This window comes from Nocardia sp. JW2, assembly GCF_051843015.1.
Classification (GTDB): domain Bacteria; phylum Actinomycetota; class Actinomycetes; order Mycobacteriales; family Mycobacteriaceae; genus Nocardia; species Nocardia coubleae.
Window position 1 is genome coordinate 168,567 of record NZ_JBPXLK010000010.1, and the last position, 57,002, is coordinate 225,568.

Below are 57,002 nucleotides of genomic sequence, written 5' to 3' on the forward strand. Positions count from 1 at the left end.
CTCAACGCGGATCGACTGCGCGGCAAGACGATCTACCTGTCCAGCGCCTCCGGGCTCCCCGGGCCCGCCGAAACCCTTCCGCCTGGAGCGACTCCCGGCAAAGCCCTCGGCATGGCCAACCAGATCATGCTCGGCGGCACCATCGAAGCGGCGGCCAACTTCTGCACTCAGCGGCTGGCTGCACGCCTGAACGAGTTGAACATCCCCGCGCACACCGTCTTCCGGCCCGCGGGCGCGCACACCTGGCACTACTGGGAGCAGGACTTGCACGCCTCCTGGCCGGTGCTGGCCGCCGCGATCGGCACGGAATAGCCAGTTACACAATCAGTTTCGGCGAGTCAAGCCCCCACAAGTTTCGGAAACGCTCTCGTTGAAACCCCCGATGTGACAGTTAGCTCTGCTCAGTTACCCGAGAGGTTCCCCCATGCACCGTCGAATGATCCGAGTCCTCGTCACCACCGCTGCTGTCGCGGGCATCGCCGCGGGCGCCACCTCCCCGGCCCTCGCCGCCCCCGCGCAGCCCGCGGTCATCGCCGAGTCCGGTTCCGCGGGCACCGGTTCCGCCCTCATCGACTTCCCCCTCGGCATCATGAAGCTTCTCATCTGCGGTCCCTGGGGCGCCGCCGAGCCGCACCCGAACCCGATGTGCCGCTGACAAAGGCCCGAAGACAACTGCGGCGGCCCCCGGATTCCGGGTGCCGCCGCGGTTGTTTCAGCGTGTGACTACCGCTCGATGATCGCGACGACGCCCTGGCCGCCCGCAGCGCAGATGGAGACCAGCGCGCGGCCGGAACCCTTCTCCGCCAGCATCTTCGCGGTCGAGGCGACGATGCGCCCGCCGGTCGCCGCGAACGGGTGGCCCGCGGCGAGCGAGGAACCGTTCACGTTGAGCTTGCTGCGGTCGATCGAGCCGAGCGCACCGTCGAGGCCGAGTCGCTCCTTGCAGTAGGCGTCGGACTCCCACGCGGCGAGCGTGCACAGCACCACGGAGGCGAAGGCCTCGTGGATCTCGTAGTAGTCGAAGTCCTGCAGCGTCAGGCCGTTGCGGGCAAGCAGACGCGGCACCGCGTAGGTGGGCGCCATCAGCAGGCCGTCGGGGCCGTGGATGTAGTCCACCGAGGCCACCTCGGAGTCCACCAGGTGCGCGAGCACCGGCAGCTTGCGCTCGGCGGCCCACTCGTCGGTCGACAGCAGCACCGCCGACGCGCCGTCGGTGAGCGGGGTGGAGTTGCCCGCGGTCATGGTGGCGTCGCCCAGCTTGGTGCCGAACACCGGCTTCAGCGTGGCCAGCTTCTCCACGGTCGAACCGGGACGCAGGTTGTCGTCGCGGGTCAGGCCGAGGAACGGGGTGATGAGGTCGTCGAAGAAGCCACGGTCGTAGGCGGCGGCCATGTTCTTGTGCGAGAGGTAGGCCAGCTCGTCCTGGGCCTCGCGGGAGACGCCGAATTCCTTGGCGGTGATGGCGGCGTGCTCACCCATCGACAGCCCGGTGCGCGGCTCGGCGTTGCGCGGGATCTCGATGCCGAGCATCGAGGGCCGCAGCTGCCCGACCAGCTTGAGCCGGTCCTTGTTGGTCTTGGCGCGGTTGGCGTTGAGCATCCACTCGCGCATGTCCTCGCTCACGCCGATCGGCGCGTCGGAGGTGGTGTCGGTACCGCCGCCGATGCCCGCCTCGATGCGGCCCATCGCGATCGCGTCGCCGACGGTCGCCACGGCCTGCAGGCCGGTGCCACAGGCGAGCTGCAGATCGTGTGCGGGGGTGTAGGGCGAGAGCTTGGAGCCGAGCACGCTCTCCCGGATCAGGCTGTGCTCGCCGACGCGCTTGAGCACGGCGCCGCCGACGACCATGCCGAGGCGTTCGCCCTGCAGGCCGAAGCGGCTGACCAGCCCGTCGAGGGTGGCGGTGAACATGTCCTGGTTGGACGCGTGCGCGTAGGCCTTGTCGGAGCGCGCGAACGGGATTCGGTTACCGCCAACGATCGCGACCGGGCGCTGCGTCTTCGCGGTTTTGGCGGTACTTGCCTTGGCCGCCGTCGAGCGGGCTTTGCTTGTCACTCGAGTTCTCCATGGTCTCGTCGGGTGATCGGTTGTCATCCAACTTACTCTGGAGTAAGTTCGTTGTCGACACCGTACCCGCGAATGTGAAGGTAGGAACAGTGGCAGCCAAGAGCAAGGGCGCACCCAACCTCTACGGATCCTTCATCCACTCCGCCCCCGGCGCGTTCCTCGCGAGCAAGCTGGGCCTGCCCCAGCCCGCGGAGCTGCGCCGCTACAAGGCAGGGGAGCCCGCGCTTCCGGGCCCGGTGCTGCTCGGCGGCAAGGGTCGCCTCGCCGAGCCGATCCGTGCCCTGCTCACCGATTACACCATCGCCGACTCGCTCGAGTCCGGAACCAAGTACGGCGCGCTGGTCTTCGATGCCACCGGCATCGACTCCATCGAGAAGCTCGAGCAGCTGTTCGAGTTCTTCCAGCCCGCCATGCGCAACATCGCGCCGTCGGGCCGCGTCGTGGTGCTCGGCAGCACGCCGGAGTTGGTCGGCTCGGTCGACGAGCAGATCGCCCAGCGCGCGCTCGAGGGCTTCACCCGGTCCGTGGCCAAGGAACTGTTGCGCGGCGCCACCGCCCAGCTCGTCTACGTGCACCCCGAGGCCGGCTCCTCGGCCACGGGTGTCGAGTCGACCCTGCGCTTCCTGCTCTCGGCCAAGTCGGCGTTCGTCGACGGCCAGGTCATCCGCGTCGGCAAGGCCGAGTCGGTCGCACCCGCCAGCTGGGACAAGCCCCTCGCGGGCAAGGTCGCCGTGGTCACCGGTGCCGCGCGCGGTATCGGCGCCACCATCGCCGAGGTGTTCGCGCGTGACGGCGCCACCGTGATCGTCGCCGACATCCCCGCCGCCGGTGAGGCCCTGTCCGAGACCGCCAACAAGGTCGGTGCCACCGCCCTGGCGCTCGACGTCACCGCGCCCGACGCCGCCGAGCGCCTCGCCGAGTTCGCCACCGAGCGCTTCGGCGGCATCGACATCGTCGTCCACAACGCGGGCATCACCCGCGACAAGCTGCTCGCCAACATGGACGAGGGCCGCTGGAACTCGGTCATCAACGTCAACCTCGCCGCGCCGCACCGCATCACCTCCGGCCTCGTCGCCAAGGGTGTGCTCAAGGAGGGTGGCCGCGTGATCGACGTTTCCTCCATCGCGGGCATCGCGGGCAACCGCGGCCAGACCAACTACGGCGCGTCCAAGGCGGGCGTCATCGGCATGGTCGACGCCGAGGCGCCGCTGCTGTCGGAGAAGGGCATCACCATCAACGCGGTGGCCCCCGGCTTCATCGAAACCGCCATGACCGCAGCCATCCCCGTCGGCACCCGCGAGGCGGGCCGCCTGATGAGCTCGCTGCTGCAGGGCGGCCAGACCGTCGACGTCGCCGAGACCATCGCCTACTTCGCCAGCCCGGCGTCGAACGCGGTGAGCGGCAACGTTGTTCGCGTCTGCGGGCAGAGCCTGATCGGCGCCTGATGACCCAGACCATCACGCTCACCGAGATCCCGGGCAACGGCGCGCTGTACGCGAAGGCGGCCATCGGCGCCGTCCCGCTGCCCGCGCCGCTCTCGGGCCGCAAGCCCGTCCTGCCCGACCGCCGGGTCGCCATCGAGGGTGTGCGGGTCGACCCCGACCACCTCGCCGCCTACTGCCACGCCACCGGCCTGCGCTTCGGCGACACCCTGCCGCTCACCTACCCGTTCGTCCTGGCGTTCCCGCTGATGATGGAACTGCTCGTGGCGCGGGACTTCCCGTTCACCGCGGTGGGTTCGGTGCACTTCTCGAACGTCATCGAACGCACCCGTGAGATCTCGGCGGCCGAGCCGTTGGACTTCACCGTGCACACCGAGAACCTGCGCGAGCACCCGAAAGGCCTGCTGGTAGACGCGGTTACGGAGATCCGTGTCGGCCGGGAACTGGTGTGGCGTCAGGTGGCGACCATGCTGCACCAGCAGCGCACCTCGCTGTCCGGCGGTCCGAAGTCCGCACCCCCGCCGGAGGAGGTCCCCCCGCCGCCGCTGCGCGTGCAGCGTGTCGATCAGAAGATCATCAACCGCTACGCCGCCGCCTCGGGCGACCGGAACCCGATCCACGTCTCCGGAATCGGCGCCAAGGCAATGGGTTTCCCCACCACCATCGCCCACGGCATGTGGTCGGCGGCCACGATCCTCGGCACCATCGAGGGCCGTGTCCCCGAAAAGGCCACCTACACGGTCAAATTCGGCAAGCCGATCCTCCTGCCTGCCTCGGTGAACATCTACGCCGAGAAGTCCGACACCGGCTGGGATCTGTCGATGCTGCACCCCAAGAAGGGTTTCCCCCACCTCACCGCCACGGTGCGCTGAGTTCTTCGTTGCCGGAAGGCCGTGTATCCCATTCGGGATATGCGGCCTTTTCCGTTGTACACGTGGTTATATGACGGGCAACCAGTAGCTATACAGTGTCAATCAAACCGGTTGCGCGACAATCGTTCTGGTTGATCGTTCTGTTACCGGTCCTGCGTGTGACATCAATCATGGTGTACGCCAGGTATTAGCTGGGTAACAAGATGAGTTTGGCACCGTGCCGAAAGATCGCGAGTACCTCGGGCTTCGGGCCGAATCCGCCTCGGAGCCGCAACCGACCGCTTGTACTGCAGTCTTCAACTTTTCCAGCTGGCATCGAGTTCTGGATTCCGAACGATCGTTCTGAAACCCTCGCACCGCTCTCGGATTATCTCCACCTTGACGGCAAATGTTCAGCATTGCCCTGGCAAGTGCCCCGAAAACAAGTGTCTGCGGAACTGTCCGCCCCCCGTGTTAGAAACTTTCCAGTCGGCAACGCAGTCGGCAATCATGCTTAATACCAAGGGGTTTCACTTCATGAAGAAGATCCGCACGCTCGGTTTCGGCATCGCCCTCGCGGCCGGTATCGCCATGTTCGGCACCGGCGTGGCCTCCGCCGCCGAAGAGCCCGCAACCGGCTCCTCCGAAAGCCTGGCCGCCATCGTCGAGGCGCTGTCGTCCGGTTCGGCTGCTGCGGAGGACCCGACCGATCCGGGTACCGGTGGTGGCACCACCCCTGACGCTGCGCAGATCGCTGAGGAGCCGGAGACCGGTTCGTCCGACAGCCTGGCCGCGATCCTCGAGGCCCTGTCGTCCGGTTCGGCCGCTGCCGAAGACCCGACCGACCCGGGCACCGGCACCACCCCGACCCCGTAATTGCTCCGCAGCTGCCGGACTCTCACAATCTGCTACGGCTGTCGTTGAACAACGAATGCCCCGCCGATCTCGGCGGGGCATTCGTCGTATACGCGGCACGAGGTCGCGACGCTCACAAATTGCGAGCGGCCCGAAAACCGTTGACGTACACGGCGATCTGACGGAGGTCCTGCTCGGACAGGCCGGCGAGATTGACGATCGCTTCGGCATCGCCGACGCTGGTGGCCGGTTCGGTCGGCTCGAGGCCGGCTTGCTCGAGGAGCGGTGCCGGGTCGAGGCCGACTGCTTCGGCCATGGCTTGCAGGGTCTCCGCTGTGGTGCTGGCTGGGACCTTCGCACCACGTTTGTACTGCACGCCGCTTTCCACCTGCGTCCACAGGCTCGCGCTGATACGCGCTGCTTTTGCCGCGCGGTCCATCGTCATGTCACGTGCTTTGCGAGCTTGCCGCAGTGTTGCACTGACCTCTGAGGGGACCACCGCACTCCGATGCCTCACCATGCATCCAATGTAGCAGGCGGAAAGCATCACTGCGTACAACGACGTCTGTGATTGTTGGTGGTTACGGCTGAGTTTGCCGAGAAATCACCACACCGTTGTAAATCTGCCTGACCCGTCCTGGTCGCTTCTGTGCTGAGGTCCAGGTGCGATGCTTCGACTTGCTTTGCAATCTTTGTTGTAGTTGCATGCGACAAGTGCAGAGTTGCAGTTGTGCGCCCTTCAAGGTTCACGCGACTCGGCCGCGACCAGCCGGGGCAGTATCGGAGCCTGAAGGAGTAAGTGATGGGTGCAGAGAATGGGGCGACCGTTTCGTCGCGCGTGCGGGAGGACACCTGCGGGGTGACGCAGCTCGATCTCGCGTTCGACGATGGCCACCTGTATCTGGACCGGGAGACCGCCAGGGCGCTGTTTCGCCTGTTGGGAGAGGTTCCCGAGCTGGCCGACGATCTCGCGGACAGCAGGACGAGACAAACCCGATTCGGGCAGCCCGACATCCGTGTCCACGGCGGATCGACCGTGCCGAAGCTGCCGTTCAACCCTGCGGCCGCGCGTGCCGATGATCATCTTCGCGCCGTTCTCGTCTCCTGGGTCCGGTTGGTCTGTGAGCAGCGCGCCGTGGATTACGACGGTGCGGCAAGTACAGCGGGTATGGCTCGGTGGTTGCAACGAAATATCGTTGCACTTGCAATGACTGAAGGTGTTGAAGAGGCGCTCCCGGAAATTTCCGCGGCTGTCGAAGCGGCCGTCGTCGTTGTGTGCCCGCCGGCGGAGGGCGGCGGCGTGGTGGACGCCGAACTGCTCGCCCGGGCACGTGCGGTTCGGCTCAACGCGGCGGGCATCCAGAAACTCGCCTCCCAACTCGGCGGCGTCTTCGCGAACTTGACCGCGCGTCGTCTCCGTACCTTGCGTGAGGCCGGGCTGGTCGAGCCGGTCCCCGGTCCATGGTCGGCCGACTGGCCCGAGCTCTTTCTCGTCGGCCCCGTCCTGGACGCACATCTGGCGCTCCCCGCACGGCAGCGCAAACGCAACAACTGAGTAGAGAGACTTCGCACGGGGCGCCGACTGATACCAGTCGGCGCCCCGACGTCGTTCGGGAGCACGGAACGGCTTACGCCACTGCTGATTTCACTCCCGCGGCGGCTATCGTCAAGCCGAAAGCGGCTGTCTGACCAGCGATTTCAGACGAAGTTGCCCCGAACTGTTGACACGATCCACGCGCTCGGTCATGATTACTGCAGCGGGCGGACGCATGCCCTAAAGGCGTTATCCCACAATCACTTTCCCGCCCTTCTCCTCGCCTCTCCTGTTGACAGTTGATCTTGGTCAACCGTTTCGGAGGTTTGACTCCCCGTTAGGATGGGTAAGCGAGCCCCAACCTTTGGGGGGGAACTGTCGTGATCATGGTTAGGGTGCAGGTGTCCGCTGAGTTCGATGCTTTTCCGTCTGACGACCCCGACGCCCGGACCGACAGTGAGCTGCCGGAAGCCTGGACGTCGGCTACCGCCAACTCGGGCTATGAACGGCCGCCCGCGTACCTGGACCCGGCAGACCTCTGTATGGAAGACCTCCAGACCGTCGCTCACGTCATCAGCCGATGGCGATCGTTACGAGATCCGGTCGGCTGAGGGAGTACGGGTGGGTTCGCAAGACATCCCCATGCAACGCAATGCCTACAACGCTCAGGAGGAAGCGTTCAACCTCGGCATCAGGATCGATCTGGTTCGAACGGTTGAAATGGCCTGGCAGTGGTCGCCACTCGATCGGGCGATGATGATCTCGGTCGACCTGCCGAGACATGTTGTCAACGAGGCCATCGCCCATTGCATCTGCCACGTCGAACTGGCATCGACAGCGAAGGGTACTGCCGCACTCAACGGTCAATGGTGGCGCGCACGGCTCGAAATGGACATCCACACGATCGTCGCGGAACGCCTGATCAGTGTGGAGGCCCTCGCCGACGCGATCTCCATCACCGACAACATCGCCGACGTAGCCGCCTGCCTGGGGACCACCGAGTTCATGCTGAGCTGGCGTCTGCAGAACCTGACCGACGCTCAGATCAACGAACTCCCCATTTTCGCGCTGAACCGCCTGCGCTGGGGACCCGGGCACGACCCGGACGCACCCGCGCGGTGCGGGTGGCCGGTCCCTGGCACCGGCGAGGTGTACAGAGAAACGAATATCGGAAGACATCGGCGATAAGCCAACGATCAGTCGAACCCTCGGTCCACACGGACCGGGGGTTCTTGCATTGGTGCGGCTTTCGCCATGACCCATGCGGGGGTGAGAACCCGCCGCATGCCCGCCCCTGACGCGCCCGTCTCCCGCGCCAACTCGCGGTCGCAGGCGCCGACGCAGCGCAGGGGCGAATTGGTCCCGCTCCGGACGTTTGCCGTCCGGAGCGGGACCCATCCACTTCAGGAAGGAAGACCAATGTCGTTGTGGTCGCCGAAAGGCCAGCCCCGCAGGATCGACGTACTCGTGGTCGGAGGCACTTGGAACCCCGGTGGCGACGGTGTGACCGGTGCGTTCATCGAGGCGCTCAACAAAGCGATGTTCACGGCACGCATGGTTCCCTATCCTGCGGACTACGGGTCGCGGCTGAGCTACACCGCCAGCGTGGCGGAGGGCAAACGTGCTCTGCTGGCCGCCATCGATCGATCGCCGAATCCTGTTGTCCTGGCGGGTTACTCACAAGGTGCGGCAGTAGCAGGTGATCTCGCGGCCGAAATCGGACGCGGCGAGCACCCGGGCCGCGAAGTGGTCGCCTGTGCGTTGATAGCCGATCCTCGCCGGCCGGCGGGCCGCTATCTCGGCGATGTCGACCCCGGCGGCCACGGTGTTGTCGGCGAACGTGAGATCGACGGGATCCCTACCTATTGGGCTGCCGCACCCGGCGATCCGATCACCGCGCTGCCCGCCGGGAACCCGCTGCGCACCATCGCCGACCTCAGCACCTTCTTCAGCTTCTCCGGTGCCGACGCCGCCCTCACTTGGGGGCAGCAGATGCTGCACACCGCGACGCGAAACCAATTGCAGCGCTGGTGGTCACCCGCGAACTGGCGGCAGTGGGGCGGCGCGATCGCCTATGCCCGCGGCTATCTCTTCGACGGTCGCCACACCGACGACTACGTCCGCTGCGGTCATGCTCGCGCCCTGGCGCAGGCACTGAATCTCGATGTCGCCGAAGGGCGCATCTGAACACCTGTGGAAAGGAACCCAACATGCGAATCAGCAAGGCCCCAGAGCCTGCGCTGGTCCGGTCCGTCCTCGTCGCCGGTACAGGTGTGATCGCGTATCTCATCGGTCGGGAGGTCGACGCCGCCTGGGTGGAAACCCTGCTCACCCTGTACGGCCTGACCACACCGGTGATCGCCGGGGCGGTGATCAGGCCCGCGGTGACCCCGGTGTCGGGATCGGCGGGTGATTCACATGGCGTCGTGGCTGAGTCCTGAATTCGTGCAGGCGACGGGTGTCGCCGTGGCGACCGTCATCGGTGCGGTCACCGCGTGGCAGGCCCGCGAGGTGGCAAAACTGCGCGAACGTGTTGTCGCACTGGAGGAACAGGCCGTCGACGACCAGCAGCGATTCCGCGATGCCATCCGCTTGATCCGCGCGCTGCAACGTCACATCGACGAACTCCTCGGCTTCCTGCGCCTGCACGTCCCCGGCCAGGAACCACCCGTGGCGCGATACACCATCCCGCCCACCCTTCAAGAAGAGATCTGACGGCAGTACTGCCGTTCCCGAACTGCATGCGGTCGGCCCCCGGAGAACACTCGATACGGTGCGGGTTTCGAGCCCGCCGCATGCCGCGCCCCTGATGCGCCCGTCTCCCGCAGGTGGAACGCGGTAGAGACGCCGTCGCTGCGTCAGGCGCGCAGGTCCCGCCCTCGACACTTCCCTCACCCCAGAGGGCGGGACCACCGAACTTCCACTCACGCAAGGAGATAGCCCATGAGCTGGACAGGAGATCCGGTATGGCTTGCCGATGTGCTGCGCGCCGCCGGGCTCACCGTGATCGAACACGAAGGCTGGCGCGACCGAGGCCACGGCGACTTCCGTGACCTGCGCGGCGTGCTGTGCCATCACACCGCCGGTGGCGGCAAGAACGACTGGCGCATCGTCCAGGACGGCCGCGCCGACCTCCCCGGCCCGCTCGCCCAGCTAGTCCTCGAACGCGACGGCACCTTCCGTGTGATCGCCGCGGGCGTCTGCTGGCACGCCGGCCGCGGCTCCTGGCCCGGCTGGCCCACGAACAACGCCAACTACCACGTGATCGGCATCGAAGCCGTCTCCCGCGGCGACGGAACCGACTGGACCCCAACACAACTCGACGCCTACAAGCGCGGCTGCGCGGCCATCCTGGCCCGCATCGGCCGCGACGCCGAGGACTGCGTGGCCCACCGCGAGTACTCGCACGAAGGAAAAATCGACCCCGCCGGTATCGACATGGGCGAATTCCGCCGTGACGTACAGGCTTTCATCGACGGAGAGGACGCTCCGATGAGCGCAGCCGAGGTCAACCGAATCCAGGATTTCATCACCGCCTTCTGCGGCCCGATCGGCTCGGACGTCAAAGACATCCGCGAACAGCTGTGCGGTAGCCAGCAGCGCGACGCGGGCATGTTCGGGGGTTGGGAACAGCTCGACGGCATGACCGTCGTCGACGCCCTGGCCGACGTTCTCGAGCGCCTGAAAGCCCTCGAGACACCCCCTGCCTGACGCACCAGACCATCACGTCGATGGGAGGAGGTGATTCCCATGCTTCCTGTCGTACTCGAACTGCTCGAGCTCGCACTACTCCTCGCGCCGGTAGTCCTGCCGCTGCTCGGCCTCTAACTAAAACCCCACCACCCAAGCCCGGCCCGTCGGCCCGGGCTTTTCTCATGCCCAAGCTCGGGAGGCACACCACATGTCCGGCAAGGAAATCATCGGCTCGGTCGACTTCAGCACCACCGAAACGTCGTCCCCCGAATACGTACAAACCGAGTCCGGTCAACTGGTCACTCCCGAGTTCTTGGCGCTGCTGCAGCAAACCCTGTCCGGCAAGCTCGCCGAACCGGACCACACCGACGAACTCGACCCGCAAGTCCGCCTGCTGGCAGAAGAACTCTCGGTCATCCACCTCCCCGAATGGAAGAGCGCGGTCGGCCGGAAACTCGCCGAACCCACCGTCACCTCGATCAAACAAGCCACCCGCGTCGCCGAGTACCTGGTCAAACGCGGCGTGCGCATGCACCCCGAACTCGAGGAGATCCGGTGGGTCCCCACCCCCGCCGGTGTCCCGGGCGCCTTCGACACCGGTACCCACATCACCCCCGACGCCGAAGGCACTTGGCCGACTCCTGATGTCGAGGAGTTCTACGACTTCGACCAGATCTCGGTGAAGCAGATCGAGGGGAGCGCCTGGCACGCAACGCATCCCCGTGGAATCGCGGTCGAGGGGAAAACGAAGTCGGAGGCGTACGCGGCCATGGTCGCCGAACTGCGCCGCCGCATCGATGATGCTTCAGCGGAGGAGCGGTGAGCGTCGCGTCCGATTGGGTTACTGCTGGTGCGTCCTGGCGCGCCTACCTGACACCGATCGGCGCCGAATCGACACCATCCCAGGCTAATCAACCCCGGATCTTCGACTTCGCGGGCATGACGCCAGCGTCCGCTGCGCGCGCATACAACCGAGTTCTCGCGCAGCGTCAGCTGGAAGCACAAGCACTCCACAGCGATACAACGGATCTACGGTTCGTCAACGACAACGTGCCCAGACAGCCCGGCGTGCACGCAGACCAGGCTCCTTCCACCGACAAGAAGGTGCCCGAGCAGCCGGGCGTGACAACGCCGCCGACTGATACGAAAGCGCCAGAGCCGCAGGGTGCAACGCCGTCCCGGGGCCAGCCGGGTGTGGTCCCGCCACACAACCCGGCGGCATCAACGCCAGCCACCACCCCTGCACCGAGCACGACTTCTCCCGCTCAGACCAGCCCGGCTCCTCAACCAGGCGAAATTCCGAAAACAGCTGCTCCGATTCCAGCGCCGCCGCCAGGTTCAGAACCCAGCCACCCACTCTTCGATAGGCCGGATACGTCGAAGAGGCAAGAAGGTGACACATGGAATGTAAAACGGGACGGCTACACGATCAAATACTCCATTCCGTCTGGCAATGGGAACAAGACCGTCGATCAGGAGGTCTACCTCGATGGCGTTCTCATTGGAAAGTCGCGAGTTGCTTACGGGGAGTATGGCGGCGCTCGGCAGTGGGTCGATATTGTCGGCAGTGCATCGCTCTACGCGGAGCAGGAGAGCGCCGGATCGAATCAGATCACACAAGTATTCAACGCCGGCACCGCGACAACAGGAACCCCCGATAGTGTCTTCGGCACACTGCCAGATCTGCAGACAACATTTCCACTGGTGGACCATGGTGTTCGCGTCGGATACCTAGAGACCATCTCTGCCGAACCCGGCCTCTATCGCACCGCCTATACCAACAATAATGGCGAAACTTCCACATGGCGGACGAATGATACCGGGCTGGGTGAACTGATTACCAACCCGATAAGATACATCAACCACGCAGGGCATGGGTGGCATGGTGGGAATTTCTCGGGTGGACCACTGTGGACGATTTCACCGAAGCTTGACGGATCCCCGTTCTATACCAATATCGAGATCACGAATAACGGTACACATATACGAACCTTTGATCCGGAGCGTGAAGTCCAGACCGACAAGTATCTCGGCAACTTCGGGGTAGGTGGTTATCTGTCCGTAATTGGTGCGGATGGTGCCACTATCAGTGGTGACGATGGGTCGCGCGCACAGTACGACCGATTCGGCAAGCTTATCGAATCGCGCGGCCCAACTGCAGTGGCCCCTAGGCCGGACCTACGTAGCAATTTTGAGAGGTTCACCTCATTCAGCAGAGATGTCGCAACCGGATTCGAGTACGCCTTCAAAGAAATGAGGACCGGTCTCGCGTCACTTGTAGGACAGCAGCACCGTGACGATGTTGATGGTTGGGCCAGTCGTCTTGTGGCGAGCGTTGTGGACGGCAGCCTCAAAGATGCGTGGCTCGGACTTGCGACGAGCGGGGTAGGTGTAGGTGCAGGTCTCGCGTTCACGGCAATAGATATCGCGGCCATATCTGTCGGTCAAGGAAGTTGGGAGCAACTAGGTCACGATCTGTTGTTAACTGGAAACGAAATGTCGATCTTTGCGATCGGCGCCGACTGGACACAGTTTGATGATGAACCAGGAGAAACCATCGGCCGCGGACTATTCGGCACGATGCTGCTATTCGGACCCAAGGCGGTAAATAACGCCACAGGTAAGTTGCCGCCCCCTGCCGCAGTAAGCACCGCGATCAACAACGCAACTACCGCGTTCGGAAGAAGCGGCCTGTCCCTTGGTGCACCAGCCCGCGCTGTAACGAACGGAATCAGCTTCCCTGGGGCAGCTCGTACCTCGGGTCCTACGAGCTTCGGTTCCCATACAGGGAGGGCATCGTCGGGTAGCGGCGTTCCTCGTTCACCGGGGACCGGACCCAACGCGACTACTCCAGCCGCACCTAAACGCCGCAACTCGAATGGCGCACCCCTTCTGCCGGCGGAGGCCGCAAATGCGGGAGCGCGTCATTCCGCTGAGCAGCTAAATGCTCAGCCGCTGGAACGTTCGGACCTTACTGATTCTCCGAACACTGCGAATTCGCGGGGTAGCCATTCTATGGATTCGTCACCGATAACCAGCGGTGGCTCTCCATGGGAGTTGCACTTAGGTGTATCACTCGAACAACTTCGGAGGATGGCGCCCGAACGGGTTAGTGATCATCAGGTACGCCGCGCAAACGTTGATCCAGAGTATCGTCAAACTTTCTACAACACGCTTGGCCATCGGAAGGATACTGAGGCTAGGGACGATACGGGACTGGTGCCTCCTCAAATCAAGGAAATTGCACCAGGAAAGTGGATCGCTGCGAGGGATGTACCTGGGCCGCAACCACCGGAATATAGGGGGGATGCGATTCTGGGATCGGCAGCCAATTTGCCCGCGTCAACACGGGCGACGCTGAACGGGTTGGCTCTCGATCGCGCACAATCTATCAGTTCGGTCCCGTCGTCAAAAACCATTCCAGGCTACGCAGCGGCTCAGACCAAGATGACAAGGGCAGCTGAACGTTATGGAGAGGGTGTACTGCGTCATCACGCAATCCCTGAGAACTTTCCCGGAGCTGTCGAGCTCGAGCTGCGTGGCCCCGGTAACGGGAATCATCAATTTGATGGCCTATGGGTCATCCCGGAGTCACGGCTCTATGTTGTTGGCGAGGGAAAGTCAAGTGAGCGCACAGGATTGAACAACAGGACACTGCCTTCCGGGTTGACGGTTGCGCAGGGTGATCTCAAATACTTCCTCGACATACTGAGGATGATGGAGGGGCGGGGCATGAAATGGCGTAGTGAAGCCATGCTGGCAGATGAACTTCGCCAAGCACTGAAAGATGGCAGACTTTGGTATGGTGTTGTCTACGGAAGGCCGGGCATCGGTGGCGTGCACATGGGATACAAGATGCGCCGGTTCGATATATGAGAGGTTGGGTCGTCTTGGTGTTCATCGAACGTCTATACATTGACCAAACTTATCTGAAGGATAGAATCGTAGCTATAGATGCGCAGATAAGTACATTTACGCAGGACGGCGCTGACGACGCGAGAACGGCTAGTCTCCTGCCTGACCTGTTGCTTAATCGTCTCCTTCACCTTCTTGCACTTGAGGAGCCTGATTGGTTTGCCGCCAAAAGTGCGGCAGCTGCCGTCCTCGATTCCTATGAAGCCTTGGTGGATCTGGTTGGCGCTACTCGGCGTGATGACTCGTTGGCAAGCAGCTCCCTCTTTCGCGTTTATGATGGTGAGTGGTCATCGGGCAGTTCAACTTTCCAGGCATCTCTCACACCCGTAGACTTCTTTAATGCATTCTGGATCGCTGTAATTCTTGGTGACGCGAGGCGGCTTGATCTGCTAGCCGCAGTGCCCATAGCTGATTTCACCTCGCCGGGTGTGCAAGCGGATAGATTCCAGTACTGCTGGATTGAAGCGCTCCAGTGCTTGCAACGACAAGACGAGAAGTGGGTGCGGAAATTTGGTGACGCGATATATTTTTCCGATCCGGCGCGTGTGGAAGTAGCATCAGCTGACTCTGTTCACTACTTGCTATATCCGCCAATAAAGTTGTTTCATGCGCTGATGACGGGCACTGAGACCACCTTCAACGCTGAGCTCGAAGACGCGCTTGTCCGGCACCAGTACTATTGGGTTCATGCAAGTGAACGCCCGTGGGCTTCGGAAGGGTGGGTCTCGCTACCTTTGACAGCTATCGCATGTATGGCGCTTAGTAAAGGATACAGAGTCGAGGCTAAATCCGCGTATCTTCCGTTGGCGCTGGGTCTGCGGATGGGATAGATGCAGGCTGGACCGTACTCGAAATCTGATGCGCTTAAGTGGCAGATGATTTGGAGGTGGTTGCCGTCTATGAATTGTTCCGTGCTGTGCCGTAGATTGAAGTTCCCGCCCGATCGCCGGGAGCTTCTGGTGATACAGGCTCGGAGTATGATTTACTAAGGATTCAACAATGAATGAAAGAATTCTGTTTCCTGACATCGAACAAACTTTGGTCGATTATCTTGCAGGGCAACTCGCCGCAGTCTCCGACACCGCAACGGTAGTCGTGAGGGTGCCCGACCCCCGCCCCGGTCGCATGGTCCGAGTGACCAGAAACGACCGAAAGGCCCGAGTCGACGTCGAAGATCGGGAGGGCCGCCGTAGCGCCCACCTGATCCTCGACCGTCCTCGCGTCGTTCTCGAATGCACCGACGACGCAGGCGGAGCGGCAACCCTTGCCGCCCTTGTGCGTTCGATCCTGAGTGCAGTTGCCCCCGGCTACCTGGGCACCGTGTGGTGCGACCAGGTAGAGGACGCCGGCATGGAGAACGACACCGATCCGGCGACCGCCGCTCCGCGGTACACATTGGTCGCCGACCTGATTGTGCGAGGCACCGTCCTCGCCTGACTCCGATCAGGAGTCGAACTGAAGTACCAATCCCGAGGGCCTGCGCAACAATCCCAAGGGAGTAAACACAATGGCTCTGCCTTCCAGCAACTACATCGGCGCCGGTACCCCGAACCTGGCCGTTTCCGGCGGTGTCCTGGTGGCGCCGCTCAACACCACCCTGCCGACCACCGCGGCCGGCACCATCGCTCCCGCCTTCAAGGCGCTGGGCTACGTTTCCGAGGACGGCATCGAGTCGCTCGGTGAGCGCAAGGTGGAGACGGTCAAGGACTGGAACGCCGACATCATTGCCCAGCTGCAGACCGAGCACTCGGTCCGCTTCGGCCTCACTCTGTACGCGGTGTGGGACCAGGACGTGCTCGGCGAGATCTTCGGTGAGAACAACGTGACCGCCACCGCGGCCACCACCACCTCCGGCAAGCTGATCAACGTCAAGGAAACCGGCATGGTGCTGCCGCGTCGCTCGTGGATCTTCGATATGAAGACCGAGGACAAGAAGCTGCGCATCGTGCTGCCGAACGCCAAGATCTCCTCGATCACCGAGAAGAAGTTCGTGTCCAACGAGCTGGCCGGTTTCACCATCAACGTCGAGGCCTTCAAGGACGACTCCGGCGTCAAGGCCTACCGCTACCTGGATGACGGCATCAAGACTGCCTGATCCCCTCTAGACCCCCAACGGCGGCGGGTCAATACACCTATGCGCAGGCCCGCCCGCCGCCGCTGGGCCCCTTCTTCAAACACCTGTCGAAACTCTGCAACAACGAAAGGGTCTGCTACCCATGACTTCTCCTGCTGCCCCCATCAAGATTGCTCAGCCGAGCACTGTGAAGGACGACTTCACCTACGTCGTCGACGGCGCCGAGATCGTGCTGCCGTCGCTTTCCTACCTGAAGCCGGGCCTCGTGCGCCGGATCCGCCGGCTCGGTGACGTCGACGCGATGTACACCCTGCTCGAGTTGAGCTTGACTCCGGAAGCGCTCGTGGTGCTCGATGAGATGGATCCCGATGCGTACCACCAGCTGCTCGAAGCCTGGCGCGCGCACTCGGGGCTGAGCCTGGGGGAATCCTAAGCCTCGATGCTCTTCTCGAAGAGCACAGCGAGGCAATCGAATACGACCTGATCGCGCTCGGCTTGCGGCTGCGGATGCTCGGTACGGACGTCCTCGGGTGGGCTGATCTGCGGGCCATCGTGAAGCACCTGCCGATCGAGTCCGCACTGCTGCGGACGATGTATCCGGAATCGAGCCGATGGCAAGTCGCCGAACACCTGCTGGCCGACGTGTCCGACAGCCTTCGGTGGCTGGTATGGGCGCGCACCGACGATGGCAGGCGCGGACGCAACCGCCCGGAGCCGATTCAGCGGCCCGGTGTGAAGTCGGATCGTGAACGTCTCGGCACGGCAACACAACTCGAGCAGATGAACGAGTTCCTCGGCTGGACCGAGTAGGTGGCCGCAGCGCCGGAGCGGTCGAACGCAGAAAGTGGATACCAATTGTGAAGAAGAAACGCCCAACGGCGATGACATTGCCGGACGTTCTTGCGATGACCACGAGCGGCCAACCGGCTCCGGGAAAGCGGATCACTCTGCCGAGCGGAGCCGTCTGGGAAGGCGGCTCCGGCTCGGGAACTGCGACGATCACCCTGGCCGACGAAGATCCGATCACCCTTGATTCGGATGGCCGAATCCCACCGAACGCCCTGATCAGTTCCGGTCTGTTCGGGGTTCTAGACAGCGTCCTCTCCGACGTTCTCGGCACTCAGCCGGGCGCTATCGCCGAACGGGTCGCGGGGCAGGCGATGGACCTGCTCCGCCCCGGCGGTGACGATGCCGAGACCAAGACGCGCCTGATCAAGTTCTCCTCCAAGACGACACTGCTGAATCCGGCGAAGGCCGAGTCGGGTGTCGACGATGTCGTAGAAGTGCCTGCCGGTTACGCCGGCGGTGGCACTGTGCGCGGAGCCGGCACCGGCACAAGCGACTCCATTCTCGCGCGGTTGTCGAACGGTGAATTCGTGGTCAATGCGGCCGCGACGTCCAATGCGCTGCCGCTGCTGGAAGCGATCAATGCCGGTTGGGTTCCGTCCGCCGGGTACCTGGCCGGGATGCTTCCGGGATTCGCCGACGGCGGTCTTGTCGGCAGCTCTCCTATGGGAGATCCGGAGCGGTGGCGTGAACTTCTCGGCACCGGTCTGATCGCCGATGTTCTCGGCGGTATCGGTGGTGCCGCACTGGATGCCGCGAGCACGGCCGGCGCCGCCTTCGGTGGCGTCCTCGCTCCGGTTTTCGGTTCGAGCGGCGCCTACAGCCGCAAAACTGTCGACCCATTGAAAACAGATGTGAGCCCGCAGACTTCGGTAGTTCCGAAGAGCGGGCCGCCGCTGTCTGCCCGGCTGCAGGTCGAACCCCAGGGCATGGTGAACGTCGCGCCGACTCTCGCCGAGTCGTCCACGAACACCGGCACCGGGTCTGTCTCTCCATTGGCCGCGTTGTCGGAGTCGCTGACCGCTGGGATCATGTCTTCGGCAACCGAGGCAGGTGGCCGCGTGGGCTTGGCTCTCGGCGAGGCCATCGCGCCTGCTCTCGGACCTGCGGGGCATCTTGCGCCGGTGATCGGCGAATCCCTCGGCCAGGCTATCGGGTCGCGATTCGGGGGCGGCTTCAGTGCCGCTATGTCACTGAAGACCGAAGTCGGTCCGACGGGAACGCCGACCTTCACCGACGGAGGGGCGGGAGGGGCGGTTGCTCCCGGGGGTGCTTCGCCCGCCGGAGCCACTACCTGGGACGGTGCGGGCGGCGGTATGACCACCGGTGGTGGCGGCGGGGACGTCGTCAGGACCGAGGTCGGAACCAGCGGCGGCGGAAGCAGCAGCGTGATGGTCGGCGGCGACGGGTCCAACGGCGGTGGCGCTTGGGTGTGGTATCCGGGCACCGCTGCAACCGAGCCAGGTCCGGCGACCACGCCGCGCACGCCGGCACTCAACGGTAAGACCCTGGCCGACGAGAAGTATTGGACCACCTATCGAGGTGCCGACGACATCGACCGAGGCGCCGTCGTCGGCAGCGCGATGGCGAACAAGTTGACCGAATCGTTGGGTCTCGGAAGCATCCCGGCCGCCAGCGATTTCGGCGCCGATCTGGGCGCCCTCGCGGGTGCGCTGAATATCCCTGAGATCACGTCCGCGTTCGGCGTCGACAGTTCGCTGTTGACCCAACTCGGGATCGATCCCGAAGGGTCGTACTTCGTTCCCGGTGAACAGCAGAAGCAGTTCGACATGAGTGAGGCAGACAACCTCACCGCTGGCATTCAGGGATTCCTCTCCGGCGCATCTTCAGGTGGCTTGGTCAAGGGAATCACGGGCGCGGCAAAGGGAGTCGCGGAGACGGCTGCCGGGCAGCTCGGCAGCTTCATCGGCGCGGGTATCGGCACCGCGATCGCTGGGCCCGCGGGCGCCGCGGTCGGCGGGGTGCTCGGCTCACTCGTCGGTTCGGTCGGGGCGGGTAAGGCGGTCGATCTGATCGCCAAGCCTGTCGAGTGGGTGGCCAGCACCGCCAAGGAACTCGTCGGCACCGGTTTCGGACTCACCGACCTGGCCGAAGGCGTCGGCGGCCACACCGCCCGCGGCGACATCTACAACTTCAACGGTATGGACCCCAAGAGCGTCGCGATCTCCATCGCCCGCGTCCAGCGCCGTCTTACGTTCGTGCAGCAGCGCGGAGGAGGGATCGGGCGATGACTCACCAATTGCTCAACAGCCAAGACACCAAGATCGTGGTGTGGGATGTCAACGGGCGGGTCTGGCACCTGGCCGGCCCGAACGCGGGGCGCGAAGGCGTAAGACTTTCCGCGCAAACCGGATTCATGTTCGCACCGGTCCAATTGCTCACGACTGAAGGCGCCCGTCAGGACGGTGCCACCTTCGCCCGCTCGGTGCGCTGGAAGAAGGAATGGGACTTTCTCGCGATCATCTCGACCGCAGTAGGCGCTCGCGAATCGAATCCCGTCCGCGAATTCCTCGCGGTCCACGATGCCTGGTTCCGCGGTTGGTCGACCGACAAGCCGGTCACCGTCGGCTACTTCACGAGGCACCAGGGCTGGCGCTTCCAGCAGTTCCAGCTCGATGGCGCCCCCGAACCTTCCGGCGACATCGATCCGGCACGCAATGGCTTTGCCATGTACAAGATTTCGGCGACGGCGATGGATCCGCTCGAGCGGCACTTCGACGAGACCGCGGTGTGGACCAACGCGTCCGGCCTGGGCGAGGGCATCCTGCGAATTCGCAACGCCGCTGATCAGCCGGCGTGGCCGCGGTACACGATGAACGGCCCAGGTCGTTGGTCGATTCTGGACCCAGTGGGTGGTGATCAGCCACGGCTGGTGCAGACCCCCCGATTGGCCGAAGGACAGACCTTGCGAATCGACACCCACCCCCGGCACCGCACCGCGCGGCTGTACGCAGCGGGCAACTCGGTTGGTGTGAATGTGTGGGGGCAGCTGGCGGGCCGTCGCTGGCTTGCCTCGCTGGACCCGTGGACCAGCACGGACATCGTGGTGAAGGTCGAGGACGGGAACACCGAGTCGAGCGTTATCGGTGCGGTGACGCCGAGGTCTTCGCGACCGTTTTGATCATCGCCGACAACTGAACATCTCGAACCAGAGAGCCCAACCCCGCACCGGGGTTGGGCTCTCTCATTTTCCAATGGAGGTTCGCCGTGGTGATGCAGGCGGCACGTGTGGCGTATGACCCGTCAGGGTTCCAGGAGTGGTTGGGGTCATTGACTCCGGCGGGTGCGCCTTCTTCGTCCGAGGTCGAGCGGCGACCGCGCGTGCACAACGTGTCCGCGTCGACTGCCGGTTCGGCGGCGCGGGCTTATGAGCGGGTGCTGAACGGGCAAGCGCTCGACTCGATCGCACGCGAGCAAGTCCTCTCGGCCACCCCGATCAACGGTCCGACGACGACACCGCAGGTGCCGACCACTCCTCAACGACCGCCCAAACAGGAAACACCCCCGCCGCCAACAGAGGCCGCATCGCCCGGCACTGTGCCGGCACCCCCGCCACCGCCTCCCGCAGTGGCTGACCCGGGCGATGGCGATATCAAACATTTGATCGACCCACCGCCTGAGCCAACCCCTGCAGCACCGCCCCAGCCCGCCAAAGCGGCCCCCAGCGTGCCGACCCAGCCTGGAATAACAGCCCCACCTCCGAAGAGTGACCCTCTCCTCGAGGCGCAAGGCCCGAACCAGGATGCGCTGCCCATGCCACCCACTGCCGGGCGCGAGGTAGGACAACCTTGGGATCAGGTTCTTCCGAATGGACAGACGGTTACGTTCACGATCCCCGAAGGGAACGGCAAGAACACCGTCGACGCAGTCGTCAGGGACAAGGACGGAAACGTCGTGTCGACCGCACGCATCGTTTCCATCGAAGGCACAGCGAAATACATTCGCTGGCAGAACGATGCGAATGGCGATGCGTCCTATTTCGAATCAGGTGGACCCAACCAACTCGGGTACGGCCAGCACTTTGCGGCCGGGACTTCTACCTCAGGGCTTCCGAGTCATGTGTTCGAGACCTCTCCGGACACCACCAGGACGCGAACCCTGTCGATCGGTCCGGATGGACGAGTGGTTGGCGTCGATATTGGTGCCCGGAACGAGCAAGGACTCTACGACAATGCTCACATCGACAACTTCGGCATTGCCACGCTGTCATCTACAAGATTCAGCCCCGACGGTCAACTCGATTCCAAATTTACGGGACTGATATTCCCGAACCAAACCGGATGGATGGAAGACGATCAAGGCAACCGGTGGGAGGGGCAACCCGACAAGGATGGGAATCAGACTTGGGTCAGGGTGAAGAACGGCCATACATATCGAATGAATCATCTCGGCGTGATCACCGATTTTTCGCTGGACAAAGATGGCCGACCGCGCCTGGACACGATCTTTCCTGATGGCACTCTGACTTCGCAGTCGGGTCGAACAACCGTTCATTTCGATGCACACGGTAAAGAGGTCTGGAGAAATGAAATTCCAGCGCCCGTGCAACCTTGGGACGTGCGTGCATGGAATGCAACGAAGCGCGGACTATCCGGCCTCGGATCTGTTATTTCCGATACCGCCGGCGCCCCATTTCATATGATGCAGGACGGCGTCAGAGGAATGTCGTCGGTCCGGGTCGACCAATACGGAACATTTCATGTGACCTACGACGCCCCGAACAGGTTCGCAAACGCGGGAACGGCAGTGTTCAGCCTGGCCAAGGGCGCCGCCATGTTCTACCTCGCCGTTCCGAAATACGCGGCATTGAAAGGCTACGATGCGCTACGCGGATCAGGCTTCGTTCGTGGATCCACCGCCTACCAGCCGCCCGACCGTGAAGACGAGTTGGTCAAAGACCTCACCGGAATTCCGCTCAAACAATGGAAAGACGACACGGTCGGTTCGACTTTTGAATTCGGTGCAACGACAGCTGCCGGCCTGATTCTCTTCAGAAGCGTTGGTATCCGACCGCGTACGAGGCTCGGAGCTACTGGGTTGCGGGAATTCTCCTCAGGGTTCCGAAAACACGCAACTGGATACGTCAGCGCCCACTCGAAGTCGGCAATTGCGATGGCGAGTGGGTTCGCACTCAGGGTAGCTAGATTCGGCCGTGAACAGGTCGAAGGCGTTCAACACTGGCGCCACCGGCCGGGCGAAACTCTAGAAATCTTCGGCGAGGCCCTTACAACGTTCATGCGAGGTCTCGTGCCTCAGGTTGTTCCTTCACATGGGACGCATTCGCATGGCGACATCAGAGTTGGAGGTGACCGATTTGCCCAGGCGCTCGCCTCGGCACGTAATCAGCGTCTTCTGCCGAAATCTCCCGGCAAACCAATCGTTCTCCCAAACTGGCCGCGCAGGAAAATGGCCACTGATGCTGAGGGAAACTCAATCGCCGTTCGCAGGCGAACGCTGGAGGACGGCACCGTTATCGAACTCCGGATCGATCGGCCGCGAACCGACCCCGTATACACAAGTGGGTATACGGATGGGCTACCGGTCCCTAAAAAGAACTCGGACGGCTCCTGGACAATCTCATTGCGCCTTGAGAGCGGTTGGAACAAGGCAGACTTCGATGCGAAGGCACAGTATCTCGGAACGCTCGGTGCGAGTGGGCAGCTTCAGAAGATGTCGGGGCAAGGCGACCCAAGGGGATCGGTAGTTCGAACATGGCGAAATATGAAGCTGAAAGAGATATTCTACAGTTCTCGAAGCCAATCGGAGCTGGATGCGCGAGTCGCTGAGTTGGACAATCAGCAGATAGACCATGCGCACGACTTGCAATTGGGTGGCAAGGATGCGCTGAATAATATGTGGGCGCTGGATTCGGTTACGAACCACGGCATGGGTGGGCAGATAAACTCCCAGCTTTTGCAGGTACCGGAACAGGGAGCTATCATCAGAGTTCAAGTGGTCGGCTGACCATGGATCGCGATACCGGGAGCGTGTAACCTTGTCACATCTTCGTGATTTGACGCGTAAGATCAACTTCTTGCGTAGCAACGACTCGGAAAACGAATTCGAAGAGCGATGCGAAGGGCAGTACTCGGAATTCGAAGACGGTGCCGAGCTTATTCTTTATCCCGGTAGAGACCGCGTTCCTGATGTTCCGGATGCGGTTGCCGGATTGTATGCGCTGTCTCATGCTCCGGTGATCGGTGACATCACCTTCTATCCACCGGCGTCGTTTGCGAGTATCGAACCTTCAGGCGATATCCGTGGGGTCGACGGTGAATCGATCGTAAAAATTGGACACGCGGGAGAATTTTCGCTTTTGCTCGGATGGCGATCGGGTGCAATTCATGTATTTGATCCGATCTACTTCAATCATGGTGCGCTAACTGCTGTGGCCCTTGTGTGTGGTTCGTTGTACGAATTCGTCAATGATGTGGCACTCGGTCCCCGCTATCGTGAATTGTTCGGCCACGTGGGCCCGCAATCAGATCCGTGGTGGGAGACGAGCTCGTGGTATTCTTATCTGCAAGAGTTGGGCTGGACTTAACTTAAAGGTGGTACGTTTCAATGCCTGAGAACGCGGACTACGCCAAAGCCTGGGGGGCCGGTAACTCTACTGTTTTCGACCGCGCAAGTTGGATGGCCGAGCTTCCAGCTCCCTCGACGGCGTATCCCTCTGCTGATACATTGCCCATGGAGATGTCGGTTGTATTCCAGTTCGGTGCCGGTAGCACCGGGCTCGAGCCATACGACCGGTTCAATATAGACCTCGGAGGTGGGGAGAAGATTGAGCTGATACTCCTTGGTTCTGTTCCGGGTTCAGATGGATCGATGATATTTGGTTTCGATATTTCAGTCGGCCGTGTGGTTCTACTTGGACTCAACCGGGGAACGTTGGAATTGGTGAATTCTAGTCTTGCCGCGTTTGTGGAGTTCCTGTATCAGTTCGCGCTGTTTATCGATGCTGACCGCGGTCTGCCCGGTCGCGAGGAACGTGCGCGGAGGCTGAGGGAAAAGCTGGCAGCCTATGATCCCGGTGCATTTGTCGATCCTGACAGCTGGTGGAATGTTGTGCTCAGCAGCTTGGCTGCATGAGTCCGACGTTGTAGCAACTCAAGCCGATTGGTAGGCGCGAGTAGGAAGATCAGCTGAGAAAGAGTGAACCTCAACTCGAACGAGTTGGGGTTTTTTTATGCCCAAAATCAAGGAAAGGTGGTGGAGGATGGGTGTTTGGGACCCGCACGCGGAATCGCGGCGGATGGATGAGATGTTTCGGGTCGAGCAGGAAGATGCTCGGGATCAAGAGGTTCTGGTCCGGTACTGGGACAAGGACATGCAGGAGGTGGGGGAGGAGCGGAGCTACCTGTCGTTGCAGGTGAGTTTTCCGCGGAACGCCGCCGGCGGGTTGAAGATGATCTGTCCGCGCGACATGGTGCACTTCGACCACCTGTTCGGCAATCATGCCGACACCACTTTGCCGATCACCGTGAACACCAGGGGTTTTCGGTGGGACGGGTACATCACCAAGGCCTCGGTGGTCCGAGATGAGAACGGTGTCGAGACGGTGGACATCGAGGCGATTCATGCCTGGAACCATGTCTCGACCATCTGCTGCTGGGCGAGTCCATTCGCGCCGGTGCTGGCCCAGTTCCCCCGCCACCACATCCTGTTCGGCCCGGTGCGAACCCTGGTCACGACGTACCTGATGATGAATCTGATGCGGCTGCAGGGAAATACGACTTTTCCTATCGCGGTCGTACCTGTCGATCCCCGCACCGACACCAGTCGGTGGAGCGCGGCCTCGGCGCGATTCGACATGGCCGACAAGCTGTTCCAGCCGATGCTCGAGGATTCGGGTGTCATGCTGACGGCCCGGTTCTTCCTGCCGGGCGAGGACGAACAGCCGGCACCAGAGTGGTTCTTCCTCGACAAACCGACTGTTGTCCTCGAGACCGTCGACAAGTCGGGCGTGACCGGCCCGACCGGCTCGTTGCTCGACGGCATCATCTCGTGGTTCGAGGAATTCGCCGACGACGGCACCACGCCGATGCGGTACCCGAAGTTCGACTCGACCACGGAGTACGAGGCGGTCTACGGGACGCCGGGCAAGTTCGGCACCATGCGGAATCTGCCGTGGGTGTGGTACTTCGAAGGTGAATACTCCGGAATCGGTGCGTCCGAAGTTGCGCTGCACAAGCCGACTGCCACCGACATCATCGTTGGTGGCCGTTCGCCCGGCTGGGTCAACGCCGGCATCGAGATGGCGATCAAGGCGCTGCTGTCGCTGATCGGCATGGACTGGCTGTATCGCGGCCAGCTCGATGATGTGTTTTTGGCGTGGATGGTCTACCGCGACATGGAGCGGGTGAGCAAGGCCGGTCCGTATGCCTTCCGCGAGGTGTACATCACCGGCAGCGACAAGGCGTTCACGCTCGACGGCTTCGTCGCCGCGCGACAGGGACTGCATCTGTCCAGGGGCTACACCAGCCACAAGGTGACGATTCAGGACAACGCGCCCTACTTGATCGGACGCGATTTCGGACTCGGTGACCAGATCGGTTTCGCCATGGGCCAGAAGATCTTCACCGACTTCGTCACCGAACTCACCTTCACCGACGACCGGGAAACAGCCGCTACGTGGCAGATCACCGTGGGTGACGGCTCCGACGAAGAGGACTCGGTCGTCAAGGCCTGGCAGCGCCTCGGTCGAGTCGCGTCCGCCATCAAGGATCTGTCCACCGACGTCGGTGCCGACCTGGACCTGCTCATCATCTGACATCCCTCACCCAGAGGAGGAAACAACTATGGCGGACATCAGTTTTCCCGCCCATATCACCGCCGAACGATCTCCTGATATCGACGGGCTCCCGATCCTCGAAGCTCATGTTCAGGTCCCCGACGATGTGTACGGCCTGCCGCTACCTGCGGGCCCGGCCGGTCCGGAGGGTCCGCGTGGTAAGCCACGCAGCACCTTTCGAAAGATGGGGACCATCGCAGATGCCGCCGCGCGTCCGACCGGACTGGGTCCGGAAGACCGCGGAAAGTGGTGGCATCGGCTGGACGACAACGGTATGGATGTGTGGACCGAAGCGGGCTGGCGGCATTCGGTGGACGCAGTCGGTCCAACCGGTATGCCCGCTCCGGCGAATACCATTACCGTGGTCGAAACACTCCACCGCGAGGAACTGGTTGTTCCCGCAGTCGAGTTCATCGGGAACGGTGCCGACCAGGAGTTGCGTGTTACCGCAGCCGCAGGATTTCCGGGTGAGGTAGGTCCGCCAGGGGAGTCCGGGCCGATTACCGGTTCTCCGGACTACGAGACGACCAGCGGTCCGAGCCACGGCGGTGTGTTCGCTTATGACCGGGCAACCCGCCGCTTCCGCTCCGCAGCCGCACCGTTGGGTACCGGTCCGTGGGGCTGGTATCAGGACGACTTTCTGGCCGAGACGATCGATGCGGTCAGCAGGATCGACGTAGGCACCTTTGTCATTCCGGCGCAGCCCTTCGCTTGGCGCCCGAGGGTCTACGGCCAGGCATACGTCTACTCGGTCTACAACGGCGCTCAATCGGCGGACTTCACTGTCCGGCTGAGCAACTCGCAGGGCGCGTTGGTCGCGAGCACAGCGGCGGGAAGCGGTGGCTGGATGTATCTGCCTGCTTCTCCGTGTTATCGCGACGGCACGACCACCCGTTCGTTGTCTCCGTCGTCGGACTACGCCACCGTGCCTGCTGGTCAGCCGGTCACCCTCGTTGCTGCGGTGGAACGTATGGGAACCGGCACCGGCAATATCGGATTCTCGCCGAATCGCTGTTCGCTAGTCGTCTACGCAGAACCCACAGAGTGAGTGGAAATGACAACTGTAGGAGAATATTTCGATTCCGCTGTGATCCGTGGAATCGACGAAGGTATCGGGCAGCCCGGTGTCGTCCAAGCGATGCAGGGTAGCCCCCGCGAAGGCGCGCTGGAGTTGATGACAGGCGTGCCAGGCCCGAGCGGGCCGGCTGGTGAAGCGGCTCGATCGTTCCGCTGGGAAGGCGATATCGCTGATCAGGCCGCGCTGACCGCCCTGGCCACCAAACTCGGGACTGCTCAGGCAGGCAAGGCTTGGCGGGTGTTGTCCACGGGTGCTCTCGCGTATTGGAACGGCACCGGTTTCGACAGCTTCGCCGATGCTTTCGGGGCGTCCGGACCTGATGGAGAACCTTGCTCGGTTTCCATCGGCTCTGTCACCACCGGTCCGGCGAACTCCGGCCTGGAGGTGACGGTCGCGGGTACGCCGCCGAATCTGATCCTTCACATTGTGGTGCCGAGAGGCATGCAAGGAAAGAAGGGGCCGCAGGGCGGTCCCGGCCCTGTTCGTCAAGCGCCGGACTACCTGGATGGCGAGCATCCTAACGGTGCGGTCCCAATGTGGGATGCGGTTCTCGGTAAGTGGAAACCTGCGTCCTACCCAGGATTGCGTGGCCCGTGGTCGATCGTCAACGACCGTGCCTGGGACGGCGGCGCCGGATTCGCCCCATCACAGAGCGGAATCTCGGCGGCTACGAAAACTGTTGCCCAGCTCAATATTCCAGCACAGGACACCGCTTGGCGTCCGATGATCAGCGGCGGCGTTCTGGTTCGATCGGTCGAGAACAGCGACCAGTTCACGACCAGGATCGACGCGGAGGTTCGGATCGGATCGGCCACGGGGCAGCGCGTGGCAGTCGGTTCAGGCCACGTGACAGGCGCCACGACCCGTGCACGGCTGCAGCCCTTCTTCGGGGTGCGAAGTATGACCCCCGACAACCCGATCGGCGTTGTGCCCGCCGGGCAGGGCGTCGCCCTGTACGTGGTGCTGAGCCGCAATGCCGGCACCGCCAATTACGACTACACCATGGCCGGCTCGCAGATCGTGTGCATGGCCCGACCCGTGGGGGCAGTGTGAGCAACGGCGACAATACCTACGTCTACGACGAAGACGTCATGATCACCATGCGTGGCGTCGCGGATTCGGTCGGACTGCCCTACACCGTCAACCCAGTCGAATTGGTTGACCGCGAGGTTCTGATCGAGCTGCGAGAAGGTCCTGTCGGTCCGGCCGGTCCCGAGGGTGCGGCTGCATGGCCGTGGCAATGGCAGGGCGATGTAGCCGACAGCGCAGTATTCGAGGCGATGGGTCTCGGCACCGAAGACGCTCGCAAGGCTTGGCGGGTGGTCGCGGAGAACGCGATCTACTACTGGACCGGAATGGAATTCATTGCGTTCGAAGATGCGTTCCGGGCCAGGGGCCGCCGCGGTCGCCCGAATGCCTTGTCCGGCAAAGCTGTTGCCGGAGCGGAAGGCTCGTCCGCCGCAGCGCAGATCATCGGCTCGGCTCCCGGTCAGCAGCTCGAGATCACCTTCCCGCGTGGTGCCAGGGGTGCACAAGGCGATCCGGGCGCGGCCGGCCGTATTCAGGACGCTGCCGACGTGCTGATCGACGATGACCGGCCGCTCAACCAGAATCACGTGCTCGCATGGGATGCGGGTGTACAGAAGTTTCGCCCGGCGCCTGCTCCGACACCCCAGGGCCCCTGGGTGATCGGGGAGAAGCAGTTCTTCAGCGGGAAGAATCTGAAGGAGCAGAAGAAGGTTCTTGCGACTATCACCATCCCGGCCCAGCCGATGGCGTGGCGGCCGGAAGTGGAAGGCGTGGTAGTTCTGCAATCCGCCTCGCCGACCCGCTGCGACGTCACCGTTCGTATCGGTTCGATGGATGGCGACGTCGTCGGCATGGGATGGGGACACTGGGTCACCCGTCTCGCCTATGTGCCGGTGTCACCGGGCTACGACTACCCGATCCACCCTGGCGCGACTTTCGGAGTCGTCCCCGCGAATCAGACGGTCACCCTCTACGTCGTCGTCGAACGTGTCGCCGGCGACGGCAGCTACACCGTCTACAGCAACTACTCCCACCTGCAGGTCCGCGCCGTGCCGATCACCGCGTGACCCATTTCTCTCGAAAGGCATTGATCCATGGCTGATCTGCCCCCGCTCGAATACGGAAAAGTTGTCGGGCGATTCCTCGCCAACGTCATCGACGGGCCCGACCTGGGCGACCTCCCCGAATTTCCGCCCCTGACCGGAACGATCATCTTCACCGCCGAAGCCCCCAAGGTGCTCGTCGCCGGTGCGCAGCCTGGTCCCGCGACCTATGTTCAGCTGCCCAAGCACTACGAATGCCAGCTCGACGAATTCGGCTACCTCACCTGGCGTGGCAAACGCGGGGTGCGCCTCGTCGCGCCCGGCCCGGCGACCAATCCTTCGGACTGGACGTGGCGCGTCTCGTTCGACCTCGCCTACGACGGTGAGCGAATTCCGCTGGAACCCTTCAGCTTCCACGTGCCGAAGTATGTTTCCGGGGCCGACCCGGAGAACCCGGACGTCGGCTCCACCGGTCTGGTGGACCTCACACTCGTCTCGCCGGTTCCTGCCTCGGCCGGCAACGCCGTGGTCATGGGTCCGCGCGGCGCGGGAATCCAGATCGACGGCCAGGTGAACACCTATGCTGAGCTGCCGACGACTCTCGCCGACGGCAGCCAGTTCGTTGTCAAAGCCGACGGTTTGCTCTACATCTACGACGAGGTGAGCGGTTGGACGCCGAACGGCCAGGGCGTCACCGTTCGCGGCCCGGCGGGCACCACGCAGTGGTCCGGGATCACGGGCAAGCCCGCCACGTTCCCGCCCACAATCGGTGATACCGCGACCACCGCAGTTGCCGGTGACGACCCGCGTCTGCACAACGCCCGCACGCCGACCGCGCACACCCACCACGTCGCAGACATCACCGGCCTCACCCCCATCTGCGACGCATTCCTCAGCGCCAACACCGAGGAAGAAGCGCGTGCCGTCATCGCCGCCGTCGGTACTGCCGATCCTCGCCTCTCGAACGCGCGGCCCCCGACGGCGGCCGGTCAGGCTTATGACATCGCCTTCAAATCCCACACCGGCGTCCGTGCCGCGGGCGCAGGCACCACCGTGCCGGAAGGGGTGCGAATCGAGCGGCCGATCACCGTCTCCAAGATCACCTACCGCGGCGAAACGGCGGGTACCGGCAACCTGGTTGTCGAGCTTCGCAAGAACGGGACGGCAGTCGCCGGCACGTCGGCGACGATCACCGCTGCGAATCATGCACTGGACACGACGGTCTCGGGTGCTTGGAATTTCGCCGTGGGCGATCGGCTCACCGTCTTCGTGACGACGGTCGACAGCCCGGCAGGCCGTGGCCTCCAGGCAAGTCTGCAGGGCGTGACGATCTGATGCCCGTATTGCAGATCGGTGGTCCGGTGATGACTTGGGAAGCGACGCCTGTTCAGGAGGAAACTCCTGAGGGCGAGACGCCGGAATGGGCGTCCGTCGAGGCTGGGTACCCGGGTACAGCGCGTGATGTCGAGGCAGACCCCCAGCCTGAGCCGGAACCTGAGCCGGAACCTCAACCCGAGCCTGAGCCGGAACCTCAGCCTGAGCCTGCCCCTGGTTCCGGGACGACGGCGGAAGCTGCGCCGCCGACCGAGTCGGCCGCACACCCGCTCTCGTCGAGTGAGGTGAGTACCTGATGCCGCACATTTTCGTCGGTGGGGATGTGTTCAGTCCTGCCGCGATGACCAAGAACGGCAATTCTGCGATGGGTTCGTACAACCAGTGGACGACCGTGCCTGCCTGGAGCCCCGATCTTGTCGGCTTTCCGGGCTCCGTCGTCTCCGGTGACGCTCTGTTGGTGCAGAGCACAGCCGGCTCGGCCCAGTTGTCGGCAGCCATCGTCGTGGCGGGTGCGGGGACGACCGCCAGCTTCCAGGCGCGGTTGTTGGTCAACAACACTGTTGTCGCCACGGGCACGGCAGTATCAGGTACGGGCGGCACCCTTCTGGTCAGCGCGTCGATCCCCCTGAAGGCCGGCGACTTGGTGACTGTCGAAACACATCACACCGTTCAACTCGCCGCTTGGCAAGCGACGATCAGTGGCGGTGCAAGCACTTTCGTGCGAATTGTCTGAACACCGTTGAACCGGATCTGAAGCCGGGAACGGGTTCGCACGGTCGTCGCAACACTCCTGACCGAGAGTCGCGACGACCGTGCTACCCACCCGGCTGACAACGTCGACTACTCCTCTCCATCCGAAGCCCGGGCCTCTTGGCCCGGGCCCCTTTTTTGTGTGCGGGGATGGTGAGCCCTCCCGTTGCGGCACCGACGGGGTTTGTGCTCGCTCCCTGTGGAGAACCGAGGTAGTTGGTACGCGTAAGAGGTTGCACCCCAATCGTTTTCGTACCAACATTCGTTACGCAGATGGAGTGTGACAACGATCATGGCTTAATTCTCTGTTCGCTGGGTATTAGCAGGGGTTCTGCACATGTTCGTGCGGGCGGTCGATGATCGGAGCGCTGGTGCACAGATCGAGGCGCGTTGTCGCTCGCCGACTGGTCAGCTGTTATTCGGATGTGGTCTGGCGATTCGGCTGGCTCGGGGGTGGCCTATCGATGCATCGATATGAAAAGCCCGCGGATGGGCTGCGACGGTGGTTACCAACCGGCGAACGGGCGCGGCTTATCTCCAGTTACTTCCGGTTCAGCCATGTCGTGGCGTCGTGTTAGAAACAGTGCACCGGCAGCGTGGCCGGGAAATTACTTATCCAACAAGGGGTTTCACTAGATGAGGCAGTTCCGCAAGGTCGCGTCCGGGATGGTCGACGCGGCCGGTCAGGTGACGTGGGGCTCGGGTGTGGCAACCACACGAGACGGCACCATCTCGCCCGTCGGCGCCCACGGCTCCTGAGGTTGAACTGAACGGCGGCACACCACACGGTGCGCGGCCTTCGTGCCGTCGCGTAGGTCCGGCAGATCCCGAGCGGGTGAAATGACCTTCCAAATTCTCGACTTGGTTCCCACCTCAATTGATTTCCAGCCCGAGATCAGTTCACAGGCACACCAGGTTATGGCTCGAAAGTTCTACTACGGGGGAACAAACAATGGCCGACAAGCATGCTGTGCGGTGGGCTTGGTCAGAGTTGGCCGAAGCCGCGACCGCACGATTGGGTAGGCATGCCTGGGAGACCGAATATCGGCTCCGACTCGTAATTTCCGACTCGCTGGTAATTTTCAGCGCTGTGCTGATGGCACGGTTCGCGCGTTTCGGTGGGGTCAGCGATACGAATCAGCCCGAATGGGTGCAAACTCTCGGTGGTTATACGGTGGTGGCGCTTTTGCTCGCCACGGCGTGGGTGGGTGCGCTCGTGTGGGGCGATGCCTGGTCCGCCAGATTGATCGGACACGGCTGGGCGGAATACGAACGGCTGGCGTTGATCGCCTTCCGGTTGTTCGGCGGTATCGCGATTCTGTCCCTGCTGCTGCGGATCGATTTCGCCCGCGGGTTTCTCGGTGTCGCGCTACCGGTGGGACTGGTCGGCCTGATGATCAACCGCAGGGTGTGGCGGGCGATCGCCGCGCGCGAGCGCAGCGTCGGCCGGTATCTCACGAATGTGCTGGTGGTGGGCGACCCGCGCTCGGCACGGGACATGATGCAAGCGTTCGGGCGGGATCCCCAGGCCGGCTACCGCATCGTCGGCATGTATCTGCCTGGCAACCAGGAGAATTCGGGTGAATACGGTGACCTGGGCGTACCGGTGTTCCTGGGGCGGTCACCGATCGGTGAGGTGATCACCGACTGCGGCGCGGATACGGTGGCCGTCGCCGCGGTCGAGCAGCTGGGATCGCAGGGAATCCGGGAACTGGCGTGGGAGCTGCTGCCCTTGGGGGTGCAGCTGGTGATCATGCCCGGCATCGCCGATGTGGCCGATCAGCGTACGCAGTTGCGCCCCATCGGCAACCTGCCGCTGGTGCACATCGACCAGCCGAACTTCGACCAGGCCACCACCTTCGGCAAGATCGCCTTCGACTGGATCTTCGCCGCGTTGTGCCTGCTCATCGTCGCGCCGGTCATGCTCGGCATCGCGCTGGCGATCAAATGCGACGGCGGTCCGGTGTTCTACCGCGCCGAGCGAATCGGTCTGCACGGCAAGCCGTTCAAGATGATCAAGTTCCGGACCATGGTCACCGGCGCGGATCGGATGAAAGTCGAGCTGGCCGCGGAGAATGAAGGTGCTGGGCCGCTGTTCAAGATGCGTGACGACCCACGGATCACCCGGGTCGGGCGGTTCCTGCGCCGCTACAGCCTGGACGAGCTGCCGCAGTTCCTGAATGTGCTGCGCTGCGAGATGAGTGTGGTCGGCCCTCGGCCACCACTGGCCGAAGAGGTCGAGCGCTACGACGTGGGACTGCAGCGCAAGCTGCTGGTACGGCCGGGTGTCACCGGCTTGTGGCAGGTCAGCGGCCGTTCGGACCTGCCATGGGCCGAGGCGGTTCGCTTGGACATGTACTACGTCGAGAACTGGTCGATGGTGGCCGATCTCATCATCATCGCCAGGACGATCTCCGCCGTCAGCGCGGCCGACGGGGCCTACTGAGACTCGTCGCTGCTGGGCCGTCGGGCCGAATCGTAGACGGGCAGTCGGGTTGTCACCGGGTCGAACGCGGGCCCGGCTGCACTGGTCGATCCGAAGACCGGAAGCTTTGTGGTCGGAGAATCGAAAAGTGAAGCGCCGCCGGTCAGTTGGAACCCACCGGCGAGCTGGTACTCGAAGAACCGTGGAATCGGTTGCGTGAGTTCGGGATCGACACCGGGCGGGAGAGCCGCGACCGGAACTGCGCCGGTATCCGACGGTGAGTCCCGTGCAATGAGCCCGCGCTTCGCCCACACCATGAGCGTTACCGCGGTGGCGCAGGCAGAGATCGCCATGCCGAGTGCGACAGCGAGCGCCGAGCCGACCAGCAGGGCGGTGCCGAGGCACACCGAAATGGCGATGCCGGTCTGAATGACGCGAGCGCGCAGCAGTTGCCCCGACGCACGGTGGTAACGAAAGAGGTTGTGCACCACAGCGACCCAGATCAGGGCGGCGTACTCGATGCCGATCAGGGGCAGGACCTGCGCGGCAGGCACCCAGCTCTCGCCGAGAACGAGAGCGCCGAGTGAGTGCGGAACGAACGGTGCCACCGCACCGATGGCGATCGCTGCCAGGGAAACCGGCAGGGCGACCTTGCGCAGTCCACGCCACAGCTGTGGAGTTGTGAGCTGTGCCCGTCCGGCTTCGGGCAGGATGATCAGGTTGAGCGCGGTGGCAAGGATGGCGAACGGGCCGAGAATGGTGACCGCGCCGCGCAGCGCGGCCGCGGCGTCCGGGCCGACCATCGTTGCCGAGAGCACCACCACCAGGATCACGCTGAGCTGATCGATGCTGCTTTCCAGGCCGAAGTTCAGCCTGGTCGGGCGTTCCTTGCGTGACCACCAGGCCAGGCCCCGCCACGTCGGGAGCACCCGCAGCCACACCAGCAGGACCAGCAACGCCGCTCCGGCCGACGCGGCCCAGGTGAAGACCACGGCTTCCACCGGGAGCAGAGTCCGATCGAACAGCGCGGCGGCGAGCAGCGCCGTCGAGGCCAGTGCCCATACCAGGTCCGACCAGAACGCCGCCTCTGTCCGGCCGAGGGCGATGGCCGAGAAGCGCAGCGAATCCTGGGTCAGCAGGAACGGGATCGCGATCGCGAACCCGAATCCGATGGCAGGGTTCGGCAGCAGTAGCGAGCCCGCAGCCATGATCAGGCCCATGACCAGGCCGAACAGCAGGGCAGCTCCCGCCGAGGTTCGGGTATGCCGCAGGACATAGCTGGTATGTCTGCCTGCCAGCAGCAGGACCGGGGTGCCGATGGCGGCGCGGGTGATGGCGAGGGTGGCGGTGGTGACGGCGAACAGCACACCGGCCATCCCGAAGTCGGCCACACTGCCGGTGCGGGCCACGGCGAACACGATCAGGGCATTGCTCACACTCGACAGGATCTGGTCGGCGGTGCCCGCCAACATCCGTAAGGCCGGGCGTTTCACGCGGACGCCTCGACGTCAGAGTGTGTCGAACGGGACGACATCGGTGTGGATGCTGGTGCGGTCGAACCATTCGCCCTGGATCGGCTTGATGAACCGAGCGGGCGAGCCGCCCCAAAGTCCCTGTTCGAGCACAGTATCCGGCTTCTGCCTGGCCATGGTCGATCCGGCTGCGAGCACCGAGCGGTCGGGCAGCGACGTGCCGCGCAGCATGAGGCAGCCGGTGGCGACGAGCGCACGATCGCCGATACGCACCTGCCCAACCGTCGTTTCGTTCGTCACCACGTCGAGTTCGTGCGTTTGCAGGGTGGACCGCTGCCCGGCGATCGCGCTCCACTCGCCGATCTCGATCGTGCCGGAGCAGTCGAGGTAGTGGCGAGAGGTGATGAAGGTGGCCTCGCCCACGATCAGCCGACCCGCGCGGTCGCTGTAGCCCTGATAGCCCGGATGCGCGCTGACCCAGTTCCAGGACCCGATCATCACGTCGCGACCGAGCCGGACCTCGTTCATGCCCCGGAAGACGTTGCCTGCGCCGACGGTCACCCCGTCGGCGATCACGAACCGGCGGCAGTTCAGCACCAGCGCCGGGCCGAATCGGACATCGCTGCCGATGTGGTGGCCGAACCGCCGCAGGAGTGCATTCTTCGCGCTGCCTGCGGGAAGCAGCCACAGCACCGCCTGTGCGAGAACGGAAGGTTTAGGCACGGGTAATACCCCCACAATTGCGATCGAACATTTTCCGGCAACCCGTTTCCCCAGGAATCCCGTCGCCCGAGCCTACCTCGCGATGACGGGTCGCCGTGAATGTCGGATTCATTGTGAAATAATCGATTTGAGGGTCCGCAGACTGACTTCGATTCGGCCGCAGTCGTTTTGGCGGCAATTCACGCTTCGGCTACGCTCGCTGCTGAGTTGAGTTTTTGTCAGTGGCGGGAGAGCAGTAGACATGTCGCCGAGTACGGCATGGCCCGCCTATGACTTCAAGAATGGTTTCCGGGGCGGAGTGGTTACTGCCCGAACTGATTGGTGGTCCGGGCTAGGAGCTGTGTGGACCGCGGTCGCGATGATCGTGATCGTGCCCGCTTTGCTGATCCGGGTAACGCCGGCGCCACGCGAATCGGTCTGGGTGTGGGCGTTGTCGGTGACAACGGCCGCCGGACTGCGTTATGCCCTGCTCATCGCGTCCGGGCGGCGGCGCCTGGTCGAGATGTCGTTCTGGGTGTTCACCTACGTGTTCCTGGGTTTGGCACCGCTGGTTCAGATGCGGACCGAGCAGGTACCCGAAACCACCAAGGGCGCCGACCCGACGCTCAATGCCACGGCGATGACGATCGTCGCAGTCGGGATCGCCGCCTTCCTCGCCGGTCTGGTCGTGGTGGGACGGCGCGATACCGCGGACGCGGCCGCGCCCGTCGCACGCGAAGTCGATCGGCGCCGGGCATTGCTACTCGGCGGTGCCGGACTGCTGAGTGCCACCTATTACATTGCCGCAGTAGGGCTTCCGACGCTGTTCTCCAGCCGGGACGACCTGGTGCAGGCGGTCGCGGCACGCTGGCAGGAACCGATCGCCGCGGTGATGGTCGCCGGCGCGCAGATGCCGGTACTGGTGGCCTTCGTCGCCCTGGTCAAGGTCTACCAGCGCGCACCGGACAGGTTCGTGCTCGGTGTCCTGATCCTCGACGGCATCGTCCTCGCCGTGGTGCTCAACCCGATCGCGAACGCGCGCTATACCGCGGGCACGGCAGCGCTTGCCGTGGCCGCACTGTTCGGGTTGTTCGCGACGCCCACGCGATTTCGGCTGGTAGCGGTGTCGGCCGTGGCTGCCCTCGTGGTGCTGTTCCCGATGCTCGACCTGTTCCGGTACAGCGCGAGCGGTGAGCTGAAGACCGCAGGCCCACTCGACTCGCTGGTTTCCCCCGACTACGACTCGTTCGCCCAGATCAACAACACCGCGCTGTACGTGCAGCGTGAGGGCTCGACCTACGGGCAGCAGGCCGCGGGCGTCGTGCTGTTCTGGGTACCGCGAAAGTTGTGGGCGGACAAGCCGACCGACACCGGGATCCTGCTGGCCGACTTCCGCGGGTACACGTTCAAGAATCTCTCCGCCCCGCTGTGGGGTGAGCTCTACATCAACGGCACCTGGCCCGCGCTGGTTCTCGGGATGGGGGCGCTGGGTGCGCTGGCCCGGCGTGCCGACGCGCGTATCGACGCGACGCTGCGGCGCACCCGCTCACCCGGCGTGCTGGCCTGCATCCTGCCCTTCTACCTGATCATCCTGCTGCGCGGCTCGCTACTGCAGGCGATGTCGAGCCTGCTGGTCATCCTCGTGTGCAGCGTGTTCGTCCTCGACTGGCGGAAGGAGCGCGCGGATGCGTTCGTCGGCTAGCCGGATGGTTCTCGGTCTTGCCATCGCTGCCGTGGTGGCCGGCGGGTTCCTCCTCGAACGGCACATGTCGGTGCCGGTCGGTGTGGTCGCCGCGCCGACACTGCAACCCTCGGCACCGGGTGTGCAGCAACGGCTTTCGGCGTTGTTCGTCGGCGACAGCTTCACCGCCGGTGCGGGCGTCGGCGGCGGTACGAACAGCTATGCCTGCATCCTGGCGCGCACTCAGGGCTGGGCTTGCAACGTCGACGCGTTCGGCGCGACCGGCTATCTCAACGACGGCGCGAAGTTCTATCCGGCTCCGCCGCCGGGGCGGCTGGTCGACAGGCTGCCTGCCGATGCCCGGATCTTCACCGTCGACGTGGTCTTCCTCGATGCCGGTCGTAACGACCTGGGTTACGAGCCGAGATCCGTGCTCGAAGCGTTGACCGATGCCTTGTCCGAGGTCGGGCGGTTGTGGCCGACCGCGCAGGTGGTGGTGATCATGCCCGCCTACATGTCGGCGACACCGTACGCGAACTACCCGACACTGCGGGCAGGCTTCGCCGATGCCTGCGAGGCCGCTGACGCCACCCTGTTGGACCCGGTGGCCGAGGGGTGGTACTCCGGCGCCGACACCGACATCGCGGCGATGCAGATCGAGGACAAAGTGCACCCGAACCCGCTCGGCCATCAGTTCCTGGCGGGCCGAGTCGCGAAGTCGCTGGTTCGCAACGGTCTCGGCGAGATCGTCACCGCCCGGGAGCCCGCATGAATCCGTCGTTCTTCACGCTGTTGCGAATGCGGTGGCAGCTGGTGACCACGTTGTTGCTGCTGGCCATCCTGATGGGCGTCGGCGTGACGTTGCAGACCACACCTCGGTTCGTCTCCACCGCTCGCATCTTCCTGGCGACGCCGAGCTGGAACGGCGCTACACGCAACAGTGCCGAAGCCAGCCCGTTTCGAGGTGACGACTTCGCGCGTTCACGGGCGCGCAGCTATGTGCGCATGGCCGGTGATGTCGATCTGGCTCGCCGGGTCGTTACGAAGCTGGGCGCGGACCGGTCCCCCGAAGCGCTGGCCGGGGCGGTCACCGCGCATCTGATCCCCGACACGGTGCTGATCGATGTGTCGGTGGCCGATGTGTCGGCGCCGGAAGCGCAACGACTCGCCGATGGTGTCGCCGCCGAGCTGGCCGCGCAGATCCTGGCGCTGGAAACCCCGAGCGGGTCGCGGATTCCCACGGTGGAGCCGGTGATCACGCAGACCGCAGACCTACCGGAGCATCCGTCCGAACCCGATGTGTGGAACAACCTGGCGCTCGCGGCAGGCCTGGGGCTGCTGGCCGGGGTCACCGGCGCAGTGCTCGTTCCGCAACGGCCGGGAAGTGCGCGAAGCGACCGCGGCCCGGGAAAAACGGTGAGAGAGAGGTCGTTTCGGTGACGCTTCTACGATGGTGGCCCAGCGTGGCCGGGGTGGTGCTCGGGTGCACGGCCGCAGTTGGGCTGCTGGTTTCCAGCCCAACGGTCTTCACCGCGACGACGACGCTGTTCATCGGATCGCCGGTGAGTGCCGACTCGGCGGGTGCGTACGCCGGAGACCTGTTCGGCCAGCAGCGCGCGGTCAGTTACGCGCACCTGTTCACCAGCGATGATCTCGCGACCAAGGTGATCGACGACCTGTCGCTGGAGCTGACGCCCGCCGAACTCATCGCCCAGGTGTCGGCCCGGCAGCTGCCCAAGACTGTGCTGCTCGAGGTGAACGCGACCGATCCTGCGGCGCAGCGTGCCGCCGATATCGCGAACGCGTACGCGGCCAACTTCGCCGCCTACGTCGCCAGGCTCGAGACGCCGGCGGTGGGCAATCAGTCGGTGGCCAAGATCAGCGTGGTTCGCACCGCTACCGCACCCGTGGCCCCGTCGAGTCCTGGTGCGCCGATGTACCTCGGCGGTGGGCTGGTGCTCGGCGCGATGCTGGGTGGACTCGCGCAATGGGCGCTGAGCAGACACGCTCGTCGGGCAGCCCCGGCGACCGACATGCCCGAGCCCGCACCCCGACGGACCGAACCGCCGCGCGAGGCAGGCACCGGTAGCCATCGAGCAGCGCCCGCTGTGCGCCGGACCGAACCCCGCAACTTTCACATCGACGCCGAGGGACCGGAGTTCGCTACCCAGCAGCTACCGCGAGCCGGAGGGCGCACTCATGGCTGACTCCGTCCGGCGGCACGTGCTTGCGGCGTCGCTCGGTCGCCGCGTTCGATCGACGGTGATCGCGTTCTGCTCGGCTGGGGCCGTCGTTGGCTTGCTGGTGGCATGCACCGCCGCCCCGACAGCCCCGGCAAATCCGCTCGGAGACCAGGGGCCTGACGCCAAACTCGTTTTCGCCCACTACTTTCCGCCCTACCCCATCTCGATCGACAACCTGCCCGCCGAGCGCGACTACTACTCCGCGGAATACTTGAACCCCGGCGGCAGCGGCGGTGCCAATGCCGCCTACGGCGGTCTGCTGCGCGACCGGCCCGTGCCGCGCCCGGTGTCGGACCACGCGGACTGGCGCTCGGCTGATCTGGAAACCGAAGTCCGGCAGGCGATTGCGGCCGGCATCGACGGGTTCACGGTGAACCTGCTGACCTCGGCCGGTGACGGCGGCCTCTGGCATGCCGATGTACCCACCCGGTTGCTGCGGGCGGCGCATGCGGTGGACCCGAAGTTCAAGATCATGCTGATGCCCGACATGTCCGGGACGCCGGGCACCTGGAGCGTGGCCCAGCTGGCTGCCGAGCTCGCCGGCTGGGCGGCCGAGCCCGCCGCCTACCGGCTCTCGACGGGGCCGCTGGTGGTGTCGCCGTACATGGCCGAGAAACGCCCGGCCGCCTGGTGGTCGGAGCTCGTCGCGGTCATGTCGAGCGCGCACGGCATCGAGGTCGCGCTCGCACCGGTGTTCACCGTGTACGACACCTACGCCGCCGACTACGCCCCGATCAGCTACGCGATGTCGATCTGGGGCGGCCGGAATCCGGCGTTCAACCCCGTGTCGGGGTTCCCGCTGGACACCATCGCCGACGCGCACAGCCGTGGTGCCCGGTGGATGCAGCCGGTGTCGATGCAGGACTACCGTCCGCGCAACGGCATTTTCGACGAGGCAGGCAATACCGAGAACCTGCGCAATACGTGGACCATCGCGATCGCGGGCGGCGCGGACTGGGTGCAGCTGGTCACCTGGAACGACCACAGCGAAGGCACATCGTTCGCGCCATCGATGTACCACGGCGGCGCGTTGCTCGGGCTGTCGTCGTACTACCTGCGCTGGTTCAAGTCCGGCCGTCCGCCCGCGATCGAGCGCGACGAGCTGTACCTGACCCATCGGCAGCAACTGGTCGCGACGCGGCCGACGTACCCGCAGACCGTGCTGATGACCCTCCGGCCGGGCAGCACCCCGGCGCGGGACGAAGCCGAAGCGCTCGTCCTGCTGCGCGAGCCGGGCACGGTTGCCGTGCGCGCGGGCAGCCAGGTCGCCCGCTGCACGTTGCCCGCCGGTCTCGGCATCTGCGCGGTGTCGTTGCCCGGCGGCGAGTCCGACGTCACCGTCAGCGCCTACCTGGAGCGCGCGGGTGACGTCGTGCTGGTGGCGAGCTCACCGTGGCCGGTGCGGGCACATCCGCCGGTTCAGGACCTGCAATACACCGCCACGATGGGAGTCGCCCCGTGACCAGTCTGCTATCGATCGTGATCGCCGGTCTGAACTATGCGCCGGAGAGCACCGGAATCGCGCCCTACACCACCGGCGTCGCCGCAGGCTTGCGTGCGCGCGGACACCGGATTCGGGTGTTGACCGGGCTGCCGCACTATCCGCAATGGCGACTGCAGCCGGGTTTCGACGACCCGGCGGCGTTGCGCACCGAAATCGATGGTGTCGCGGTGCGACGACTCCGGCACTTCGTTCCGGATCCGCCCAGCGGGTTGGGGCGGGTTCGGATGGAGGCGAGCTTCGGTGCGCGGCAAGCCGCCGCCTTGCCGTCCGACGATGTCGATGCCGTTGTGTTCGTCAGCCCGGCGATGTTGTCGACCGCTGCGGGGCTCCTCCGGCTTCGATTGGCTCGCAGTAACTCTCGTCCCGCAGTCGGTGTCTGGGTGCAGGATCTCTACAGCCGGGGCGTGGTGGAGACGGGTGCGATGAGTGGCAGGCCCGCCCAGCTGGCCGCCGCATTCGAATCGGGTGTGTTGCGGGCCGCCGACGGTGTCGTGGCCATCCACGACCGCTTCAAATCCACCATGACGTCGGAGCTTCGGGTTCCGGCGGAGCGGATCACGGTGATCCGCAACTGGACTCACCTGCGTCCCGCGCCGGTGATCGATCGTGCGGCGGCGCGACGCAAGCTGGGCTGGGACGACGAGACGGTGATCGTGCTGCACACCGGGAACATGGGCGCCAAACAAGGTTTGGAGCATGTGATCGCGGCCGCCGGTCACGCGCAGCGACACGGAGAACCGGTGCGATTCGTCCTGGTCGGCGGCGGTAACCAGCGTCCCCAGTTGGAGGCCGCGGGCCGCGGGATCGACACCCTGCGGTTCCTCGACTCGCTGCCCGACGGTGACTACCAGCAGGCGCTGGCCGCCGCGGATGTGCTGTTGGTGAACGAGCGCCCCGGCGTCGGTGAGATGGCCGTGCCGAGCAAGCTCACCTCGTACTTCACCACCGGTAACCCCGTCATCGCGGCAACCGACGCCGACAGCATCACCGCAGCGGAGATCCGCGCGTCCGGCGGCGGTCTCGTTGTCGCACCGGATGATCCGGCACAGCTGGTGCGCACAGCCCTCGAACTGGGCCGCGATCGCGAGCGAGCCGCCGCGCTCGGCGCCGCGGGCAGGCAGTTCTGTGCACGCACGCTGTCGCAAACACATGCCATTGATCAGTTCGAACAGTGGCTCACCGACCTGGTCGAGACCAAGGCCAGGCACAGCAAGGGTAGGAGGGGCAGCCACCGTGACGCAGTCCGGTAAGCGAGCACTGATAACAGGCATCACCGGTCAGGACGGTTCGTATCTGGCGGAGCTGCTGCTCAGCAAGGGTTACGAGGTGCACGGCTTGATCCGGCGTGCCTCCACGTTCAACACCGCGCGCATCGATCATCTGTACCAGGACCCGCACGACCCGCAGGCCCGGCTGTTCCTGCACTACGGGGATCTGTCCGACGGCGCACGCCTGGTGACGCTCTTGCGCCAGATCCAGCCCGACGAGGTGTACAACCTGGCGGCGCAATCGCACGTGCGCGTCAGCTTCGACGAGCCCGAACACACCGGCAACACCACCGGACTCGGCACTGTGCGGTTGCTCGAGGCGGTCCGGATGGTCGGTGCGGACTGCCGTTACTACCAGGCGTCCACCTCGGAGTTGTTCGGTGCGACACCGCCGCCGCAGAACGAGGAGACCCCGTTCTATCCGCGTTCCCCGTATGGCGCGGCGAAGATCTACTCCTACTGGATCGCCCGCAACTACCGCGAGGCGTACGGGATGTACGTGGTCAACGGCATCCTGTTCAACCACGAGTCGCCGCGTCGCGGGGAAACCTTCGTGACACGCAAGATCACGCGTGCGGTCGCCCGGATCGCCGCCGGGCTGGAACAGCACGTGTACCTGGGGAATCTGGATTCGATCCGGGACTGGGGGTACGCCCCCGAGTACGTCGAGGGTATGTGGCGGATGCTGCAAGCCGATGAGCCGGACGACTACGTACTGGCCACCGGCGGCTCGTACACGGTGCGCGATTTCGTGGTCGCGGCCTTCGAGCGTGCCGGGCTCGACTGGACCGAGCACGTCCGGTTCGACGAGCGCTACCTCCGCCCGACCGAGGTCGATGCGCTGGTCGGCGACGCGAGCAAGGCGGAGCGGTTGCTCGGCTGGAAGGCCGGGGTGCACACCCCGGAGCTCGCGGCGATCATGGTCGACGCCGACATCGCGGCGCTCGAACATGCGGGCAAGCCCTGGATCGATCGGCCCGCCCTCGCGGAGTGGAGCACCGCCCGATGAGCGTGGATGCCGGTGCGGTCCACCCGCTGGACCGCGATGCGACGGTCTACATCGCAGGCCATCGCGGGCTGGTCGGCTCCGCGGTCTGGCGGGCGTTCGAGCGTGCCGGGTTCGGCAACCTGATCGGCCGGAGCTCAGCGGAGCTCGACCTGCGTGATCGTGGTGCGGTGTTCGAGTTCCTCGGCGCTGCCCGGCCCGACGTCGTTGTGCTGGCGGCGGCGCGGGTGGGTGGTATCCAGGCCAACAACACCTATCCGGTGGATTTCCTGTCCGACAACCTGCAGATTCAGGTCAATGTGCTCGATGCCGCTGTGGCGGTGCGGGTTCCGCGGCTGCTGTTCCTCGGCTCGTCGTGCATCTATCCCAAGCACGCGCCGCAGCCGATCAAAGAGGAATACCTGCTCACCGGGCATCTGGAGCCGACCAACGATGCCTACGCCATCGCCAAGATCGCGGGAATTCTCCAGGTTCAGGCAGTGCGCCGGCAGTACGGACTGCCCTGGATCTCGGCGATGCCGACCAACCTCTACGGTGTCGGCGACAACTTCTCCGCCCAGTCCTCGCACGTGCTGCCCGCGCTGATCCGCCGCTACAACGAGGCCGCACGCGATGGCATCGCAGAGGTGACGAACTGGGGTAGTGGCCGACCGCTGCGTGAATTCCTCCACGTGGACGACATGGCTCGCGCCTGTCTGCACCTGCTCGACCACTACGACGGTGCCGAACACGTCAATGTCGGTACCGGCAGCGATGTTTCGATCGCCGAGGTCGCCGGGCTCGTCGCCGACGCCGTGGGCTTCACCGGGCGAACCCACTGGGACACCACCAAACCGGACGGCACTCCGCGCAAGCTGCTCGACGTCTCGAAGCTGCGCGCGCTCGGTTGGGAACCGCGGGTCGAGTTGGCCGCGGGCATCGCGGACACGGTCGCGTGGTACCGGGAGCACGAGGAGACCGCGCGGGGGTTGGTGTGACGCGTTCGCTGGCCGGGTTCACCGGTGCGGGATACGACAAGGGCCGTCCCGTTGCCGTCCAGATCGCGTGGCTCGCGGTGGCCGGTGTGCTCGCCAAGTGGTGGTGCCCGAACCGGTTGCGCGTGGCTGTCCTTCGTGCCTTCGGAGCGAGCATCGAACCAGGGGTACTCATCCGGCATCGGGTGCGGATCCACTGGCCGTGGAAGCTGTCGGTCGGCGCGGACAGCTGGATCGGCGAGGACGTCTGGATCCTCAACCTGGAGCCGGTGACGATCGGCGCGAATGTCTGTGTGTCGCAGGGTGTTCTGCTGTGTACCGGCAGTCACGACCGGCACTCGCCGACCTTCGAGTTCGACAATGCGCCGATTGCTGTGCACGACGGTGCTTGGCTCGGTACCCGGTCGACGGTGCTGCGCGGCGTCACGATCGGTGCGCGGGCCACCGTGGGGGCGACCGCCTTGGTCACCGCTGATGTCGCGACCGACGCCACGATGCTCGCGCCGCGTGCGATGGCGGTGTGAGATGCGGGTTCTGCATGTCGTGACGCTGTTCTCACCCGACGGCGCGTACGGCGGTCCGGTTCGGGTGGCCTGCAATCAGGCGCGGGCACTGACGGACCGTGGTCATCGAGTGGCGTTGACGGCGGCGGTATCCGGAGCCGATGCGGTGCCCGGCGAGCTGGAGGTGCACGGTTTTCCGGCCGGCACCGCCATCCCGGGAGCCGGGTTCGCGGGGCTCCGGGCCCGCGGGATGATTTCCTGGCTGCGCCGGAACGTGCGTGAGTTCGATGTGGTGCACGTACATCTGGCGCGTGACCTCGTCACCCTGCCCGCCGCGCGCATCGTGCTCGCGGCCGGCGTGCCGCTGGTCCTGCAGACACACGGCATGATCGACCCGAGCGACAAGCTGCTCGCCCGGCCGCTCGACCGCTTCTGGACGGTCCCGACCCTGCGTGCTGCCGCGGCGGTGCTGCACCTGACCGCGCGGGAGGCAGCAGACCTGACGGCCGTGGCCGGGCAGCAGCTTCCGTTGCGGGAACTGCAAAACGGTGTCCCGATTCCCTCGGTGGAACGGCCCGATGCCGGACCCGACGAGGTGCCCGAAGTGCTTTACCTGGCGCGATTGCAGGCCAGGAAGCGGCCGGAACTGTTCGTGCGCATGGCCGCACGCCTGCGCGACGAAGGCATCCCGGCACGGTTTCGGATGGTTGGTCCCGACGAGGGCTCGGCCGTCGCGATCGAGAAGCTGATCGACGACCTGGTGACACCGGTGCGCTGGGAGGGCGCGCTGGCACCGCAGCATACGGCCGGACGCATGGCGCGGGCCGGCGTGTATGTGCTGCCATCGGTCGACGAGCCGTACCCGATGAGCGTGCTGGAGGCGATGGCGCTCGGTTTGCCGGTTGTCGTCACCGACACCTGCGGGCTCGCGCCGCTGATCGAAGACAACGGATGCGGCATCGTGGTGCGTTCGGACGATCTGGAAGCGCTCACCACGGCGACGCGGAAGTTGCTGCAGCAGCTGCGGCTTCGACGTGAAATGGGCGAGGCCGGTGCTCGTTTGGCCCGCACGCAGCTGTCGATGGCCGGTGTGGCCGAACGGCTCGAGCAGGTCTATCGCGGAGTCTGCGCGGTGCGACCCGATCAGGTGGAAAGTCGGTGAGGAAACGAATACTGGCTGCGGTTGTCGTGTGCACAGCCGCGGTGCTGCAAGCCGGATGCACCCTGACAGCCGCCACCGACAACCCGGCGACGGAGTTCGTAGACGCTCCGGCTCCACAGCTCTCCGGTGAAGTGTTGCGTGAGCGCGGCGGCATCGTCACCGCAACCCCGATCCGTGAGTGGAGCGCGGCACTCGACGCCGACGCCGATCGCGGCTGGACTGTCACCTACCGCAGTGTGTCCGGTGTGGACGGCTCCCTACGGGACGTCTCGGGGGTCGTGTTCGTCCCGACCGGTGAAGCCCCCGAGGGCGGCTGGCCGGTACTGAGTTATGGGCACGGCGCAACCGGACTCGATCCGAGCTGCGGTACCTCTGGACACACGGATCTGCTCGGCTACGACCTGGCCGTTGCCTCACTGCTGCAACTGGGATTTGTGGTGGCGATGACCGACTTCCAGGGGTGGGGCGCCGGCGGCGGCGCCAACGCCTATCTCGAACCGAAAACCGCCGCTTACAACATGATCGACGCCGTACGCGCGGCCAGAGCATTGGTACACGAAGCCTCCGCGACCTGGTATGCGGTCGGCGCATCCGAAGGTGGCCACGCGGCCTGGGCGGCGAACGAGTACGCCGCGACATACGGCGACGGGCTGGACTTCCGTGGTTCGGCATCGAGTGCGCCGATGGCCGACCTCAGTGGCATCGTCGCGCTGGCGCAGTCGGGTTGGTTGTCGCACGAACAGCAGATGTGGTTGCCGATGGTGTTGGCGGGCCTGTCCAATCACCGGTCGGAACTGAACGCCGGTGACTATCTGCACGGGCCACTCGAGCACGGCGAATCGATGTGGTCGGCGTGTACCGGACCGCACGCCGACCAACGTGAGCAGGTGCTCGAGTCGCTCACAGCACGTGACACCGAACCGGTATCGGATGCGGCCGCGGCTCGGTTGAAGCAGGCCTTCGCATCGATCGCACTGCCACAGCGCCGGGCATCCGGGCCCATGTTGGTCATTACCGGTGCGGCTGATCAGAAGGTGAATGTCTCATGGGTACGTCAGGCAGTCCGGACCGCATGCCGCAACGGCGGCACAATCGAATTCATCGTCCGCCCGGACGAGGGGCACGGCACTCTCGTGGCAGGCCCGCAGATCGGGGCGTGGTTGCTGGAACGGCTGGCCGGGAAACCCGCACGCAATACGTGCTGATCCGCGTAACGCTCGCCCTCGCGGCCGCGTTGACGGTGGTGGCCGTGATCTTCGGTGTGCAGGCCACCGACCGCCGGATAGCCGCGGGCGTCCAGCCCGCTGCCGACGGCGGCCAGTCCCGGGGACTCGGCCCGGTGCCGAGCGATCACGGCGCGCCGCTGACGGTCGACTTCGCCGTACTTCCCGACGGCCCGCTGCCCACGGAGATCGGTGGGCGCACGTTTCGTGCGGCCGCCATCAGCAAGGGCGCCATGCCGGTCGTCGAAGCCGGCCAGCTGGTACACGAGCGCGCCACGGCCGACAACTCCGCCGGCTACGTGGAATCGATCCTGGACGCGCCCGTCCAGCGGCTCGGTGCCACCGTGCGGTTCGTCGAGGGCGGGGGATCGGTCGCCCTGACGATGTGGCAGAACTCGCTGGTCGACTCGTTGGTCGATCGACGGGGCATGCCCAATGCCGGTGTCCAATTCATCATCGACAGCACTCATTGGCAACTCGCGGTGTGGGACGCGACCGCAGGCCACAGCGTCGTCCTCGCCACCGAGCCCCATTCCGGCGCCCCCGTCGGAACCCCGCTCTCATTCGAAGTCCGCCGCAACGGTGACACCGCCACCGTCGCCCTGTCCGACGGTGGTCGGCGCATGATCACCGACCCCCGCATCGCAGCCTGGTCGGGCACCTCGGCGTGCTGGCAGCTCTACGAGTTCGAATCTGGTCGAGAACCGGCCACACTCACCGCGATCTGGGCGGCGTAACGACCTGACGCGGCGCCCTAGAATGTCGGTGCGAAGGTGTGTGGGATTGGGTGACAAGGGGTTTCGGTGACGAGCTTGGGCGGCCTGGAGTGGCCTACGTGGGTGCTGGCGAAATTGCTGACCGGTTCGAGCACATTGCTGCAGGTGTTGATCGCCGGCTCCGCTTCTTGACCGCTCACCACTGCTCCACCAGTCGTCGGGTCGCGCCTGGGTGCGATCCATATGACCTTGGCCCGGCGATATATCATCCGATATCATAGAGGCATGGAAACTGTGCGTGACCTGCGCCGCGCCGCTGGCTTGACCCAGGCTGAGCTGGCGCAGCGATCCGGTGTCGCTCAGTCCAACATCGCCGCCTATGAGAGCGGGAAGCGGCGGCCTTCGGCGACAATGTTGAGTCGGCTGCGGGAGGCGGCCAAACCACGCCCGTCCGGAGTGATCGCTCAGCACCGGGATCAGATCATCGCACTGGCGTTGCGGCACAAGGCAAACCGAGTGCGCGTCTTCGGTTCGGTGTCGCGGGGCGAAGATGTTTCGGGTAGTGACGTCGATCTGCTTGTGCGGTTCGATGCCGACGCGGATCTGGTCGATATGGCCGAGCTGATGCTCGACTTGGAGGAGCTAACCGGCCTGCATGTCGATCTGGTATCCGAAGGTGGGCTGCCGCCAGGTCCGCACCCGATCCGGGACGAGGCCAAGCCGCTGTGAGCGGCCACCGTGCCGAACGAACAGCCAAGAGCCTTCGAGACTTCCTCACCTTCAGTGAGATGGCGGCCAGAATCGTCAGCGGCGGCAAATCCGCTTACGATTCCGACGAGATCACCAGGCTGGCGGCCGAGGCAGTTCTGCACCGATTAGGCGAGTCGGTGGCGCGGCTGCCGGAGGAATTCATGGCCGCGCATCCGGAGGTCGCCTGGCGCGGGGTCAAGGCTACGAGGAATCTGGTCGCGCACAACTATGACGCTGTCGACCACAACATCCTCTGGAACCTCCTCGCGAACCGCTTGCCGAGGGAAGCCACAGCGGTCCGCCAGATACTGGCTCAGCTCGAACTTGCCGAGGGCTGAGATCCCAAGACCTCGTGATCATTACCGGAAGGGCCAGCGGTGAGCCGCATGCTGCTTCAACAAGCCCTGACTGATCCTGGGCTCAGACCGCTGCCCACGCGAGTGGAAGATCTCCTCCGAAATCTCGCGGCTCCACCTCGTCTGGCCGCTCATCTCCGAGCAGTTCACCACGTGGCGTGTGAGCTGGTCGACTGGGTCGACAGCCACTACCGAGGCCTGTTGTTCAACCGCGATGCTGTGCTGTTCGGCGCGGCAACACATGACATCGGAAAGATTCTTCATCCGGACGAGTTGTCGGGGCCGGGCTCGGCCCACGAGCAGGCCGGGTACGAACTGCTTGTGGCGCACGGGTTTGCCGAGGAATCGGCGCGCTTCGCGTGGACCCACGGCTCGTGGACCGCGCCCGAGGTGCGGATGGAGGACCTGCTCGTCAGCCTGGCCGACAAGGTGTGGAAGGCGAAGCGCGTTCCTGAACTCGAGGAGTTGGTGGTGCGGCACCTGGCCGTCGCTGATGGCCGGGAATCTTGGCAGGTATTCATGGCACTCGATGACGAACTCGACCGGATCGCCGCCGGTGCCGACCGGAGGCTCGCATTCCAGGCACGCTACCCGGTCGGCGCATGACCTCGCGTCGTGCGATCTGGCGGGTTATCCGACGGTGAGGGCGGCCGGGGTCGGGACAACCACTCCGTAGATATCGCCGATGGTGGCGAGGGCGGCGGCGTGGAGTTGGGGGGCGGTGACTTCGGCGAGGGGGCGGGTGGCGCAGGCGTTGGCTACGACGGTGGGTTTGTTGCCGCGGAGGAAGGCGCCTTCGGTGGTGAAGGTGACGCACATGTGGGTCATGAAGCCGGCGATGACGACGGATTCGTTGCCCGCGGCGTCGACCAGGTCGCCGAGTTCGGTGTCGACGAAGGAGTTGGGGAAGGACTTCACCACGACGGCTTCGTCGGCGGTGGGGGTGAGCTTGGGGTGGATCCGGCCGATGTCGGTGGTGATGTCGTAGGGGCTGCCCTCGCCGCTGTTGTGCATCACGTGGATGACGGTGGTGCCTGCTTGCCGGGCCTGCTCGAGCAGGTCGGCGGCGGCGTCGATGGCCTGCTCCCAGCCGGTCAGTTCCATGACACCGCGGGTGTAGGTGTTCTGGTAGTCGACCAGGATCAGGGTCGAGGTGGCGAGGGCGGCGGGGGTTTCGTCGAGGCCGCTGAGCTGGCGCAGGGTTGTGGAGGTCATGGCTCCACGCTATGGCCGGGCAGGGATGTCTGCAATGTCATGTAACCTGCAGATTCAGACATCGACAGGAGGTGGATAGTGGGACGGCTCATTGTGGTGGTGCTGTTCGAGGGGGTCGACCTGCTCGACGTGACGGGGCCGCCCGAGGTGTTCTCGCTGCTGCAGCGGGAGATGGACGAGCCGACCGGCTACGAAGTGGTGCTGGCCGCCGAGACGCTGGATCCCGTCACGACCTCGGCGGGTGTCCGGGTGCTGCCTGACGTGACGTTCGACGGGTTGGCCGGGCGCCGGATCGACACGATTGTCGTGCCGGGCGCGGTCGAGACCGATGAACGACGACAAGTTCGCGCGGTCGTGGAACCAGTTGTGGTAGAGGCTGTTTCGACGATGGCGACCGGTGCTCGCCGGGTGGCTTCGGTGTGTGTCGGGGCGCATGTGCTCGCGGCGGCGGGGTTGCTCGACGGCAAGCGCGCCACCACCCACTGGTCGACCGCGCACCAACTCGCCGCCGAGCATCCGGCGGTGCGCGTCGATGCCGATCCGATCTATATCCGCGACGACAATGTGTGGACCGGTGCGGGGCTCACCGCCTGTCTCGATCTCACGCTGGCCCTGGTCGCCGACGACTTCGGTGAGGAACTCGCGCTGCGCGTCGCCCGTCAGCTGGTGATGTTCTTGAAGCGGCCGAGCGGACAGAGCCAGTTCAGTGTTTCGCTCGAGCCGGTCTCCACCACCCGCCGCATCGACGAGTTGCGGCACTACATCGCGGGCAATATCGCCCGACCACTCACGGTGACCGAGCTGGCCGAACAGGCGCATGTGAGTGAACGCCAGCTCACGCGGATTTTCCGCACCGAGCTCGGGATGACGCCTGCCGCCTATATCGAGGCGGCGCGAGTGGAGGTCGCGCGGCAACGGCTCGAGACGAGCGACGAAACACTGCAGCGCATCGCGGCCGGCTGTGGGTTCAACACCGTCGATACGCTGGCGCGCGCCTTTCGCCGACGGCTCGACACCACGCCTGCGGAGTACCGGAATCGGTTCCGCATCGGTTGATCACTAAGCTGTCGACTTTACGGTGAATTGCTGAGTAACAAGGGGTTTCGGGTGTTCGGTATCGCGGAAGAATGGCCGACGTGGCCGGTTACGACAATGCTGTGGGCGATGACGGGCCTGATACGCCTGCTGACCAGCGGTTCGGGCGCCTGAGCAAACACTCGGCAGCCGTCTTGCCCCCCTTTCAGACGTCTGCCGCGCGAGCCTGACGCGGTGCTAGACATCATGTGCGGCGGAAATTCGCCGCAAATCTGAAAGATGAGGGGTTCACAATGGCAAAGATTCGTGCATTCGGTGTGGCGATGGTCGCGGCGGCTGGCATGTCGATGATGGGCATGGGGGTCGCGGCCGCCGAGGACCCGGCCACCGGGTCGTCGGAACTGCTGAGCGGGCTCACCTCGGGCACCGCGGAAACCGAGCCGGTCGCGGAGGAGCCCACCGGCTCGCTCGAGGGCCTGGACCTGGCGGCCCTGCTCGCCCTGCTGAGCAGCGGCTCGGGCGAGGCCGAGACCGTGGCGGAGGAGCCCGCCACCGGTTCTGCCGAAGGCCTGGATCTGGCCGCGCTGCTCGCGCTGCTGAGCAGCGGCACCGCCGAGACGCCTGCCGAGTAACAGCCCCTGGACCGGGTGCGAACGCACCGACGGGACCGGCCGTCGGTGCAGATGAGTTCTTCTCACGTTCATCCGAATTATGTGCTGCGTAATTCGGCGCTGATAAGAAGTGACTATTCGTCTAGAAGGAGAAGCATGTTCGACACCCTGGTCCAGATCCTGCCCCTGCTCGCCGCCTTCGCCTCCGGGTCGGCCGGCTGAGCATCGAGGCAGTTCAACACGGCGCCCGTCGGATTTCGACGGGCGCCGTTTTGTGTGTTTACCGCGACGGGATCATCCGGTACAGCCACCACGGACGGGTGGGGAAGGCCGGGTCGTAGATGCGAAGCAGGTAGCGCCGTTCGACGCCGGTGGTTCGGTCGCGTACGCGGACGTGTCGGCGGGCGACGTCCTGCGGCCGGATCTCGCTGGCCCACACCGCATCCCAATCGGGTGAGACCGCACAGGCGGTGGTGATCGCGGTGACGCGCTGAGTGGGAGCGAGCGGCGACAGCATGCGGAAGGCATGCACCAGCACCTGGGCTTCGGTGGTCCAGTCGAGCAGCGCCTTCTTGGCGGCCGGATTCAGGAACATCCATTCGAGCAGATTCACCCCGGCGCCGGTGCCGGGGAAGATGCGCTGGTACTCGGCGTTCGCGGCGAGCAGGTCCATGGTGGGGAAGCGCTGGTAGCAGGCCGGGTGGGTGAGACTGCCGAGGTCGGCGAGATCCTCGGTCGACGGTGCCGTCGGCGCGGCGCCGGTATCGACCGACGGCAGACCGAGCACGAGAATGTGCTTTCGGTACCACGGCGGCACATCGAGACTGTCGAAAAGCCGTTGCAGCATCGCGGTATTGGGCACCAGCGCCCCGGTCTCGATCTGCGTGACCAGCAGCGGCGCCATCTGCGCCCGAGCTGCCAGCTCCGCCCGCGCCAACCCCGCCGCCAACCGCCGCTCGCGCAAATACACACTGAGCGCAGAACTTTCAGCCATCCCAACCCCCGAGCCTCACCCCGACGACGGTAAAACCAAGAGTACGCCGCAAAGATCACCCGGAAACAACGAAACGGTCCGGAGCTCGAAAGCTCCGGACCGTCCGGGAGAGGTGAGCCTAGAGGGAGTCCAGATCGATTGCGGCGGCCATTGCTCGGTAGCCTGCGGCGTTCGGGTGCTTGTGGTCGCCGGAATCGAAGGCGGGGTCGAGGCGCTCCGGGTCGGCCGGGTCGGCGACGGCGGTGTTGAAGTCGGCGACGGCGTCGAATTCGCCGCTGGTACGGATCCATTCGTTCAGTGCGCGCAGTTTCGCGGCGGAGGTGGGGGTGTAGTACTCGGCGCCCTTCATCGGCAGGAGGGTTCCGCCGATCACACGCAGCCCGGCTCGGTGGGCGCGGGCGATCATGTCGCGGTAGCCCGCGATCAGCTGTTCGACGGTGACGACCGGATTGGGCTTGTAGGTCGGCAGGTCCACCTCAGAGAAGCCGATATCGTTCAGTCCGCCGAGCATGACGACCGTGCGGGCGCCGTCTTGGGCGAGGACGTCACGATCGAAGCGGCGCAAGGCGCTCTCGCCGTACCAGGGCGAATCGCTGATGATGGTGTTGCCGCCGATGCCCGCGTTGAGGACGGGGCGGGGAGTGCCTGCGGCGGCGAGGCGGTCGGCCAGGGCGTCGGGGTAGCGGTTGTTGCCGTCGTTGTCGGAGCCGAAACCGTCGGTGATCGAGTCACCGAACGCGACGATCCCATCCGCGGCGGCGTCGCCGCTCATCCGCACGCTCGACAGGTAGTACCAGGAGCGTGTTGTCTCGGTGAAGGCGGTCGCGTCGGCGTCGGAGGCGTGGTTGCCGGCGGCGCGGTACGACGTCGCATAGCCCTGGGCGTGGAAGGTGGCGGGCCCGGTGGGTTCGTCCAGATACAAAGTGACCGTGGCGAATTCGAGAGGAGCCAGCTGCAGCTCGGCGGGATCGCTGGTCAGGTCGGTGCCGGGGGCGATGGTGGCGGTTTCGCTGCCGTGGAAGCGAAGGGGACGCAGCGTGTCCTGATGAACGCGAGCCCCGGAATCTGTGCGGGCGATCGTGGCCGCGGCGATGCGGAGATCGGTGCGGCCGAAGCGGTTGGAGAGGGTGATCCGGGCGGAATCACCGCCGGTGGTGACCCGGACGACCTGCCGGAGTGTGTGCTGGGCGAAACCGTCGAGCGACCAGTTCGGCTCGAAGCCGGTGCTCGGCTGCTGCATCGGCACCGACCAGGCGGTGCTCGCGGTGTCGGCAGGGGCGGCCTGGGTATTGGTGCAGGCTGCGGTGAGGGTGGCGGTGATCGCGATGGCGGCGGTCATCATCTTCTTCCAGACGTGCATGGGTTCGTCGATTCTCGGTAGTCGGTCTAGCCGCGGCGCTCGAGCGCGCGGGCGAACAGGGTGGTGAGCAGGGCGGCGGCAGCCAGAGCTGCGCCGATCCAGGCGGGCGCGGTCAGGCCGAACCCGGCGTCGATGGCGGCGGCGCCGAGCCAGGAGGCCACCGCGATGCCGATATTGAAGGCGGAGATATTGGCGGCCGAGCCGAGTGCCGATTCGCCGCCCGCGGTGTCGAGTACGCGCATCTGGACGGCGGGCACGATGGCGAAACCGGTCGCGCCGAGCGCAAGGATGCTGACGGCCGCGCCGACCGGGTGCCCGGCGACTACCGCGAAGATCATCAGTACCACGGTCAGGGCGGCGAGCGCGCCGATCAGCGTAGGCAGCAGGGCGCGGTCGGCCAGTCGGCCGCCGACGATATTGCCCGCGAACAGGCCGACGCCGAAAACGACCAGCAGCCACGGGACGGCACCGTCGGGCAGGCCGGTCACCTCGGTCAGGATCGGTTCGAAGAAGGTGAACGCCGCGAAGACGGCACCGAATCCGAGCGCGGTGATCGACAGCGCCAGCCACACCTGCGGGCGAGTGAAGACCGCCAATTGCTTTGTCAGAGAGATGGATTCGCCGCGTGGCTGATGCGGAACCAGCATGAGAACGGCGAGCAGTGCGACCACCCCGACGGCGGTCACCGCCCAGAATGTCGACCGCCAGCCGAATGCCTGACCGAGCGCGGTCCCTAGCGGCACGCCGGCGACATTGGCCAGGGTGAGCCCGGTGAACATCGTGGCGATGGCGGCGGCCCGGCGGTCGGGTGCCACCAGGCTCGCCGCCACCACCGAACCGATGCCGAAGAACGCGCCGTGGGTGAGCGCGGCGACGATCCGGCCGGTGAACAGCAGTTCATAGGTGGGGGCCAGGGCCGACAACAGGTTGCCCGCGATGAAGAGGCCCATGAGTGTCGCGAGCATGGTCTTGCGAGGGACCCGCGAACCCAGCGCGGTCATCAGCGGCGCGCCGACGGCGACGCCCGCGGCATAGCCGGAAACCAGCAGGCCTGCGGTCGGGACGGAGATGGACAGGTCGTCGCCGATCACGCCCAACAGGCCGACGATGACGAATTCGGTGAGGCCGATTCCGAAGGCGCCCAGCGCAAGCGCGCCGAGGGCGAGGGTCGGCCGGTCGGTCCCCGCCCGGGGCGGGGCGGTCAGTGTCGTGGTCATGTGAGTGTGCAACTCCCTTAGTGGGAAAATTCTTCCGTTAAGGCCATTCGTGTCGGTACCCGGACGTACGGTTTCGAATGGAGTGATTTCAGACTGCCGGTCGCGTTCACGTGCATCAACGGCCGTCGCCGACATGGTCGATTAGCGGGAGTTATGGAACGGCAGGAGATCGAGATCTTCCTGGCCCTGTGCGAGGAACTGCACTTCGGACGGGCCGCCGAACGGCTGTATCTGACGCAGGCGCGGGTCAGCCAAACCATCAAGAAGCTCGAACGACACTTCGGCGCACAGCTTTTCGAACGCACCAGCCGCCAGGTGCGGCTCACGCCGGTCGGCCGGATACTGCGCGACGACCTGCTCCCGATCCGCACGCAGCTGAACCGGGCCATCGAACGCGCGCAGGCGGCGGCACGCAGCGTGGAAGGGACGCTGCGCGTGGGCTACCTCGGCGGTTTGGCGGCGAGCCTGCTGGTCGACACCGTCCTGGAGTTCCGCAACCGCCATCCCGAATGCGAGGTACACGCCCGCGAGGTCCACCTGGGCGATGTCTTCGGCCCGCTGCGCCGCGACGAACTCGACCTGGTCATCAGCCACTCTCCGGTCGGCGAGAACGACCTGGTCGCCGGTCCGGTCCTGCTCACCGAGCCCACGGGCCTGGTGGTTCCGCGCGATCACGCCCTCGCCCGCAGAAGTTCGATCGACAGCACCACCGCGGGCGCCGAAGTGATCGCCATCGGCGGGCCCGCAGGCGCCTACTGGCACCGCTACCTCGACGAAACCTGGCACATCAGCCCGGCAGGCCCGAACGGTGCCCAAACCTTCGAAGACGTACTGACCGCCGTCGCTTTCGGCGCCGGCGTCCACCCGGCTGGAGCCCACGCCGAGCGGCACTACCCCCGGCGAGGAACGGTATACGTCCCGTTCAGCGACGGACAGGGCCACGTGTGGCGCCCGGTATGGATGCCCGGCGCGGAAACGGCGCGCTTACGAGCCTTCGTGCAGATGCTCCTTGAGACGGTCGAGCAGCGCGGCGCCGAACACTACTTCGCACCGGACCGCACCGAATAGAAAACGGCCCGGAGCAAAAGCTCCGGGCCGTTCAACAGATCTCGCAAGCACATGGGTAACTCACCGGGTACTGGCTAACTCACCCACGACCTCCGTCTGGCCGCCAACGCATCTCGCCCAGCACCTGAGTCTGGCCAAAATACGCGGGGAGGCGGGTTAGAAGGCGGCTTCGTGCAGTTCCATGATGTCG

General features: G+C 64.9%; 60 protein-coding genes and 1 tRNA gene (2 of these 61 cut by a window edge). 51 read left to right on the forward strand and 10 right to left on the reverse strand.

Annotated features, from left to right (window positions below):
- Both ACSVDM_RS16665 and ACSVDM_RS16670 read left to right on the forward strand, forming a co-directional pair.
- Positions 1-312, forward strand: the 3' end of a protein-coding gene (locus ACSVDM_RS16665) for an alpha/beta hydrolase (protein ID WP_439265987.1). Its footprint begins 672 nt before the window's first position; the window shows 312 of its 984 coding nt (coding positions 673-984); its start codon lies off the left edge, out of view; the stop codon is at positions 310-312.
- 112 nt (positions 313-424) lie between these two features.
- Entirely contained in the window at positions 425-655 is a 231-nt protein-coding gene (locus ACSVDM_RS16670) for a hypothetical protein (RefSeq protein WP_439265989.1), read from the forward strand.
- A 68-nt stretch (positions 656-723) separates the two neighbouring features.
- Here ACSVDM_RS16670 and ACSVDM_RS16675 read toward each other — a convergent pair whose 3' ends face one another.
- On the reverse strand, positions 724-2,055 hold the full coding sequence (locus tag ACSVDM_RS16675; protein ID WP_067497154.1) for an acetyl-CoA C-acetyltransferase: 1,332 nt from the start codon (positions 2,053-2,055) through the stop codon (positions 724-726).
- Between the two features lie 101 nt (positions 2,056-2,156).
- Here ACSVDM_RS16675 and ACSVDM_RS16680 point away from each other — a divergent pair, with 101 nt between their 5' ends.
- From ACSVDM_RS16680 to ACSVDM_RS16690, 3 genes are all read left to right on the forward strand, one after another.
- A complete protein-coding gene (locus ACSVDM_RS16680) occupies positions 2,157-3,512 on the forward strand; it encodes a 3-oxoacyl-ACP reductase (RefSeq protein ID WP_067497153.1) in 1,356 nt (451 codons plus the stop codon).
- Entirely contained in the window at positions 3,512-4,381 is an 870-nt protein-coding gene (locus ACSVDM_RS16685) for a MaoC/PaaZ C-terminal domain-containing protein (protein WP_439265992.1), read from the forward strand. Before ACSVDM_RS16680 ends, ACSVDM_RS16685 begins: the two co-directional genes overlap by 1 nt.
- Positions 4,382-4,897: 516 nt before the next feature.
- Entirely contained in the window at positions 4,898-5,236 is a 339-nt protein-coding gene (locus tag ACSVDM_RS16690) for a hypothetical protein (RefSeq protein WP_378670304.1), read from the forward strand.
- Positions 5,237-5,348: 112 nt separating this feature from the next.
- Here the strand turns inward: ACSVDM_RS16690 and ACSVDM_RS16695 are convergent, their stop codons facing one another.
- Positions 5,349-5,762 carry a helix-turn-helix domain-containing protein gene (locus ACSVDM_RS16695; RefSeq protein ID WP_439266115.1) on the reverse strand — a complete coding sequence of 138 codons (414 nt, stop codon included), beginning with the start codon at positions 5,760-5,762 and terminating at the stop codon, positions 5,349-5,351.
- Positions 5,763-6,017: 255 nt separating this feature from the next.
- Here ACSVDM_RS16695 and ACSVDM_RS16700 point away from each other — a divergent pair, with 255 nt between their 5' ends.
- The 26 genes from ACSVDM_RS16700 (at position 6,018) to ACSVDM_RS16825 (ending at position 33,773) form a co-directional block, all read left to right on the forward strand.
- Positions 6,018-6,770: a hypothetical protein gene (locus ACSVDM_RS16700; protein ID WP_439265994.1), complete on the forward strand. Its 753-nt coding sequence runs from the start codon at positions 6,018-6,020 to the stop codon at positions 6,768-6,770.
- A 480-nt stretch (positions 6,771-7,250) separates the two neighbouring features.
- A complete protein-coding gene (locus ACSVDM_RS16705) occupies positions 7,251-7,937 on the forward strand; it encodes a hypothetical protein (protein WP_439265995.1) in 687 nt (228 codons plus the stop codon).
- 279 nt (positions 7,938-8,216) lie between these two features.
- Positions 8,217-8,936, forward strand: a complete 720-nt coding sequence (locus ACSVDM_RS16710; protein ID WP_439265997.1) for an alpha/beta fold hydrolase — start codon at positions 8,217-8,219, stop codon at positions 8,934-8,936.
- Between the two features lie 23 nt (positions 8,937-8,959).
- A complete protein-coding gene (locus ACSVDM_RS16715; protein WP_439265998.1) occupies positions 8,960-9,190 on the forward strand; it encodes a hypothetical protein in 231 nt (76 codons plus the stop codon).
- Positions 9,168-9,464 (forward strand): hypothetical protein, encoded by a 297-nt coding sequence (locus ACSVDM_RS16720; protein ID WP_067643604.1) that lies wholly within the window; start codon positions 9,168-9,170, stop codon positions 9,462-9,464. Before ACSVDM_RS16715 ends, ACSVDM_RS16720 begins: the two co-directional genes overlap by 23 nt.
- A gap of 228 nt (positions 9,465-9,692) precedes the next feature.
- Positions 9,693-10,460, forward strand: a complete 768-nt coding sequence (locus tag ACSVDM_RS16725; protein ID WP_439266000.1) for a peptidoglycan recognition protein family protein — start codon at positions 9,693-9,695, stop codon at positions 10,458-10,460.
- A 190-nt stretch (positions 10,461-10,650) separates the two neighbouring features.
- Positions 10,651-11,265: a hypothetical protein gene (locus ACSVDM_RS16730; protein ID WP_439266002.1), complete on the forward strand. Its 615-nt coding sequence runs from the start codon at positions 10,651-10,653 to the stop codon at positions 11,263-11,265.
- Complete coding sequence (locus ACSVDM_RS16735; protein WP_439266004.1) at positions 11,262-14,318, forward strand: hypothetical protein; 3,057 nt, start codon at positions 11,262-11,264, stop codon at positions 14,316-14,318. Before ACSVDM_RS16730 ends, ACSVDM_RS16735 begins: the two co-directional genes overlap by 4 nt.
- Positions 14,319-14,335: 17 nt before the next feature.
- Entirely contained in the window at positions 14,336-15,187 is an 852-nt protein-coding gene (locus ACSVDM_RS16740; protein WP_439266116.1) for an immunity 49 family protein, read from the forward strand.
- Between the two features lie 169 nt (positions 15,188-15,356).
- Entirely contained in the window at positions 15,357-15,794 is a 438-nt protein-coding gene (locus ACSVDM_RS16745) for a hypothetical protein (protein WP_439266006.1), read from the forward strand.
- 70 nt (positions 15,795-15,864) lie between these two features.
- Positions 15,865-16,452, forward strand: a complete 588-nt coding sequence (locus tag ACSVDM_RS16750; RefSeq protein WP_067643619.1) for a hypothetical protein — start codon at positions 15,865-15,867, stop codon at positions 16,450-16,452.
- Between the two features lie 121 nt (positions 16,453-16,573).
- The gene (locus ACSVDM_RS16755; RefSeq protein ID WP_439266008.1) at positions 16,574-16,864 is read left to right on the forward strand and encodes a hypothetical protein; all 291 of its coding nucleotides are present in this window, start codon (positions 16,574-16,576) and stop codon (positions 16,862-16,864) included.
- 74 nt (positions 16,865-16,938) lie between these two features.
- Positions 16,939-17,241, forward strand: coding sequence for a DUF5361 domain-containing protein (locus ACSVDM_RS16760; protein ID WP_067643627.1), 303 nt, complete (start codon positions 16,939-16,941; stop codon positions 17,239-17,241).
- 95 nt (positions 17,242-17,336) lie between these two features.
- Positions 17,337-19,529 (forward strand): hypothetical protein, encoded by a 2,193-nt coding sequence (locus tag ACSVDM_RS16765; RefSeq protein WP_439266010.1) that lies wholly within the window; start codon positions 17,337-17,339, stop codon positions 19,527-19,529.
- Positions 19,526-20,419, forward strand: coding sequence for a phage tail protein (locus ACSVDM_RS16770; protein ID WP_439266012.1), 894 nt, complete (start codon positions 19,526-19,528; stop codon positions 20,417-20,419). The genes ACSVDM_RS16765 and ACSVDM_RS16770 overlap by 4 nt, the downstream gene beginning before the upstream one ends.
- An 86-nt stretch (positions 20,420-20,505) precedes the next feature.
- Positions 20,506-23,262: a hypothetical protein gene (locus ACSVDM_RS16775; protein ID WP_439266013.1), complete on the forward strand. Its 2,757-nt coding sequence runs from the start codon at positions 20,506-20,508 to the stop codon at positions 23,260-23,262.
- A 70-nt stretch (positions 23,263-23,332) separates the two neighbouring features.
- Positions 23,333-23,842 carry a hypothetical protein gene (locus ACSVDM_RS16780; protein WP_439266015.1) on the forward strand — a complete coding sequence of 170 codons (510 nt, stop codon included), beginning with the start codon at positions 23,333-23,335 and terminating at the stop codon, positions 23,840-23,842.
- A 20-nt stretch (positions 23,843-23,862) separates the two neighbouring features.
- Entirely contained in the window at positions 23,863-24,390 is a 528-nt protein-coding gene (locus ACSVDM_RS16785) for an SUKH-4 family immunity protein (protein ID WP_439266017.1), read from the forward strand.
- A gap of 163 nt (positions 24,391-24,553) precedes the next feature.
- Positions 24,554-26,071, forward strand: coding sequence for a phage tail protein (locus ACSVDM_RS16790; protein WP_084457512.1), 1,518 nt, complete (start codon positions 24,554-24,556; stop codon positions 26,069-26,071).
- A gap of 28 nt (positions 26,072-26,099) precedes the next feature.
- Positions 26,100-27,140, forward strand: a complete 1,041-nt coding sequence (locus tag ACSVDM_RS16795; protein WP_439266019.1) for a hypothetical protein — start codon at positions 26,100-26,102, stop codon at positions 27,138-27,140.
- A 6-nt stretch (positions 27,141-27,146) separates the two neighbouring features.
- Entirely contained in the window at positions 27,147-28,223 is a 1,077-nt protein-coding gene (locus ACSVDM_RS16800) for a hypothetical protein (RefSeq protein ID WP_439266020.1), read from the forward strand.
- Positions 28,220-29,266 (forward strand): hypothetical protein, encoded by a 1,047-nt coding sequence (locus ACSVDM_RS16805; protein WP_439266022.1) that lies wholly within the window; start codon positions 28,220-28,222, stop codon positions 29,264-29,266. Before ACSVDM_RS16800 ends, ACSVDM_RS16805 begins: the two co-directional genes overlap by 4 nt.
- A gap of 27 nt (positions 29,267-29,293) precedes the next feature.
- A complete protein-coding gene (locus tag ACSVDM_RS16810; protein ID WP_439266024.1) occupies positions 29,294-30,577 on the forward strand; it encodes a hypothetical protein in 1,284 nt (427 codons plus the stop codon).
- Between the two features lie 295 nt (positions 30,578-30,872).
- Positions 30,873-31,310: a hypothetical protein gene (locus ACSVDM_RS16815; protein WP_439266026.1), complete on the forward strand. Its 438-nt coding sequence runs from the start codon at positions 30,873-30,875 to the stop codon at positions 31,308-31,310.
- A 653-nt stretch (positions 31,311-31,963) separates the two neighbouring features.
- Positions 31,964-32,086: a hypothetical protein gene (locus ACSVDM_RS16820; RefSeq protein WP_439266028.1), complete on the forward strand. Its 123-nt coding sequence runs from the start codon at positions 31,964-31,966 to the stop codon at positions 32,084-32,086.
- A gap of 337 nt (positions 32,087-32,423) precedes the next feature.
- Entirely contained in the window at positions 32,424-33,773 is a 1,350-nt protein-coding gene (locus ACSVDM_RS16825; RefSeq protein ID WP_439266118.1) for a sugar transferase, read from the forward strand.
- On the opposite strand, the gene ACSVDM_RS16830 is transcribed toward ACSVDM_RS16825, so the two are convergent.
- Together ACSVDM_RS16830 and ACSVDM_RS16835 are read right to left on the reverse strand one after the other, a co-directional pair.
- Positions 33,767-35,245, reverse strand: a complete 1,479-nt coding sequence (locus ACSVDM_RS16830) for a hypothetical protein (protein WP_439266030.1) — start codon at positions 35,243-35,245, stop codon at positions 33,767-33,769. The two genes, ACSVDM_RS16825 and ACSVDM_RS16830, sit on opposite strands and share 7 nt — an antisense overlap.
- A 15-nt stretch (positions 35,246-35,260) precedes the next feature.
- Positions 35,261-35,947 carry an acyltransferase gene (locus ACSVDM_RS16835; RefSeq protein WP_439266032.1) on the reverse strand — a complete coding sequence of 229 codons (687 nt, stop codon included), beginning with the start codon at positions 35,945-35,947 and terminating at the stop codon, positions 35,261-35,263.
- Positions 35,948-36,287: 340 nt separating this feature from the next.
- Here ACSVDM_RS16835 and ACSVDM_RS16840 point away from each other — a divergent pair, with 340 nt between their 5' ends.
- From ACSVDM_RS16840 to ACSVDM_RS16855, 4 genes are read left to right on the forward strand one after another with little or no spacing between them, the layout of a single operon-like run.
- Complete coding sequence (locus tag ACSVDM_RS16840; RefSeq protein ID WP_439266034.1) at positions 36,288-37,628, forward strand: oligosaccharide repeat unit polymerase; 1,341 nt, start codon at positions 36,288-36,290, stop codon at positions 37,626-37,628.
- Positions 37,612-38,379, forward strand: coding sequence for an SGNH/GDSL hydrolase family protein (locus ACSVDM_RS16845; RefSeq protein ID WP_439266036.1), 768 nt, complete (start codon positions 37,612-37,614; stop codon positions 38,377-38,379). The genes ACSVDM_RS16840 and ACSVDM_RS16845 overlap by 17 nt, the downstream gene beginning before the upstream one ends.
- Positions 38,376-39,047, forward strand: coding sequence for a YveK family protein (locus ACSVDM_RS16850; RefSeq protein WP_067643673.1), 672 nt, complete (start codon positions 38,376-38,378; stop codon positions 39,045-39,047). Before ACSVDM_RS16845 ends, ACSVDM_RS16850 begins: the two co-directional genes overlap by 4 nt.
- Entirely contained in the window at positions 39,044-39,814 is a 771-nt protein-coding gene (locus tag ACSVDM_RS16855; protein ID WP_439266038.1) for a YveK family protein, read from the forward strand. Before ACSVDM_RS16850 ends, ACSVDM_RS16855 begins: the two co-directional genes overlap by 4 nt.
- A gap of 600 nt (positions 39,815-40,414) precedes the next feature.
- Here the strand turns inward: ACSVDM_RS16855 and ACSVDM_RS16860 are convergent.
- The gene (locus ACSVDM_RS16860; protein WP_281729518.1) at positions 40,415-40,549 is read right to left on the reverse strand and encodes a hypothetical protein; all 135 of its coding nucleotides are present in this window, start codon (positions 40,547-40,549) and stop codon (positions 40,415-40,417) included.
- A gap of 250 nt (positions 40,550-40,799) precedes the next feature.
- Between ACSVDM_RS16860 and ACSVDM_RS16865 the strand changes: the two genes are divergently transcribed.
- The 12 genes from ACSVDM_RS16865 (at position 40,800) to ACSVDM_RS16920 (ending at position 49,918) form a co-directional block, all read left to right on the forward strand.
- A tRNA-Arg gene (locus ACSVDM_RS16865) sits at positions 40,800-40,933 on the forward strand.
- 76 nt (positions 40,934-41,009) lie between these two features.
- Positions 41,010-41,312 carry a hypothetical protein gene (locus ACSVDM_RS16870; RefSeq protein ID WP_157105141.1) on the forward strand — a complete coding sequence of 101 codons (303 nt, stop codon included), beginning with the start codon at positions 41,010-41,012 and terminating at the stop codon, positions 41,310-41,312.
- Positions 41,309-42,604 carry a glycosyltransferase gene (locus tag ACSVDM_RS16875; RefSeq protein WP_439266041.1) on the forward strand — a complete coding sequence of 432 codons (1,296 nt, stop codon included), beginning with the start codon at positions 41,309-41,311 and terminating at the stop codon, positions 42,602-42,604. Before ACSVDM_RS16870 ends, ACSVDM_RS16875 begins: the two co-directional genes overlap by 4 nt.
- Entirely contained in the window at positions 42,588-43,631 is a 1,044-nt protein-coding gene (gene gmd, locus ACSVDM_RS16880; protein ID WP_067643687.1) for a GDP-mannose 4,6-dehydratase, read from the forward strand. The genes ACSVDM_RS16875 and gmd overlap by 17 nt, the downstream gene beginning before the upstream one ends.
- Positions 43,628-44,605 carry a GDP-L-fucose synthase family protein gene (locus ACSVDM_RS16885; RefSeq protein WP_439266043.1) on the forward strand — a complete coding sequence of 326 codons (978 nt, stop codon included), beginning with the start codon at positions 43,628-43,630 and terminating at the stop codon, positions 44,603-44,605. The genes gmd and ACSVDM_RS16885 overlap by 4 nt, the downstream gene beginning before the upstream one ends.
- Positions 44,602-45,126, forward strand: a complete 525-nt coding sequence (locus ACSVDM_RS16890) for a putative colanic acid biosynthesis acetyltransferase (RefSeq protein WP_439266045.1) — start codon at positions 44,602-44,604, stop codon at positions 45,124-45,126. The genes ACSVDM_RS16885 and ACSVDM_RS16890 overlap by 4 nt, the downstream gene beginning before the upstream one ends.
- A gap of 1 nt (position 45,127) precedes the next feature.
- Entirely contained in the window at positions 45,128-46,267 is a 1,140-nt protein-coding gene (locus ACSVDM_RS16895; protein WP_439266047.1) for a glycosyltransferase, read from the forward strand.
- The gene (locus ACSVDM_RS16900) at positions 46,264-47,472 is read left to right on the forward strand and encodes a lipase family protein (protein WP_439266049.1); all 1,209 of its coding nucleotides are present in this window, start codon (positions 46,264-46,266) and stop codon (positions 47,470-47,472) included. Before ACSVDM_RS16895 ends, ACSVDM_RS16900 begins: the two co-directional genes overlap by 4 nt.
- Positions 47,466-48,227, forward strand: a complete 762-nt coding sequence (locus ACSVDM_RS16905) for a hypothetical protein (protein WP_439266051.1) — start codon at positions 47,466-47,468, stop codon at positions 48,225-48,227. The genes ACSVDM_RS16900 and ACSVDM_RS16905 overlap by 7 nt, the downstream gene beginning before the upstream one ends.
- Before the next feature lie 264 nt (positions 48,228-48,491).
- Positions 48,492-48,935 carry a helix-turn-helix domain-containing protein gene (locus ACSVDM_RS16910; protein WP_439266053.1) on the forward strand — a complete coding sequence of 148 codons (444 nt, stop codon included), beginning with the start codon at positions 48,492-48,494 and terminating at the stop codon, positions 48,933-48,935.
- A gap of 59 nt (positions 48,936-48,994) precedes the next feature.
- Positions 48,995-49,294 (forward strand): HepT-like ribonuclease domain-containing protein, encoded by a 300-nt coding sequence (locus ACSVDM_RS16915; RefSeq protein WP_439266055.1) that lies wholly within the window; start codon positions 48,995-48,997, stop codon positions 49,292-49,294.
- Between the two features lie 48 nt (positions 49,295-49,342).
- Complete coding sequence (locus ACSVDM_RS16920) at positions 49,343-49,918, forward strand: HD domain-containing protein (RefSeq protein ID WP_439266120.1); 576 nt, start codon at positions 49,343-49,345, stop codon at positions 49,916-49,918.
- Between the two features lie 24 nt (positions 49,919-49,942).
- On the opposite strand, the gene ACSVDM_RS16925 is transcribed toward ACSVDM_RS16920, so the two are convergent.
- Entirely contained in the window at positions 49,943-50,527 is a 585-nt protein-coding gene (locus ACSVDM_RS16925; protein ID WP_439266057.1) for a cysteine hydrolase family protein, read from the reverse strand.
- 78 nt (positions 50,528-50,605) lie between these two features.
- Between ACSVDM_RS16925 and ACSVDM_RS16930 the strand changes: the two genes are divergently transcribed.
- The 3 genes from ACSVDM_RS16930 to ACSVDM_RS16940 all read left to right on the forward strand — a co-directional run bounded on the left by ACSVDM_RS16930 (position 50,606) and on the right by ACSVDM_RS16940 (position 52,395).
- Entirely contained in the window at positions 50,606-51,583 is a 978-nt protein-coding gene (locus ACSVDM_RS16930) for a GlxA family transcriptional regulator (protein ID WP_439266059.1), read from the forward strand.
- Between the two features lie 272 nt (positions 51,584-51,855).
- The gene (locus ACSVDM_RS16935; protein WP_439266061.1) at positions 51,856-52,194 is read left to right on the forward strand and encodes a hypothetical protein; all 339 of its coding nucleotides are present in this window, start codon (positions 51,856-51,858) and stop codon (positions 52,192-52,194) included.
- A gap of 51 nt (positions 52,195-52,245) precedes the next feature.
- The gene (locus tag ACSVDM_RS16940) at positions 52,246-52,395 is read left to right on the forward strand and encodes a hypothetical protein (RefSeq protein ID WP_357150644.1); all 150 of its coding nucleotides are present in this window, start codon (positions 52,246-52,248) and stop codon (positions 52,393-52,395) included.
- A gap of 58 nt (positions 52,396-52,453) precedes the next feature.
- Here the strand turns inward: ACSVDM_RS16940 and ACSVDM_RS16945 are convergent, their stop codons facing one another.
- The 3 genes from ACSVDM_RS16945 to ACSVDM_RS16955 all read right to left on the reverse strand — a co-directional run bounded on the left by ACSVDM_RS16945 (position 52,454) and on the right by ACSVDM_RS16955 (position 55,744).
- Positions 52,454-53,167 carry an MmyB family transcriptional regulator gene (locus ACSVDM_RS16945; protein ID WP_067643721.1) on the reverse strand — a complete coding sequence of 238 codons (714 nt, stop codon included), beginning with the start codon at positions 53,165-53,167 and terminating at the stop codon, positions 52,454-52,456.
- A gap of 118 nt (positions 53,168-53,285) precedes the next feature.
- Entirely contained in the window at positions 53,286-54,527 is a 1,242-nt protein-coding gene (locus tag ACSVDM_RS16950; protein WP_439266063.1) for an SGNH/GDSL hydrolase family protein, read from the reverse strand.
- A gap of 26 nt (positions 54,528-54,553) precedes the next feature.
- Entirely contained in the window at positions 54,554-55,744 is a 1,191-nt protein-coding gene (locus ACSVDM_RS16955) for an MFS transporter (protein WP_439266065.1), read from the reverse strand.
- A gap of 153 nt (positions 55,745-55,897) precedes the next feature.
- Here ACSVDM_RS16955 and ACSVDM_RS16960 point away from each other — a divergent pair, with 153 nt between their 5' ends.
- A complete protein-coding gene (locus ACSVDM_RS16960; RefSeq protein WP_439266067.1) occupies positions 55,898-56,812 on the forward strand; it encodes a LysR family transcriptional regulator in 915 nt (304 codons plus the stop codon).
- A gap of 156 nt (positions 56,813-56,968) precedes the next feature.
- Here the strand turns inward: ACSVDM_RS16960 and ACSVDM_RS16965 are convergent, their stop codons facing one another.
- Positions 56,969-57,002, reverse strand: the final stretch of a protein-coding gene (locus ACSVDM_RS16965; RefSeq protein ID WP_439266121.1) for an acyl-CoA dehydrogenase. 1,802 nt of this gene lie beyond the right edge of the window; the window shows 34 of its 1,836 coding nt (coding positions 1,803-1,836); its start codon lies off the right edge, out of view; it ends in the stop codon at positions 56,969-56,971.

Coding starts and splice junctions, on each gene's coding strand:
- ACSVDM_RS16750 (WP_067643619.1), top strand. CDS start 15,865: ATGGCTCTGCCTTCCAGCAACTACATCGGCGCCGGTACCCCGAACCTG.
- ACSVDM_RS16925 (WP_439266057.1), bottom strand. CDS start 50,527: ATGACCTCCACAACCCTGCGCCAGCTCAGCGGCCTCGACGAAACCCCC.
- ACSVDM_RS16845 (WP_439266036.1), top strand. CDS start 37,612: ATGCGTTCGTCGGCTAGCCGGATGGTTCTCGGTCTTGCCATCGCTGCC.
- ACSVDM_RS16720 (WP_067643604.1), top strand. CDS start 9,168: ATGGCGTCGTGGCTGAGTCCTGAATTCGTGCAGGCGACGGGTGTCGCC.
- ACSVDM_RS16795 (WP_439266019.1), top strand. CDS start 26,100: ATGGCGGACATCAGTTTTCCCGCCCATATCACCGCCGAACGATCTCCT.
- ACSVDM_RS16910 (WP_439266053.1), top strand. CDS start 48,492: ATGGAAACTGTGCGTGACCTGCGCCGCGCCGCTGGCTTGACCCAGGCT.
- ACSVDM_RS16960 (WP_439266067.1), top strand. CDS start 55,898: ATGGAACGGCAGGAGATCGAGATCTTCCTGGCCCTGTGCGAGGAACTG.
- ACSVDM_RS16850 (WP_067643673.1), top strand. CDS start 38,376: ATGAATCCGTCGTTCTTCACGCTGTTGCGAATGCGGTGGCAGCTGGTG.
- ACSVDM_RS16760 (WP_067643627.1), top strand. CDS start 16,939: ATGCTCGGTACGGACGTCCTCGGGTGGGCTGATCTGCGGGCCATCGTG.
- ACSVDM_RS16815 (WP_439266026.1), top strand. CDS start 30,873: ATGCCGCACATTTTCGTCGGTGGGGATGTGTTCAGTCCTGCCGCGATG.
- ACSVDM_RS16885 (WP_439266043.1), top strand. CDS start 43,628: ATGAGCGTGGATGCCGGTGCGGTCCACCCGCTGGACCGCGATGCGACG.
- ACSVDM_RS16955 (WP_439266065.1), bottom strand. CDS start 55,744: ATGACCACGACACTGACCGCCCCGCCCCGGGCGGGGACCGACCGGCCG.
- ACSVDM_RS16690 (WP_378670304.1), top strand. CDS start 4,898: ATGAAGAAGATCCGCACGCTCGGTTTCGGCATCGCCCTCGCGGCCGGT.
- ACSVDM_RS16790 (WP_084457512.1), top strand. CDS start 24,554: ATGGATGAGATGTTTCGGGTCGAGCAGGAAGATGCTCGGGATCAAGAG.
- ACSVDM_RS16695 (WP_439266115.1), bottom strand. CDS start 5,762: ATGCTTTCCGCCTGCTACATTGGATGCATGGTGAGGCATCGGAGTGCG.
- ACSVDM_RS16755 (WP_439266008.1), top strand. CDS start 16,574: ATGACTTCTCCTGCTGCCCCCATCAAGATTGCTCAGCCGAGCACTGTG.
- ACSVDM_RS16700 (WP_439265994.1), top strand. CDS start 6,018: ATGGGTGCAGAGAATGGGGCGACCGTTTCGTCGCGCGTGCGGGAGGAC.
- ACSVDM_RS16950 (WP_439266063.1), bottom strand. CDS start 54,527: ATGCACGTCTGGAAGAAGATGATGACCGCCGCCATCGCGATCACCGCC.
- ACSVDM_RS16935 (WP_439266061.1), top strand. CDS start 51,856: ATGGCAAAGATTCGTGCATTCGGTGTGGCGATGGTCGCGGCGGCTGGC.
- ACSVDM_RS16670 (WP_439265989.1), top strand. CDS start 425: ATGCACCGTCGAATGATCCGAGTCCTCGTCACCACCGCTGCTGTCGCG.
- ACSVDM_RS16705 (WP_439265995.1), top strand. CDS start 7,251: ATGAACGGCCGCCCGCGTACCTGGACCCGGCAGACCTCTGTATGGAAG.
- ACSVDM_RS16725 (WP_439266000.1), top strand. CDS start 9,693: ATGAGCTGGACAGGAGATCCGGTATGGCTTGCCGATGTGCTGCGCGCC.
- ACSVDM_RS16820 (WP_439266028.1), top strand. CDS start 31,964: ATGAGGCAGTTCCGCAAGGTCGCGTCCGGGATGGTCGACGCGGCCGGT.
- ACSVDM_RS16770 (WP_439266012.1), top strand. CDS start 19,526: ATGACTCACCAATTGCTCAACAGCCAAGACACCAAGATCGTGGTGTGG.
- ACSVDM_RS16685 (WP_439265992.1), top strand. CDS start 3,512: ATGACCCAGACCATCACGCTCACCGAGATCCCGGGCAACGGCGCGCTG.
- ACSVDM_RS16810 (WP_439266024.1), top strand. CDS start 29,294: ATGGCTGATCTGCCCCCGCTCGAATACGGAAAAGTTGTCGGGCGATTC.
- ACSVDM_RS16730 (WP_439266002.1), top strand. CDS start 10,651: ATGTCCGGCAAGGAAATCATCGGCTCGGTCGACTTCAGCACCACCGAA.
- ACSVDM_RS16915 (WP_439266055.1), top strand. CDS start 48,995: ATGGCGGCCAGAATCGTCAGCGGCGGCAAATCCGCTTACGATTCCGAC.
- ACSVDM_RS16920 (WP_439266120.1), top strand. CDS start 49,343: ATGCTGCTTCAACAAGCCCTGACTGATCCTGGGCTCAGACCGCTGCCC.
- ACSVDM_RS16945 (WP_067643721.1), bottom strand. CDS start 53,167: ATGGCTGAAAGTTCTGCGCTCAGTGTGTATTTGCGCGAGCGGCGGTTG.
- ACSVDM_RS16825 (WP_439266118.1), top strand. CDS start 32,424: ATGGCACGGTTCGCGCGTTTCGGTGGGGTCAGCGATACGAATCAGCCC.
- ACSVDM_RS16800 (WP_439266020.1), top strand. CDS start 27,147: ATGACAACTGTAGGAGAATATTTCGATTCCGCTGTGATCCGTGGAATC.
- ACSVDM_RS16715 (WP_439265998.1), top strand. CDS start 8,960: ATGCGAATCAGCAAGGCCCCAGAGCCTGCGCTGGTCCGGTCCGTCCTC.
- ACSVDM_RS16895 (WP_439266047.1), top strand. CDS start 45,128: ATGCGGGTTCTGCATGTCGTGACGCTGTTCTCACCCGACGGCGCGTAC.
- ACSVDM_RS16940 (WP_357150644.1), top strand. CDS start 52,246: ATGAGTTCTTCTCACGTTCATCCGAATTATGTGCTGCGTAATTCGGCG.
- ACSVDM_RS16745 (WP_439266006.1), top strand. CDS start 15,357: ATGAATGAAAGAATTCTGTTTCCTGACATCGAACAAACTTTGGTCGAT.
- ACSVDM_RS16785 (WP_439266017.1), top strand. CDS start 23,863: ATGCCTGAGAACGCGGACTACGCCAAAGCCTGGGGGGCCGGTAACTCT.
- ACSVDM_RS16765 (WP_439266010.1), top strand. CDS start 17,337: ATGACCACGAGCGGCCAACCGGCTCCGGGAAAGCGGATCACTCTGCCG.